This is a genomic window from Paenibacillus sp. LT-B23 (assembly GCF_059417685.1).
This window is the reverse complement of sequence record NZ_JBSQBM010000005.1, coordinates 1-57,671: the sequence shown is the minus strand read 5'-3', so window position 1 is coordinate 57,671 and position 57,671 is coordinate 1. Positions and strand designations below refer to the sequence as shown.

The following is a 57,671-nucleotide window of genomic DNA, read 5'->3' as shown; positions in this document are numbered from 1 at the left end:
CGACTCCAGTGATTCCCAGCAAGAAAAACCGTCGAGTACAGCGAAAATGGGACAAAGCAATCTACAAAGAACGGCATTTAGTGGAGTGCTTTTTCAACAAAACCAAACACTACCGTCGCCTAGCGACTCGCTTTGATAAATTGACATGCACCTTCAAGGCTTTTTTGACGTTGGCCTCGATTATGATCTGGCTTGCTTAGGTTTGAATACACGCCCTAACTTAGTTGCATACAAAAAAACCTTATATTTATATTTTATCATTTTGTAACATAGTTAAAAGTAAGTAAAACTGTGTCTCAAGCCATTTTACAAAATTATGGAGTTAAAAAAAACGTACGTATGGGCGAGGACGTGTGTACGTTTGGGCAAAATAGATGTATGTATGCTAAATATTCAATATTAATTATAAATTTTCCCGTATTTGCTGGGTCAAAAGAATAACGATAAGTGACCAGATTTCCACAGATGGTGACTGGATGAAGCCAATAATAACAAAGGGAATAATGTGATGGTTACATTGGAAACAAGACTAAACAATCCGGTTACATAATTCGTAATTAAAAAGAAACCTTTGTTCAAGTATTCGTTCAGGTGCGTTAGTGGCCCAGAAAAATGGCAGAAAGTGCCCCATTCAGTTCTAATTCATGAACCTTTTTACTCAATGCACTAAATAGACTGGGAGCATTCTCAACGAGATTGATCATATATAAGGCCCATTGCTGATGCACATGGGTGCGCTTTCCAGCTCTTGCAGCGCTTTGATCAACTTGCCCGTGCTTATGGACATAAGGAATCCCCTTTTTTTCTCCCAGCGTCACCTTTATGAAACTTGCCAAAAGACAATCATCGTTAAATCCATTCCCTTTAGCCAAAACAAAAACGCCTCCTCCGCATGTTAACGGTGAGGCGTTCGTTGGTCCTGAGTACCTAAAACGGAATACTCCGCAGGTACACAGGACCTCTCGTTATTTTCGTTCATTTAACGTTGATGTGACCGTGGTAAAACGTAAGGATGCCGAGGACCGGGATCGAACCGGTACGGTAGTCACCTACCGCAGGATTTTAAGTCCCAGAATTTATTCGGACTTTACATCCCTGGAGGTGAATTTAAGGGAAACTACAATCCGTGAAAAACCTTGTAGAATCAAGGGTTTATACGGGTTTTTCGTGCTTTCCTTAGAGCCACAAGGGTTTCTAGCAACAATTAAAAAGATGCACAAATTGGACCTTTGGAGAGAACTGAGAGAGAACTCGGAGAGAAAAATGAGAGAACCAGCCCCGCTCCCTACCATTGACAATATGTTCGGAGCGAACCTCCAAGGAGGTAATAAAAATGTCCAACCCTACTGTAATTACCATTGCCAATCAGAAAGGCGGTACAGGTAAAACAACCACCGCCTACAATCTGGCGTGTGCTCTATCCCATGAAAAAAAGAGAGTGTTACTGGTTGATTTCGACCCGCAAGGAAATTTAAGCATGTGCTTTGGGATCGAAAATCCAGATCAACTTAAGTTTTCAATGTTCAATATTATGAACGCGCTCATGAGCGATGAACCACTTCCTGCTCCTGAAGAATACATTCATAATCACGGCAATATTGATCTCATCCCAAGCAACATCGAGTTGTCCGTTGCCGAAATTAATTTAAGAGACGAAATGGGTGGAGAGAAAACTCTGGCCTCTTTGCTGGAATCCATGAAGCACAAATACGACTACATTATTATTGACACGAATCCATCCCTTGGTCTGCTGACGATCAATGCGCTTGCAGCCAGCGACAGTGTCTTGATTCCAGTAAACCCGCAGCTCTGGTCCGCAACAGGTTTAACTCAATTGCTAAAAATTATTATCAAGGTGAAAAAACGCATCAATCCTCGGATCAGTATTGAAGGCATCCTGATGACCATGTGCGATACTCGAACCAATCTGTATAAAGAAGCCTTTCGGCTAGTTAAAGCCTACTACCAGGAAACCATCCGTATCTTTGATGTTCAAATTCCACTCTCTGTCAAAGTTGGAGAGGCAAACTTCTATAGTCAAAGCATTATCGAATTTAACCCCAAGTCGAAGGTAGCCTCAGCCTATTATAGTTTGGCAAAGGAGCTGATACAAGGTGACAAGTAAACGTCCTACGCCCAAACTCTCTAGTATTGACGAGCTCCTGCTCTTGTCGGAAGAAACAACCGAACCACACGTTCAATCACCCCAACAAGGCGTGACTCAGCTTTTGCTCAATCATCTAGTTCCGTTCCACATGCATCCGTTCAAAATGTACGAGGGGGAAAAGTTGGAGGACTTAATGGAGAGCATTCGGGAAAATGGCGTTATCATTCCCATTATCGTCCGCCCCAAAGAACCCGATTCCTATGAAATCCTCTCAGGACATAATCGCGTAAACGCCGCTAAGGCAATCGGCAATATCTCCATCCCTTCGATTATCATGGAGCATCTCACCGAAGCAGAAGCGGTCATCATCGTGGTGGATACCAATTTCCATCAGCGCTCCATTCAGGATATGCTGCCCAGCGAACTGGCACGAGCCTTGCATATGCAGCTTGAAGCTTGCAAGGAAGCTAAACAAAAACAAGGCAAGTTAAGTGAGCTTGAAAACGCCGAAAACCCTGATCACATCAACGTTTCCAGTTCCTCTGTCCCAGTGGGACAGGGAAGCTGGAGTGTCGATGAAGTCTCCGAGAAAAACGATATGAGCCCCACCAACATCAAACGATATCTTCGCCTCAATCATTTACTACCTGAATTGCTGGAGAGAGTAGATCACGGAGAAATCAAACTTCGTCCAGCAGTGGATCTATCTTATCTAAAACCACCGGAGCAGCAAGCTGTAGAATCCCTGATCCATGAGCAAGGTTACAAGGTGGACATGAAGAAGTCGGAGTTGCTGCGAAGCCACTCGGAAAAGCGTACTTGCAGCGATCAGACCATCCACGCTGTTCTTTCTGGCGAAGCTACCCGCAAGCCCAAAAGTAAAACTCCTGCTCCCTTTAAATTGAAGCATAAGGTCTATGCCAAATATTTTTCACCACAGAGCAAAGCAACAGAAGTCGAAGAAATTATCGATAGAGCACTCGAATTGTATTTTTCACAACAATATGTGCAAAACACAGAACCCTCAGCACAACCCTACGAGGAGGAAATTCAATGATCTTTAAAGACCAGGCACATGAGCAGTTTTATGAAGGAAACATTATTCGTACTCATCGACAACATGATCCATACAGGGAAGCCCTCTTCTATCTCCTTGGCCTGACCGAAAGTACCCGCAGCCATATTAAAAGTTTGTACAATTTCAAAGAAGATAGCATTCGACTGGAAGGACTACATGAAGGCTGGCAAACGGGAACGACAACCCGCCTTACACGACTGGCCTTTAATCTGTATACCGGCTATACAGGAGAAAAAGAAGACGATGCCAGACATTTTAGCCCCTATTACCTGTTCGACAATGGATTGTTGCCTTACTTCTTTGAAGCCGTTAAACTACGCTATCCCTCTTATTCCACTCCATTGTATCAGGTATGGAACCAGTATCATCCCATTGAGGAAGGCAGCAGGGATACATGGGATGAGTTGGAAGTCTGAGGCACAGGACCATTCCCGTTTAGTAGGAAAGGAGGACAACCCGCATGGCGCGTTCCGAACAACTCAAAGCCATTTATGAGTCAGCAGTATCGCGCATTTCCCGCTCACCCACTGCCTGGACTGACTACCTGACCTTTGCAGCCAGGATTTATAAATACTCCTTTGATAATGCCCTGCTGGTCTACATGCAAAAACCCGAAGCAACCATGTTGGCCTCCCTTCCTCTTTGGAACAAGCTGGGGCGTTATGTCAACAAAGGAGAAAAGGCCATTGCCGTCTGTAACCTTCACGAGGCCCGGCTCAGCATCGACTATTTGTTCGACGTAAGTCAAACGAATGGCAGAATCCCACCCTCAACATGGAGTCTGGAACAAGTAGATACAGCCGAGTTGGCAGGCAGATTGTCTTCCTATGATAGCGACGATCTTAGTAATTGCATTAAAATGATGGTCAAACAAAGCCTGTCCTCTCTGGAATTATATCAGGACATGGAACTGGACATGGCAGACCACCTGTTTGCTTCTCTCCCCATTGCAGGGGTACAGGAGCAAATGCTGGAGATCATTGAAGCCAGCTGTAACTATGTTATTTATCGGCGCTGCAAGTTGCCCGAGCCTGATGCATCTTCAATTTTTGAAACCATCTGTGATTGGGACTCTATACCGCTCATGTCCCGTCTGGGAGGAATCATCAGTGATATATCCAAAGATATTCTGCTGGACATCGGCAGACATGTGAGCATTATGGAACAGGAAAGGAGTTTTATCCATGACCAACAGAAACACGAATCTGAGTTACTCCGAACAGAAGGACGGTTTACTCTATCCCCTCCTGCAAATCTCCAATCAAGCGGAAGCCGATCACCAGCCCCTGGGCAAATACGGACGGATGGCGCTCAACTATCTGCGGAATCATCATCCCCAGCGGTTCACGAGCTTGAAAATGCAAGGCAATCTGATGGAGAAAATGCACCAAGCAGATCAGGAAGCCAACGAGAAAATGACCCTGCTGACAGAACAACTGCTTCGACTTCAACCGCTGCCGCAGACCGAGAACATTCTGGAACGGACACGCCATCTGAATCAGATCAAATCGACCGCCGAGGAACTGGTGCTGAACGACATCGTATTGAAGCCGAGATAGCAAACACAAAATCATCCCTTTCCTCCCCCACTCCTTCTCAAGAGCCGCCAACCAGCGGTTCTTTTTTATTGCCTGAACAAGGTATTAACAATGCGCGTTCAGAGCAAGACATGCTGGAGTACCTACTTCGCAGCGGGATGGGCTCAATGCAAGGTAAAGCATTTATTTATCAATTTGTCGTTGAACATCCAGATGCCAAAGCAGCAGACCTGATTTCCATGCTAAAAAACCGATACGGCATTGGAGGGTCAATGGGTGACTTAGGCGATGGTCTTACCGGATACATGCACAGTGGGAAAGGAATTGAGCTTTCGTGGAAGGATACCAACGGCTCTCATGAAGCACTTATCAACTGGAGAAAAGTGGCGTCCACTCTGCTGCAACTCATTCAGAGAGGACGCTATGATGAGAGCTTACCGCCATTTCCCCCAGTAGAAGCAGAATGGACTTTGTTCGACTACGCCGAACAAACTGAAACTTTGGAAAACGAAGCTGATGGCTCTAAAAATGAAAATATAACTTTATCGAACAAACCTTTAACATCAGAAATAGAGACAAGTCATGAGCACTCCTTCAATGATCCACAGCCTGAAGCATCCGCAAGTAGATCAAAAACCGAAACTCAGGATATTCTTTCCCCCAAAGCTAATCCCCCGAGCAATTTCCGTTACACCCCGGAGGAATCCATTTATCCCACCGGAGCCAAGAGCAAGTACAAACGAAACACCGAGGCCATTCGGTTGCTGAAAAAGATTGAATTCGAGCGACGTTTGGCCACACCAGAGGAGCAAAGGATACTCGCTGGTTATGTGGGCTGGGGCGGACTGGCGAACGTTTTTAACGAAACCGCTAAGGGCTGGGAAAGTGAGGCTGCGGAGCTAAAGCATCTGCTGGATGAAAAAGAATACGCCGAGGCTCTAAATTCCACGATTACGGCCTACTACACCGAGCCAGAGTTGATTCGGCATGTGTACCATGCTTTAGAGCGATTTGGATTAAACTACAGCGAAAGCCGAAAGATACTTGATCCCGCGATGGGAACAGGTAACTTTTTTTCTGTATTACCGGAGAGCTTGCAGCAAGCGCAACTTTATGGAGTAGAGCTGGACGGTATCACTGGCAGAATAGCCAAGCAACTGTATCCGTCTGCAAACGTCCAGATTCAGGGCTATGAAACCACCAGCTTTGCTCCCAATAGCTTCGATGCTGCTATCGGCAATATTCCCTTTAACAATATTCAGATTTTCGACCCTCGGCACAAAGAAAGCCATTTGATCCATGACTATTTCTTCGTAAAATCACTGGAACTGGTGAAGCCAGGCGGAATCATCGCCTTTATCACCAGCAAAGGTACGCTGGATAAACAAGATCCGTCTATCCGGGAGACAATCGCTCGCAAAGCTGATCTGATAGGGGCCATCCGCTTGCCCAATACAGCATTTAAAGCACTGGCTGGAACCGAAGTGACCACTGATATGTTGTTCCTGCAAAAGCTGGAACAGACACGGGAACGAGAGCGCTCACAAATGCCCGAATGGGTATCCATAGGTAGTACGTCTGGCGGTATTCCAATAAATCAATATTTCCTACATCATCCGGAAATGGTGCTTGGTCACATGGCTTGGGATCGCAGCATGTACGGATCAGAACGAACCACGGCTTGTTTTCCCAAACCAGACCAAGACCTGTACAAAGATCTCGACACCGCCATAACATCCTTACGAGGCCAATTTACGGCCCTGCCTGATGAAGTCAGGATCGACGATTGGGAAGATGAACCGACAGAAGCCGTACAAGCTGATGCAGGAACAAAGAATTTCACTTATGTCATTAGAGAGAACCGTATCTTCTTCTGCGAGAACGGTTATTTGCTGCCTCAAGAAATCAAAGGCAAAAAGGCGGAACGAATCAAGGAACTCTGTGAAATAAGAGATGCGCTCAAAGCTGTAATTGACATCCAGACTAAAGAATATGGTTATACCTTGAACGAACTTGAGAATGCTCAACGGGTACTGAATCAGGTGTATGACCGCTTTGTTAAACAACATGGTTCCATTAATGATCGCGTGAATACTGCCGCTTTTGCCGATGACGACCAGCTTCCTTTACTTCGTTCCATTGAAGATCTGACAAAAGAGAAAATTTGGGTAAAAGCCCCTGTCTTCTTCAAAGCTACAATTAAACCGAACCGTTTGCCGGAACAAGCAGATACTGCGCTACAAGCTCTACAAATTTGTCTGAACCAAAAGCTAAAAGTGGATCTTGCTTACATGTCCAGGCTCTACGGCAAAAAAGAAGAGGATATCCTGAATGAGCTTGGCGATAAGCTGTTTCTGAATCCGCAAAAATATATCGGAGACACTGACGAAGGCTGGGAGTTGGATGAGGAATATTTGTCCGGCAATGTAAAAGACAAGCTTGCGTATGCCAAGCTGAAGGCACTTGAACATCCCGAGTTGTTTGAACGTAACGTGACAGCACTGACAGCAGTTCAACCTGCTCCTCTGCTTCCCGGCGATATTGATTTTCGCATTGGTAGTCCGTGGATTCCCGTTCGCTATTATCGGGAGTTTATGTATGAGACATTCGGTACAGCGGGATATCATAAAGCCGCCAGCAACATTGATGTGGAATATATGGATTACACCAATACCTGGCGTATCTCCGGCAAATCTCTGGAACGTGAATCCGTTAAAGTGAATCAAACCTTCGGAACCTCCCGCGTCAATGCTTATGAAATTTATGAAAGCAGCTTAAACCTGCAGAGCATTACAGTTCGAGATCCGGTAACGTATTTTGATAACAATGGTAATGAGCAGGTCAAATATGTCGTAAACGCCAAAGAAACGATGATTGCCAGAGCCAAGCAACAGCAAGTCAAAGAAGCCTTCGCTTCCTGGTTGTTCAAAGATAAAGATCAGGCCGACATTCTGCTGAATATCTATAATGACAAATTCAACACGTTACGTCCCCGTACTTACGATGGTAACCATCTTGTCTTTCAAGGGATGAGCGAGGAAATGGAGTTGCGAAAACACCAAAAAGATGTCGCGGCCAGAATTATTTATTCGGGAACAGCACTGATGGCCCATGAGGTAGGGGCCGGAAAAACAGCCGCGATGATCGCAGCCGGGATGTATCTGAAACATATTGAAGCCGTTCAAAAACCGCTTTTTTGCGTCCCCAACCATTTAACGGAACAGTGGGCTAACGAATTTTTGCGTTTCTTCCCTTCTGCAAACCTCCTGGTCACAACAAAGAAAGATTTCAGCCTGCAAAACCGCCAGCGCTTTGTTTCCAAAATTGCCATGGGCGATTATGACGCAATTATTATCGGGCATAGCCAGTTTGAAAAAATCCCGATCTCCCGTGAGCGTCAGGAACAACTTTTGCAGAATGAGATCAACAGCGTGACCCAGATGATTGACCAGGTAAAAAAGGAAAAAGGCGACAGTTGGACGATTAAGCAAATGGTCATCTTTCAGAACAATCTAAAACATCGACTGGAACGTCTGGTCAATGAAGCCAAGAAGGACAACTTACTTACCTTTGAACAGCTTGGCGTGGATATGCTTTTTATCGATGAGGCCCATGCTTACAAAAACTGTTTCACTTTTACCAAAATGCGAAACGTTGCTGGAATCGGCAAGTCCAGCAGCCAACGAGCGATGGATATGCTGCTAAAATGCCAATATGTGCAGGAAATGAATCAAGGTAAAGGTGTTGTTTTCGCCACCGGTACCCCTATAAGTAACAGCATGTCGGAAATGTATGTCATGCAGCGATATTTACAACCCACAGTTTTGAAACGTCTGGGGTTGGAATTCTTCGATAATTGGGCAGCCACGTTCGGGGAAGTGGTTTCCTCTCTTGAAATGACGCCCGAAGGCAGCGGCTACCGGATGAAGTCCCGGTTTGCAAAGTTTCATAATCTACCTGAATTAATGAACATCTTTCGCACCGTAGCTGATATTCAAACAGCGGATATGCTCAAACTGCCCGTTCCTGAGTTGAAAGATGGGAAGCCGACCATAGTGGTCACAGAATGCTCTCCTTTTCAAAAAGGGATAATGGACAGCTTTGTAGAACGTGCAGAGAAAATCCGCAACAATGAGGTGCTGGCTACCGAAGATAACATGCTCAAGCTGACCAATGAGGCGAAGCTCATGTCTATTGATCCCCGGCTGGTGGATGAAGAAGCGCCTATCGACCCGGATTCCAAATTGAGTCGATGCATCCATAATGCATTTGAGATTTGGCGGCAAACGGTAGATCAAAAGCTTACACAGGTTATTTTTTCAGACAGCGGGACACCGAAGCCAGGACAGTTTAACATCTATGATGAAACCAAGACCCAACTAATGAATAAAGGTATCCCCGAGCAGGAAATCGCTTTTATTCATGATGCCAAAACCGATGTGCAGCGTGAAGAATTGTTTGAACAGGTCCGCCGCGGCGAAGTACGCATATTGCTAGGCTCGACACAAAAGATGGGAACTGGAACAAATGTCCAAGACAAGCTCGTTGCAGCCCACCACCTAGACTGCCCGTGGCGTCCGGCAGATATTACGCAGCGAGATGGTCGTATACTTCGGCAAGGCAACACAAATGAAATGGTCCAGATCTTCCGCTACGTCACCAAAGGAACGTTTGACAGCTATCTATGGCAGATTCAAGAGCAGAAACTTCGCTACATTTCACAAGTAATGAACGGCAAAAGCATTTCCCGCTCTTGTGAAGATGCCGATGAAACAGTATTGTCTGCTGCGGAGGTTAAGGCTATTGCTACAGCTAATCCCCTGCTGGCTGAGAAAATGCAGGTGGATAACGAAGTAATTCGTTTAAAACTGCTAAAATCCAACTGGAGCAATGAACGACTGATGTTGGAAAGACAGACTAGTCAGCAGTACCCACAAACACTTCTTTACTGCGAACAAAGGATTGAACAGCTGAAGGCCGACATAGAATTAGCCCATCAAACGCAAGGTACAGATTTTATGATCGAATTGGATGGAAAAACTTACACAGAAAGACCACAGGCTGGTGAGGTACTTCTCCTTCTTTCCAAGGTAAATGACTTGAATCAAAAAGAACCTGTGCATGTCGGTAGTTATCGAGGATTTGAGATTTTTTTAGCCCGTTCCGCTTTCGATAACATTAGTATTCAGATTAAAGGGGCTGAGAATTACTCTACTGAACTTGGAGAATCCGAAATGGGGAACATCACCCGAATGGAAAACCTCTTAGATAAGATTCCTTCCATCCTCCACTCTACTGAACAGAAGTTGAGCGACACCCAAATCCAGCTCGCCGAAGCAAGAAATGAGGTCGCTAAGCCTTTCGAATTTGAGCAAAAATTACAGGATATGGTGACCCGTCAGGTGGAAATTAATTCAGTGCTGGAGTTTGAGGAATTGCAGAATCAAGAATCGATTATTGATGAGCAAGAGGAAAGGAAACCAGGTAACCAACTCGAAAAATCACTGAAGGCAACTGACGTTTTTGACAGGGAACTCTAAGAAAATCAATTTAATGAAAAAAACCGCTCCATATTGGAACGGTTCTCTACTTTAGTAAGCTCTCTCACGCAATTCATCTATTTTCTTTATGGAGAAGCCGGTTGCTTGAGCAATAGACGAGGTGTCCATTCCCATACCAATCAATTGCTTGGCAACTTCTTCTTTGCCTTCCTGCTTTGCTTTACGTTCAATAGCATCCAATGTTTTTTCCAACCCCATAATGGCAGCTCCTCCCTTCGGATTTTGAATAAGTTCCTGCAGGTGTGGCTCACTCTCTGGAAGTTTTTGCAGAAGAATGTTAGCCATCCAAATGGCAAACTGCTGCTGACTTTCTTCTGGTAACTTCTGAATGGTACTCATTAGCTTACTCAGCCGATTTAATAATTGCTCCTGATCCTCTGTCTGATCCAGCAAGAACACGGAGCCAATGGTATTTGATAAAGCTAAGAGTTCTTCTTCTGTATATCGTGCAACATCAATTAATAAATATTCAAAATCAATCAATTCTGAACCAAACATCTGTTCATTTGCAAGCAGTTTACGAAATTGACGACTAGCCGTCCAACGTTGCTTCCCATTATACAAGACAATTGGCACAATTGCTGGGAGACGAAAGGTCTTCCGCTTGGCTTTGTCTTTTTCTTGATTTTGCATCAAGTAGCGCCAAATCTCCACCTGATACAAGAGTAACCGATATGGCATTCGGAAGTCCACTTTGGACTGCATTTCAAGCAGCAGATAAAACACAACATCCTGCCCATTCAACTTGACTTGATAGACCAAGTCCGCTTCTTTACGCTTGAAATCTTGAAGGACAAATGAATGAGGAATTTCCTGGACATTCGATTCATCAATCTCCTGCACCCATCCTTTATCAACAAAAGACCTCAACAGCTCTACAAATAATTTCTTACTGGAAAGCAGAAAGCGATATGACGTATCGTGACGCTGATGAATCGGTTCTTGGCATTCATCGGAATCCATTCTTATGCGCTCCTTCAATACATTCTTTTCTTATATTATACTTTCTTTGATTGCCGCATTCAATTTAGATAGAGTTCAACGAATTTACTTTCATGGAAACTGCTAGTATAGGTTTATTTCGGAGCAAATTCATGATGAAAATTCCAATCTTCATAGTTCCATTATATCTAAAGGAGAAAAGAATGTAATTATTGGTTGAAGATTGTCATACCAAATGATACCATGTACATACTATACAATAATTCAAGGTACTTAAGATTCTTTTTCTAATATCTAAAAATATAATTATTTATACCTAAATAAGGAGCGAGGGCCGTGAGCAATAATCAGAATAATAATGAAATGGAAACGAACATTGCTAATACTCATGTGCCAGACAAGGTTTATGCTTATTCTCTTCAAGTTAGACATGCACTCTATGAACTAATGAATTGTTCCGGAAATGATATTGTCAGTATTGAAGTTTTGGAAGATATTGCTACAGAAAAAGAAGACGGCACTATAGATGCTATTCAATTGAAAAGTGTTCTCTCAAAGAATAATCCAGTAGCAGATCGTTCACCAGATTTATGGAAAACTTTATACAATTGGCTACTTGCAATTAAAAATAACGAACTTCAAATTGAAAACACGAACTTCAAACTTTTTGTTGCTGCTAATAGAAAAGGGAATATTTCCACTTGGTTTAATGAAGCTAATTCTCTAGAATCAGCAGAAGAAATGTGGGTGAAATCAAGATTGGAATTCTACGATGTAACAGGAAATGAATTGAAACTTGGAGAACAATATGCGTTATATGTCAGACACTTTTTTAAGCCCGAGAACAAAACTTTAGCCTGCAAAATAATTGAGAAATTCACATTACAAACAATAAGTATAAAACATACGACCTATCTTTTCGAAACCTTTTGCCAAAAAACAACAATTCATGATGATCTTATGATGAATGTATTTGACTCAATGCTTGGATGGATTGATAGAAAAACCGCAGAGCTAATAGAGGCTGGAAATGCAATGTCTATTTCTTTTAAAGATTATAAAGCTCAACTTATAGCTATTTCTCGCGAGCTTAATCAAAACTTAAGTCTAAAAGAGTTAGCGCCCCGCCCAACCGAACAAGAAATTCAACATGAATATAATGCTCTAAGAAGATATATAGATCAACTAAATCTAGTCGAATGTGATTATGATGATAAATTAGAAGCAATTAGTGATTACTTAAGAGCTTCCACCAATAGGACAATATGGGCTAAAAGAGGTGATATTAGCGAAGTTAGCCTAATTAATTATCAAGAAGAGCTTGTGAAAAAGTGGAAAAACAAAAAGAGTATTATTAATATTACTGGAAAAACCCTTTCCACTAAGGAACAAGGAAAGCTCCTTTACTTACAATGTAAAGATGATGCTATTAATATTGATCATCTTAGCGTGCCAGGCTTTTTTACACCTGGTTGTTATCATTCTTTATCTGATGAATTAACGGTAGGTTGGCATCCAGACTACAATGATTTAATTAAGATGGGATGTGAAAATGATGAGTAAACTAAATAAAGAACTTCAGATTGTTCAAAATCCAGCTTTCGGGGCATTTGCAATCTGGAATTTTGTTCGTGGTTATTATAGTAATAATTCAACATTCATACCGTTCCCCCTTTTGTTCATTGTACTCCCTATCATTTGCCGAGAGGATATGGTTGAAGTACTAAATGGAACCCAAAAAGCATCTGGTCTTAGACAGTTTTCAAATAAATTTCTCTCTACAAAAGTACTGAAGAACGATGTTATTTCCCAAATACACATTAGTAGCGCAAATATGAAGGAACTTACCCTTAATTCTGTACGGATCAGTCTGTATACATCCTTGATCTCGATGGATTATGAAAATGCATTGGTATTCCCTGTTTCAACGACAGAACATAAAGGACAACCAAAAAATATTACAAAGTTAGGAAAAGCTTCTGAGAAACTAGGTTTTTGGTGCTCCCAGCTTACCCTGCATGAAATCTCTCAGATAATGAAAGTGAGGTTTTAATATGAATTTCCAAATTAAGAAACTAATACTTTGGCCTAAAAAAGATAATTTGGAACCTAAGGAAATTGAATTTGAATTAGGAGCTATTAATATAATAACTGGTGCATCAAGAACTGGAAAATCCGCAATCATCCCTATAATTGATTATTGTCTTGCTTCTGGATCTTGTTACATTCCTGTTAAAACAATAAGAAATGCTTGTAGTTGGTTTGGGATTGTCATTGAAACCGACAGCAAACAAATCCTTCTTGCAAGACGTGAACCCGGTCTTCAAAAGTCCACTGATGATATGTACATTGTAGAAGGAGAAACTGCTGTTACCCCAGATATTCCCCATAAAAATACCACTAGGGATTCTGTAAAAAAATATTTAGATGAGTTGGCCTCCCTCTCATTTTTAGAAATTGAATCAGATACAACTAACAATTATTTCGGGAGACCATCCTTTAGGGATTTGATGGCTTTTTGTTTTCAACCGCAAAATATTGTGGCTAATGCAGATACTTTATTTTATAAAGCTGATACTACAGATCATCGAACAAAACTTATCAATATCTTTCCTTACATACTTGGCGCTGTTACACCAGATATTTTAGCAAAACGTCAAGAAATTAGTACTCTAGTGAAAGAGTTACGGCGTAAGGAGAAAGATTTATCAAAGCTGAAGGATGTTGCAGAAAAATGGAGGATAGAGATCAGTGGATGGCTTTCAGCCGCTGAAGAGCTTGGACTCGTAAAGGTTAATGCTACTTTAGGGAAATTAAGTTTCGAGGAACAACTCGAAATTCTTTCATCAATCTCAAGTAAAAAAGTTTCTGATTCAAGTATATTGAATAAAAACATTGAAGCTTCTTCCCAAGAGATTGTATCTCTCAGAAAAGAAGAAAATGAAATCTCACTTAAACTATCATCTTTTAAAAACAGATATACAGAAATGACTCAACTAATGGATAGTATAGATGATTATAGAGAATCATTGACTATACAAGTTGAAAGACTCAATGTGTCTAAATGGCTAAAAAGTTTAAGTGAGGATGAAGATACCTGTCCCGTGTTTGGAATTTCAGAAAATCATCCAAAAGACCAAATTGATAAGTTTTATAAAAGCTTAACCCAACTAGAAGAGGAGTCTGGCTACACAAATAAAATACCTGCTGCTTTTGAACGTGAATACGAAAGTGTAAAAACTGAAATAGGAAAACTTTCAGAACAGCTTTCAGCAATTCAGAAGAGGATAAAAATACAAAGTAATATACGTAATTCTTCTGCAGAAGAAAAATACACTACTGAGAATATTTCAAGATTTTTAGGGCAAATACAATATGCAAGCGAAACATTTGAAACGCTTGGATCAGATAATCAATTATCATTAGAAATAGCTGATCTAAATGAGCGACTCAGAAAACTGAGATCTCAAGTAAATGAAAATGCGATTATACAAAGAATAAAAACTGCACTTAGAACAATTGAAGCATTTACTATAAAATTACTTCCTATTCTTGATTCAGAAAGACCGAATGATCCTGTGAAAATTGACTATGAGAATTTAACTGTGATTGTCTCTGGGGCAGATGGTCGTGATGACTACTTGTGGGAAATTGGTAGTGGTTCAAACTGGCTAGCATATCATATATCTGTGACACTTGCATTTCATCTTTTCTTCAATCAACAGAGCCATTCTCCTGTGCCAAATTTCATTGTTTATGATCAGCCTAGTCAAGTTTATTTCCCTCAAAAGCTAGCCGCCAAAGAAGGCGAGAAAGATCTAGATCCAACACTTGATAATGATGAAGATCAAATTGCAGTAAAAAAAATATTTAGGACAATGTCACAAGCTTTAAAAGATTCAAAAAATGGTTTTCAAGTAATTGTATTGGAGCACGCAGACAAAAGCATTTGGGGAGATATTTATAATGTCCATGAGGTTTGTGAATGGAGGGGTGAGAACCAGAAACTTATTCCCCATGAGTGGATAGTGTAGCCAAATTTAATGAAGTCACTTTAAAAGAAGAACCAATATTAGTCGGTTCTTCTTTTGTACTTAGTCCATAGAACCACGAACTCTGTCAGCGAAGTTCTAATTGATTGCAGTACAGAGAGTGCTTACTCTGCATACTTGGCTTCTATTTTATTTATTAGTAGCCCTTATTAAGATATCTAAAAAAGCACTTAGTGTTAATAATAATTACATTTACTACTTATCGAAATTCCAAAAGACTCTTCCAAGTACCTCCCGGTCAGTTTAAAGTATCGAGCACTTCCTGAGCAGGTTTTTAGAGAAAAACTTACTTCCTTAGTATTGTTTCAATTGTATCTTTATATTCTACTCTTCTAGTTTCCTTTATTGAAAAAAGAATTTCTTCATACGTTTCTAATTCACTCTTTAACCTTTCCAGTTTTAAATATTGTTTCTTATATGCATGTAAATAATGTCTAATAAGCACAATGTACACTACAAATAACACGTAGGCAGAGTATATAAAGAAATCTCTGTAATTAATACTATAATCAAAGTATGTGAGCTTTTCCGTCAATAAATGTAAATCCTCTTTCATTGCAAGGCCCCAAAAATATAGTATAACTGGGACCGGAGATATGAATTTAACAATTTCTAATTTTTTATTATGTAGCTCAAGAAAAACCTCAGCTCTTCCAATTGAATCTTTAAATCCCGCGATTGGATATTTCCATCTTTCTTTTACACTTTGGATGTGATCTGATTGGTCTAGATACTCAGTCAAATCAGAATAAGTAATATAGAATGAATATATCAAATATAAACCAAGGAGCCATATTAATTTCCCGAAATATTCAAATATAGCTATAGGTAAAAAATTATTACCAATATAATAGACAATTGCAAATAAAACTAATGTTACAAAAGTTGATTTCAATGTTGAGATAAAAGCAAATTTTCTATTTTCTCTAAACTTGTTGAAATATTTATTCATCAGTACCCTCCAAAGTTGTTTTAGTTTTCATATTTTTATGTCTCCCTCATAAATCTCACCATTTTTATTATAACCAATAACCTAATCCCTGTAATGAGCTAACTCAAATCGCCTGTCGCTTACGGAGCTAAACGTTGCTTCCTTCCTATAATTCCTCAACTATAGCTTTTGTTTGAGATTTAACATAAACTTCTTAAACAAGAAAGGAAAAAAATATGAAAGGAAACTTACCTTTTACTAAAGTTCAGATCAACCAAGCCAACAACATAAACCTTATTGAATTCGCCAAATCCAATGGCTACATCCTTGAAAATGGCGGCCGCCGTGCGCTTCATGCGAAGCAAAGTGGCGGTCTTTACTTTTTCAAGGACAGCAACAAATACTATCACTTCTCAACTGACACCCATGGCGGTTCCATCGACTTTGTAATGCAATTCTGGAATTTGAATTTTAAGGAGGCCGTTGCTTTGCTCTTGAACAGCGAAACACCGCAGCATAATCCCTCTCCTCACCCTACTCATCGAGATACCGGACAACTACTCCTTCCAGACAAAGCGCCCAATTACAGGCGAATAGCCTGGTATCTTGTTCACGTTCGAGGAATTGACCCTGAGATCGTCTCCCGTCTCATGCAAGAAAAAAAACTCTACCAGCAAGGAAAAACAGGAAACTGTGTCTTTATCGCCTATGATCAAGATAGCATAGCTAAGTATTGTTCTATGCGAGGAAGCACACCGGAGCGTTCCTTCAAGCAAGACAGGGAACACTCAGACAAAAGCTACCCTTTCCATATCCCTGGCAACGACAACAGCCGGCGAGTCTATGTATGTGAAAGCCCCATCGATACCATGAGCCATGCCACCCTCTCCAAAATGAACGGTCTAGACTGGCGAGCAGATCATCGCATATCTCTCGGTTGTCTATCCGACCATGCCTTGGAACGCTTCCTCCCCCACCATGACATCCATGAAATTATCTTCTGCTTGGACAACGACTATAACGCCACCTTTCGAGACGGCAGCCCAGCTCCCAATTGGGGACAAGAGGCTGCCTTTAAATTTGCCCAAAAGTATGTAGAGTTAGGCTACCAAACCGCGATCCAAACGCCAAATCATAAAGACTTCAATGAAGACCTTACCTCGATTCGGCAGGCTGAGTATGAGACAAAGCTAGCACTAAAGGAGGACGAATGCGACTATGAACAATAGCCACGTTTAAATACTTTTGTGATAAGCGTTTTTTAATAGGACACTTCTTCCATGAAAAGAGGAAACAATAATCCATTTCTTGTGTTACTTACTCTATTAAAAAGGGGAATCTCAAAAATGGAGTGTTAAAAAAGAAGACTTATCAACATATTACTATGGGAAACGGAAAATTCCCTATTTCTAAGAGAGGGATGGTTAAGTACGAGGATTTATTTTTCACCATCTAACCAAACTAACCATATCGGTGCAGGAAACTATGTACAGAATCCGATAGAATGAAGGCTCTGTCCAATCCACTTGTTCCATTGCTTCAAGTTTCCGGACACACTGTACACGGAGGGAATCAATCCCTAACTTTATTCTAAAGAATTGCAGTGAAAAGCTTAAAAGAAAGAATTCCAAAAGGGGCTTGCAGAAACAGCGATTACAAGCACTGGACCAGCCCAAGTAATCCGTTTTAAAAACGGAATATAGCTTTGTGAGTTGGCTTGAAAAAGCTAATGATAATTTAAGTATTATCAATTAATGGATTCACAGCGTACTTAGAAATTTCTCTTAGGGTTAGGTCAATGTTTTTCAAACCCCTAATTATTTCCTCAAAATCCCTTTTGACAGAATAAATGTCGCTCTCAATATCATTACAAATTTCAGACAAAATGTCATTTGCGTTATCTAAGGATATTTCCATGTATTGCTCAAGCTTTTCTCCATCATCTGCCATCGCATTGTATTCTGCTTCAAAGATTTCTAGCGACTTTTGCTGCATATTGAAAACAATATACTCATAAATTGCTCCATCTACTGTTAGGAAATCAACAATATTATTTATTGGCATACTATTAAATATCTCATATATCTTCTCCAATGCATCCGTTAATTCATCTTCATTAGGAGTAATATTCTCAACAAGTCCTTGAATATCACTTAGTTCTTGAAGATCATGAAGCAGATCATACAAATCGTTCTGACTAAAAATTGTCTCCTCGTTAATAAATAATGCTTCTCCATTTTTACGAATACTAAAGAATGCATCCATAAAGTACTCATAATGATTTATTAATCTAGTCAGAATACTAACCGTAAATAGTCTTAATTGATTGTAATCATCATTAAAATAAGGTATTGATTCGTCTTTCAAACTATCAAAAAACCATTTATACAACTCATTTATGAATTGCTTATCTTCGATAAGGACTCCAGCCTCATAATTTTTGTTGCTCTCTACTGAAAAGTTTTCAGAACCGATGTATACTTTATTTTCTGTACCTATAATCTTTGAATGATTATAAAAGTTAAAAAAAGGAACAATCGGTCCATTAAAGGTTTCTGGATTAAGCTTAATAAGGTATGCATTTATATTAGAACTTGCTTTTTTTCTCCAGTCTTTTCCCACTTGATTATTGTAATATGTGACAACACGGGACGGAATGTTCGTTATAAATTCAACATCTACATCATTTTTTAATTTTTTTAGTTTCTGTAGAAGAGGGTCGTCTTTTTTATCCGATATATTATAAGTAACTATTCTAATTTTTTTTGCATTTTCAAAATCATTTAGCACTTCTTCATAGCCGTATTCATCCTTGGAAGATATGAATGTGCCACCCCTGAAGTTCAATCTAACCAATTTTTCTCGCCCCCAAATCGCTTGATATGCTTCGCACTCTATTTGTATTTTATAAAACTAGCATTGAAAATAGTCAGATTATCAATTTACTTTTAATACACCTTATGAATATCCCATCCATATTTTTCGAGTTCTTGTAAGTGTGGATCATTTGAGCTATGGGTAGCAACACATAATAAATGTGTAGGTCTTGTCATTCCCACGTATGCCATTTTAAGACTTTGTTTTGTCGTTACTAGCTTAGGTGGGATATGTTTGCCTTTCATATACTCAAGAATAGACTGTACATCGAACTTCTTTTTGAAATAGGTCTCTAAATATAGAGTTGCTGTATGAGTCTCTCCTTTTACGCTATGAACTGTTGAAACATCTATGGATATACGGTTATCTTTTTTTTCATGGATATATAAATTTGTCTGTTGATTTTCAATAAATAATTTATCAGTCGAAGAAGTGTTTAAAAAGGAATGTAGCTCCCGGTTAGGTCTAACGTCCATTTGCGGGCATAATTCAGTAATAATAAAGCTTCTAATGTCTTGTAATATGTCTTCTTCTTGATACAGTTTCAAGCACCACTGAGTGATTTCAAATCTGAGCTTGTCATAAAACTCTTTATGATGTTTACTTAAATAATCGTTGAATGAAGCGTCTGTATACAAGGTATTATTTGATCGTTTCACACCTAATAAACGTAAACTCTTTAACATAGCCTCAAATATAAATGAGCGAATGGATTGGACAGAATCTCCATTCTCTTGGTTATTGGCCATTTTCAAATAGTCTTCTAAGCAATCAAAATCGCGCCTTTTTTTCAGCCCTGATTTACCGTATGGTTCGTAATAATCACATATTGACCTCTGCCCATTGGGTTGACCCACCCAACCGACAGCTTTAAAAATATTCCGCTCCAGTTGGTGTAAATTGTATTCTAAAATAAAATCACCAAATATAGGCAACACTTTAGAAATAGAAGAATCATCAAATACAATTATCTTGGGTGTGATGTTAGGTACATTGGAATTTCCTTTTAGATCTTGAGGCGATATACAGATCTTTTTTACCCTTTCGGCAATTTCACAAGAAAACCGTTTACTAGTTGGGATAGTCAAATAATCTTCAGAAACTTTCCAACCAGTTTCTGAAGAAGAATCAAAAATTGATTGATTACTGTCTCCAACTCTTTGTATTACCACTTTACTTTGGTCAAAAACACGTTCCAATAAATCGTTTTGTATATTATTTGTGTCTTGCATTTCGTCAACAAACACATAAGCAAAGCGGTCAGAAATCACTTCTGCTATCTGAGGATACTTGCGTAGGTACTCATATGCCAACGAATAGGCGTCATCGTAACATAGAACCCCCTCTCTTAGAATATTTTCTTTGAACTCCATTAACTTAGGATAGGATTTACTCTCTGGTTTCATTAATATTTTTCCATCAATCTTTTTAGTGATAGAAAAGTCATGCATGCCAAATCGAAGATCAGCAATAGCAATCTTGTTTACGTCGAGCCAGTACTTTGTCCCTCTATCCAGGCTACTTGATTGTCTTTGAACGTATTCGTTATATATCTCATCATCAACTCTCTCGACCCTTTTTCCATATTTATCAATATATGCAGGAATAGCCATGAATTTATTAACAAACGACTGAATTGTGCCAAAATGATTAGGGTATTGAAATAAAACGTCAGCTTTTCCTTCCAGCTTAGTTCTAATCTCATCAACTGCTACATTTGTATGAGTCAACACACAGATCCCTTGATTTGTTTTCAAAGGAAGTTTCTGCGCGATAATAAATAACTTAGCAAGCAATGTTGTAGTTTTGCCACTTCCGGGGCAAGCTTGTATGTCTTTCGAATCCATGCACCGAATAATGTCTCGCCTATCCTTATCAAAAACCTCGCCCTCTGGCAAAAGTAAACGTTCTGCTAATTGAATATCTTCATCGTTAATTGTAAACATTATTTGTCACCTTCTAGAACAGCAGTAGCATAATGTATAGCCTCAATAATATATTTTAGATTTTGATCTTTTAAAATTCTCGATCTGAGTGCTTCTTTATCTTTCGTTTCGTTAAGTATACTAGCCAGACATTGCGCGACTATAGCCTTCGACACATTATCATTTTCTTTTAACATGATACCGTGATAAACTTCATACGCAATTTTTTCATAAGAAAGTTTCTCTTGCTGCCATTTTGTCAAATTTGTTTCCACTTCTTGATCACATGTTCTCTTCTTTTCTTCTGTTAATCCGTACTTATTGCTACCTTGAATCTTTTTTGCGTATAATACCGCTTGGTAGAACTCTTTAGTTAAATTACCGCCGGCAGCCAAATCATATTCTAACGTCCAAAACGGAGACACATATGTTTTTACAGTTTGACCATTATAAAGCTCAATCTTTTTCTGTCGCGAAGTTACTATCTTCTCTTGATCAGTTATATTGTCGCCACGTTCAGAAAAAATTGGTTTGACATCATTATCGGTTACTATAGCAACTGGAATATTCATTTTTCCTAATGACTCATCCCGACGTTGAAAAATCTTGCTGTAGCGTAAGAATGCAGTGCTCCCTACGTTTACAATTGTTGCCCCATATTTAGATAACGGTCTACCAATAATCTCAGCAATTGTAGGTAAAAGAAGATGTTCTCCATCCCCTTCAACTAAAATAACTCCCTTTGCAAAAAACAAATTAGCCTTTGTGGAATCTAAAAATCGTTCCAGAAATGAATAATCACCTATTTCTAATTTCGTGCTTTCTGGATTCATTGAAAAACAATTCCCGTTGTTACAAAGAATAAGATTCCTCAATGATACTTTTGAAGCTAGAACTGTGCTATGTGTAGTTAAAATTAATTGCACACCTAAATCACTAGATTCTTTTTGCAAATACTCGATTAATCGCAATTGTGCTTGTGGATGGATATGAGCTTCAATTTCCTCGACAAGTGCAATTTTTAATCCTGTATAATTTTCTCGATTCAATAGCAAAAGTTCAACTGCTATAAAAAGAAGATTATGAGAGCCTAAACCTGACTTGTTTACTGATAACTCTAAACTTAATTTCTCTAAAATTGTTCTTAATTTCATATCCGATATAGAAAAAATTGAACTTAATGGTAACGTGGATGGAGAAAACTCTTTTAAATATGAATTTATTTTTTCCAATAAAAGCTTTCCACTTTGGTCATCAAAAGTTTGCTCTCCATCATGTCCTTGGAAATAATGAAGGATTAATTCATTAGCTTTCTTTATTACTTTTTTTAAATGATGATTTTCCTTGTCTTCGAAGGCCTGATGGCTGTCCAGAATTTGAGAAAGTCGTGAATTTTTTCTTGGAGCCATTTCATACTCAGCATCTCTTAACGGTTTCAAATAGGTTGATCTTAATAAAGCTCGCGCTTCACTGTTCATCTGACTGCCTTCTTCATCCGTCCCCGCCTTGACATCATAATAAACACGTCTTCCTTTGCGTCTTCCCTTCAAAAACACTTTTAAGTAAAAGGTTTTTTTTGTATCAACTGTCTCAAAGCTCAACCACTCAAGGAAGTTTTTTGCCTCCTGTGGCTTAAGATCCCTAAAAATACACTGAATTTCTAATGAATCTGTTCGATTTTCCTCTATCCTCTCACCGCTTGGCATATGAAAATCTTCATATTCCAGTCTTAGATAGTCGTTACTTTGCGTGGTTAAAACAAGCTTCAGAGCGTCAACAATAGCGGTTTTACCTGTATCATTTTCCCCAACTACTATGTTTAACCCAGGATTAAACGTCATAAATAACCCCGGCTTGGTTTTACCTATTTCTGTTTGGAATTCACCAGCACCATATTTTCTGAAATTCCAAATCCTTAGTTCGGACAAGTGCATATAAATGTGACTCCTTATAATTAGTCGTTTTCTACCTTTACATAGCAGTGATGAATCCTGCTTGTTATCTTTACATCATAGTTCGACAGAACTACTCCATTTCCTTCTGAAATTCTCCAATTGATTTTAAAACACGACTTGCAAAATGTCGAAGCTGTTATCTCTAGACTACTCCATGAGAAATCTTACAGTAAAATAGCTTTAGCTTATCATCAAAAGGAGTGAAGCCATCATGCAGTCTTTCCCTTATTCCCATCGGATACAACAACTGCCGGGCCAAAAACAGAGAGGTCCACCCTCTGTTTTTGGTGTAAAGGCAGGAATAGCAAAATGTCATTTTGCGAAAGAAACCGCGTGGAAGCAGAGCTTCCACCGACATTTTTGGGGGATTTCACCCGACAATCGAATGTCGCTAGTGGGATGCCTTCAGGGAGGCGCTGCCATTGGCACGTAAAGAAAAGACAGAACAAATCAGCGTGAAATTGCCCAGGACACAATATGAATCCCTCAAGAAATATGCAGCGAGCAAGCATCTGAGTATGGCGGATATTGTTCGTGCCTTTATTCAAAAAGGCATGTCAGTTGATGCCTACACCGAAAAGATTGATTTTATCAGCGCCATCATCCGTCAGGAGATCAAAGTAGCCATTGATGGGTTAAGCAATCGGCTGTCCGGACTGGCCAGCAAAGACCTCATCATGTCCGCTGCGGCCTATTACTCCACCATTACCATCATTGCCGACCTCATCGATACCAACCGCTATACTACCTTTCGGGAAATTGAAAAGAAAGCGCGGCAGCTTGCGGTGGAATACACCAAAATGAAGCTTACCGATGCCGAGAAGCTGTTCTTGTCCGGTGATGCTTTTGAGCAGAACATTGAACGTTTACGTGGAGGCACCGACGATGTCGATCCTGATCTATAAACAGCGTTTCTTCCACCCCAACCATCCCAAAACCGTCAAAAGCAATTACTGCAACATCGGTTACATCGCCACCCGCCCTGGTGCAGCTAAGAATGAAGGGATGAATCACGGGCTGTTCGGTAAGCTCCATCCTGGCGACTTGCAAGAGTTTGCTTCCTGGCAGGAAGTTGGTCGGGTGGCCAGAGAGATTTCACAACAGAAAAAGAACATGTACCGTAGTGTCATTTCACTCAGGCGGGACACCGCGGCGGAATTGGAACTTACCGATCAAAAGGCTTGGCAACAGTATATTGAGCAGCACATCTCCACCATCGCGGCCCAAAATCAAATCAAAATGCAAGACCTCTGCTGGGCGGCAGCTTTTCATAATGAGAAAGATCATCCCCATATCCATGTCGTCTTTTGGGATCGACAGCAACAAATCATGAAGAATTTCACCCATCCCCAGATTCCTAATCGTATCCGCAAACAGCTTATCCGAGAGACTTTTGCCTATAAGATCAAACAATTTTGCGTCCTGCGGGATCAAGCCAAATCCGGCATCACCGAAGTCACAGATCAACTGCTGGATGAATTTGAGACGTATATCAAAAGACTTGATCCCAAGTCCTTCAAAGCATTTCAAAATCGCTTTAACCATGGGGACGAAGATTCCCTTCATCTGATGCCAAAACACCATCTGTACAAGCCGTCGGATGTGTCGGCACTTACCGAGAAACTGATGCGGCTTCGGGTCAACATGCCCAAAACCGGACGGCTGGCCTATCAACTGCTCCCTCCTGCTGTGAAGTCCTTGCTGGATGAGCTGGTACAGGACCTCATCAAAGGAAATCCATATTTAGCGCAAATGGTTGAAGATTATGTTCAAGTCAAACTCCAGATCGCCATGCTATATGATACCGATCCAGAACACATTCAAAAGCACCGTGAAAAATATCAGGCCGAAGCGGAAAAGCGAATTGCCAATCGTTTATTGGCAACCATCCGCACTCTAATCAAGCTGGAAAAAGAAGCACCATTCGGACAATCCCGAATCTCCCAGCAACGTTATCTGGCGGAACAGCTTATGATCGGCCTCCTTGATATGATGGAAAGTCTCATCATGAACGGTAATCTGGATTATGACGACAAAGTCAAAGTCATGGGTGGCGAATTGTCCAAACAAGCCAAAAAAGAATGGTTTTTAAAACACCGGGATCAAGGAATGGAGCGATAAGCTCCCGAGATGAACACGCTAAGCGCGTTTTTTTTATTTCACCTTCATGAAAGGAATCTGCCCATGCTATTTACAGATGGAAAACATCAGACCTTTGAACGGATGATGCGGCAAACGCCACGCAACCCTACGCGCTCATCCAGTGAAAAAAAGAGGCCCAAACCTAAGCCCAGCACACCGCAAGAAAATCCGACTTCACCCAAGGAGCGTCCTGCTCATGGAAATCAATGAACGGTTGGAGGAAGTGCTAAGGGTAGAGCTATCGAGCTTAGGGCTGGAGATTGAAAAAGATACACCTTCTTCCCTCTCCGTGCTTCAGAACAATCAGCCCATTGTCTTTATTCAAGATCACGGTGAAATTCAGTACCCTGCCCATCAACAGTCTTTGCTCGCCGGGCGGATTCCCGCCATCGTCGCCAACATATGGGAGATGGAAAACGCTTATCGCCAGGCTCCTTAGCTTCAAATCGCTAGTGTAAGCAGTTACCGAAACATGCTGCAATACATTCAACACGTATTAGCCGGGCGCTATGAGGGAGACGGTCAATTTCGCTTTGTGACTTGGCAAATGAATGGAGATCAAACCGGACTTGCATTTGGGCATTACTTTGATCGAAATGAGTATGAAAAAGCCAAAGATGATTTTATTCAACGCAGTGGTCTCTTGGAACATAGAAGACTGTTCAACAAGGAGCGGCTAATTGTCCTTTACTCCACCCTGCTCTATCGCAGTATCCACGATTCCAAACTTGGTTTCGGGGAGAAGCAGGACATGGATCGGCTGATTCACAAAATCGAAGCTATGGCTCCAACTCCAACTTCCGAATCTGTTCAGGAAGCTACTACCGACTCCGAACGAGATTGGGAGCGGTAATTCGTTCGAACCACTCTATACAAGGAGCGGGTAAATATGAAAAGCAAAAGCGAGTTTTACAAGAAATTTTTCGAAGCCTTGGCTAAACAGGGCTTTGAAGTCAAACGCTCCACTTCTGCCGATTACTTGGCCGATTTATATTACAAAAACCAACTGGTCGCCTTTTACACCCGAATGGATGCCATCGAAAAAAATCCGTTTGTCGGCGTACCGGAAAGGCTGATGGGGAGCATTCATGAGTTGGCTAAACAAACCGCCCTGCAGGCTGGGATTTGCGTAGAGAAACCATATACCGATAAAGACCCGAAAATTGCCAATGGCGTCTACAAACTGAGCGAATACAACGATGTGATTCTGGCCTGCAAGCATCACCCGATGTTTGAATACGTGTTCTCCACGTACCGGCTTTCACCTGAAAACGGAACCCCCATACAAAGACAGTATTTTTACAATAAGGAAGAAGCGCTGCAAAATTTCGCGGTCCGCAGCGGACTGGTCGATGAAAAAATGCTGTTCAGTGAGTCGGAGCTAATGCTCATCCATTCCGAGATGGTCAAATTCATGATTACCCCTAACGATAAAACCGTCGATCAATTTGAACTGGTCGCAGCGATGATTGAGCGGCTGGAGGAACTGTTACCTGTGCTAGAGGAAAGGGATATCCAACTGGATTATGAACAGGAATTTTCCCAGGATGAATTGGTGGATGAGGCTGCTGAAATCGGGGATTAGCATAAGCAACCTGCTTTGCTCATGCCAAACAGTTAGGAGGGATTCACCTTGCCAAGCGGACACCCCGAAAGCTCCCTATGGGGCAATATCATTACGTGCGCAGAAATTGCACTCCAGGTCTATGAAATCGTGGCCGAATATCAAAAAGGAATTATCATTCCTACGGAACAAGCAGAGAAAATCTTGAGTCCAGAAGCCATTGCCCTTGGTGAAGAAAAAGATGGCTATTTGCATTACGAGGATGAGCAAAAGAGTATGGTTCCGGCTTATGAACTGCTGCAAAAAGATTTGGTCACAGACCCCGACTTCAAAGAGAAATACGGAACGCCAGAACAATTGCAGAAAGAAGGAAAATTTTTCGTCCCCGAATATTTTGGAACCATGGAACCGCCGCAAACCGGGCCTTGGGGGGATCTTACCAAGACCACTTCTATTCACAATGGAATTGGCCTTGTTCAGAGTGAAGGAAAGTCAGCCCTTGCTGTTCATCAGACCGTTGCCGACCTCTGTTTATCCGAAATGGCGCGGAAACAAGCTGTAACAGAAGGTGAATATCTGTTTTATACACTGGATACCCACTGTGCTATTCCGGTCTATGAACTGTCTGCCTCTCACCCTCAAGTGCTGAACCTGATTATTGACGAGGATAGTCTGATCCACACCTTATACGAGGATTTCCCCGAGTACGTTAATTTTCATAACCGCCATGTGGACGAATGGGGACAGATTCAAGATCAGCCTGCTCCCAAAGGGCTGTTTTTGCAAACTCAGTTGGAACTGGAACTGGGCCATCCACTCCCTCCCAGACAGGTCGCTGAATATCCCCTGCCGTTTGAAGTGAAGCCACTTGTAGATGATTTCTATGAGCCAAGCGGAGACTACGAGTTGTGAAAAGGAAGCCCAAAATCCTCATTTGCGTGCTGCTGTTTATCCTTGGAGCGGTTTTCAATCTGTTCTTTACCACAGCCCTGCATTACATGCTATCAGGCAAATCGCATATGCTTGCCTTCATTTCCTTAGGAGAATGCACCTCAAGCTTGATCGCCAGCAAGCAGCATATGCTGCTTTTTTTATGCCTGCAAGGGCTAATCGGAGTCGTGTCCCTAATGTACTTTTTCACGAATAATCGTCCGTATCAAAGTGAGCTGGTCCACATTACGCCGCATATCGAAACCCCTGTCCCCGTAGGTCAGCACCAGCATGGTTCATCCAGATGGCTTACAGAATCAGAAAAACAAACCGCATTCGACCATCTGTATCTGGATGTTAAGTATCCACTGATTCAAGAACTGATCGCTACCGGTTATGATGACCTGGAGTTTTTAAACAACGATAAGGAGGGTTCTCCACTTGAAGCTGCACCCGAAAAATATCCCGAAGACTGATGTTCCGATCAAGGAACTCCCTCCGCCCTTCTCGCAAGGCGGGATTGTACTAGGGATGGATAAACTGCTCGGGAAAGAACGCATTTACTGCATCCAAGATGATGTTCATTCCCTGTGCCTGGGGGCCACCCGCAGTGGCAAGTCTCGTACTGTCGTGCTGCAATCCATCTGCACGCTGGGGCTGGTGGGGGAATCACTCGTCGTGTCCGATCCGAAAGCCGAGTTGTTTCACTACACGAACGAATTTTTGCAAAAGCTGGGCTATGAGGTGTACGTACTTGATTTTCGCACACCAGAAAAAAGCCATCACTACAATCTGCTTCAGCCGATCATTGATGCTGTAAACAATGGTAATCAGGAGCAAGCGGAAATGTTGGCTTGGGATATGACCAGTGTGCTGGTAGGAAAATCTCAAGGGGAAAAGATATGGACGAACGGTGAAATGTCCGTCATTGCTGCTACGATTCTGAGTGTCGTTTGGGATAATGCCAAACGGCCCGAATACCAGAATATGACCAATGCTTACTGGTTTCTTGCGGAGATGAACCGGCCCATCGGAAACAAAACACCGATGCAGGAATACGTGAAGCGCCTTCCCCCCTCCCATCCTGCAAGGGCGTTGCTTAGCATTTCGGATATTGCTCCATCACGGACTAAGGGGAGCTTCTATACCTCAGCCTTGACTACCTTGCGGCTGTTCACCTCCAAGTCCATCTATGCTATTACACACAAAAGCGACTTTTCTTTAGCTGAACTGGGCGAAAAGAAACAGGCGCTTTTTATCATTCTCCCGGATGAGAAAACCACCTTCTACCCTGTCGCTTCCCTGATGGTTTCACAGTTATACGAAATTCTTACCTCAGAGGCGGACAAGCGCGGCGGCAGATTAAAGCAGCGGGTAAACTTCATTTTGGATGAGTTTGGGAACTTCACTCCCATTGCCGATTTCACCAACAAATTGACGGTAGGTGGCGGGCGGGGGATGCGGTTCAATCTGTTCCTGCAAAGCTTTGAGCAATTGAAGGAAAAGTATGACGATCACGCGGCCAGTACGATCAAATCGAACTGCCAAACCTGGATTTATCTGCAGGCCGACGATCTGGAAACCTTGCGCGAGATTAGCGAAAAACTCGGAACCTATACGACCTCCAGTTATCAACTTTCTGCTTCCCATGGCAAATATTCTACACCCAGCACCTCACACAGCCTAAGCCTGATGGAACGCAAATTGCTCACGGTAGATGAAGTTCGCCGCGTATCCCGGCCCTATCAAATCATCATCTCCCGTACCCATCCAGCGATGATGAACTCCCCTGATCTAAGCCAGTGGGCGTTTAATGCGATGCTGGGGCTGGGAGACAAAGAGCATAACCGCTTGGTTCGTGAGGAACGGGAACGAAAACGAATGATCTTAACCGATACGTCGAGGGAGGTGAAGCTATGGAACATTTGGATCTATTATCAGAAAGACATTGCCAGACAAATGGAGGAAAAAAGGCAACAAGCAGCCGGCGGCGGTAATGGCTTTTTTGGCCCTGATTCTGACTTGGATTAGGAGGTTGTAAGAAAACATGATGAAACTAACAGAACGAATCCGCAAAGCCATTTGCTACAGCAAAATGGTTTGTTTCACGTTCATCACAAGCTTGCTGCTGAGTCAATCGGCTTATGCGTCCGGTGTTCAAGGCAGCAAACTGGTCAAGGGAACCGAGAAGCTGATTGGGGATGTAACCACCTGGCTGATGATACTTGCGCCGGTTGTCGCGGGCTTACTCATTATCTATTTTTGTATTCGGCGGTCTGCCGCGGATGAAATGGACCAGAAAAAATGGAACAACCGCATTGTCGTTGCCATTGTGTCTTGTATTGGTGCGGTACTCGGTTCGGCCACACTCAATATCATCATCGGCTATTACAAGTAAATACTCGGTATTTCCAGTCGCTTTTTGCATTAATTATCACATATTTCAGGAGGAATCACGTTTATGAAAACATGGCTGAACACAGTAATGAAACATTCGAAACAAGGTATGGTACAGGCAGGAGCCGTTTGGACGAATCGCCGTGGTGAAGGTTTTGTGGACACCGCAGTTAAAATTTTGATGGCGGTCGTGATTGGGGCTTTGGTACTTGGAGGTTTGTATTTACTGTTTAGTGACACCATTCTGCCTACCTTAACGCAGCGGATCAAGGACATGTTCAACTACAAAGGGTAACGCTAAACGTACCCTTTAGCGGGAACAACAAGCTTATTTATGTGTTGTTCCCGCAGAAAGGAGGTTCCGGTGGAAGCCATTCTCGTCTTGCTCATCGTTGCTGTCCTGAATGGAGCGCTGATGTATATTGATACGCTGCTCCAAGACATTATTCCGATGACCCTGTATGCCGAACGCTCCATGACCGCTCTAACAGGCGGTAATATCGCCGATTCCCTGTTTGACGTTCTATTCGGATTTGGAGTTTCGATCATCATCCTGAAATTTCTGAAAAAAGGCTTTGAGATCTATGTGATGTGGTCAGATGGCGACCCTGATGAAGAACCGCTTTCGCTGCTTACCAACTTCTTTAAAGCGATGGCGGTCGCCATTTGCTTTCCTACCCTATACCTTTGGCTCGGAAAAATTATCGAGGAACTGACAGACGAACTACTGGTCGTACTTGGACAATCCACCAACTATGACTGGAACGCTTGGGTGGAAGGCATCAGTTCTTTGGGGTTGGTCACCGCTATTTTCGGCTTGATCTTTATCGTTTGCTATTTCATTCTTTATTTTCAATTTTTAATGCGTGGACTGGAGATTTTGATTTTACGTATTGGCGTTCCACTGGCCTGTGTTGGACTACTGGATAATGACAAGGGTGTGTTCAGAGCCTATTCGCAAAAATTTTTCCAATCGACGTTAGCGGTTGTCGTGCAAATTGCCCTAGCTAAACTTGGCGTAGGTCTGATGCTCAACATGCACATCTTCTGGGGTGTAGCTTGTATGACACTAGCCATACGTACTCCACGCTTCCTGTCCGATTTCCTCATTACCACAGGTGGCGGTGGTGGAGTGGTCAACAATGTCTATCATTCTGTCCGGTTGGTGAGCATGGCCCGCAAAATGATGACGAAAACGGGGTGAGTCCACTGTCTACACTCGATGATCTTGCTCAGGCCCTCATCCTATTGATTCGTTTGGGTTGTGTTGCCCGATTTGTCTATTGTATGGTTCGCTTGTCGGGTGCCGATGAAGAAGCTACACAGTATAAAAAGCGGACCCGAAATGTCATCCTCTTTTATACTCTGGCCGAGAGCATATGGCAGATCAAAGACATCATTATGTTTTATTATCGCTAACCGTGTGAAGGAGGTGATTTCATGGAACAAGACACTCATACCCTCTATATCCCTATGGGGGTGAAGACAGAAAGCGAGTTGTTTCCCGGCTTCGGCAAAAAACAGCTTATTCAATCGGTGATCGGCTCCCTGGGAACGGGAGGTATCGCCTTATTGCTGTGGTTGATCGGAGCAAGCGTCTCGCTCACCATCGTTACTTTTCTGGTCGGCGTTTCGGCTTCGGTGATGATGACCACCAAGGACCGCATGAATTTATCGGTGCTGGATCAGATGAAGCATATGGTCCGTTTTGCCAAGGGACAAAAAGTGTATCCGTACTGTGCAATGGATGAATGGCCCTGCAAGCCATAAAGGAGGCTTGTCTCCCATGTTCTTGCTAAAAGGCATACTGTTTGCTGGCCTTCTATTATGGGCTAGCCTTCAAGATCTACGGACTCGGGAAATTCCCGATAGGCTCTCCTTGGGGATACTAGGAGTCGGCCTCATTAACATCTCCTTTCTCCCGGCAATATTGGGAATGTTCGTGGCCAGCTTCCCCTTTTACGTAGCTGCGGTATTATCTAATGGGAAGATTGGCGGTGGCGACGTCAAGCTTATGGCCGCTTGCGGCTTTATGTTAGGGGTCAGTGGCGGAATACTGCAAACCATCATTGGACTGTCACTGACCCTAATCGCCTCCATAGTATTGCACTTTATATCCGGCTTCAAAAGTACAAAAAACCTTGCAATGCCGCTTGCGCCTTTTTTGGCCGTAGGCGGCATTGTTGCTTTTTGGATCATTCATCTTAACTAGGAGGAATGTCATTTGCATTGGTTCAAAAACCGTACCGTTCTGGGAATAGGCTGCATCATCCTCTCCCTCCTGATTTGCTTCGGCTTAACCCCACTCTTTAATCAATCACTACGGGCGCAGACAAAAATCGTCAGAGTCACAAAAGAAATTGCACAAGGGGAGCAGATTACCAAGGACAAGCTGGAAATCGCTCAAGTTGGGGCCTATAACTTACCCTCCAATGTCGTGACAACGTTGGATGCAGCCATCGGCAAATATGCCGAAGCTACGTTGCAAAAAGGCGACTACATTCTTTCGAGCAAATTATCCGCCACTTCTCCTACTGAATTTTCTTATCTAAGCCGTCTGGACGGAACCAAACAGGCGATGTCCATTACGATCAAAAGCTTTGCGGCCGGATTGTCGGGCAAGCTGCAAGCCGGGGATATTATCACCCTGATTGCTTCCGATTACGGTGAAATGAAAACAACCAGTCTACCGCCTGAGCTGCAATATGTGGAAGTGCTAGCCGCAACGACAGGAAGTGGTGCAGATAAGGAAACAAACTTAAGCGCCCCATCAGCAGACGAAGACAAACAAGAACTGCCCTCCACACTTACGCTGTTGGTGCAGCTCGACCAGGCGCAACTTCTAGCCGATATGGAGATTAAAGGTCAGCTTCATGCCGTTCTGGTCTATCGGGGAGATCAAGCTACAGCACAAGCATTTGTCGCCAAGCAGGATCAATACCTCGCTCAAAAAGCTCTTTTAGACAAGGAGACTGATCATGAATAAGCATCAGATTATTGCCGTATGGGGCAGTCCGTGCAGCGGAAAGACGATAACATCCATCAAACTGGCGCGGGAATTCGCGTCTCAAAAAATCAATGTTCTGGTCGTTTTCTGTGATGCCGTCTGCCCTGCCGTTCCTACCCTGCTGACGGATGCAAACTCCAAAGAAAAGTCATTAGGTCGATTACTGAGCCTCCCCTCCTTATCGCAGGAAACCATTTTACAGCATCTCATTCCTTGCAAACCTTTTGCCCATCTGGCATTGATCGGCTATGTTCACGGCGATAACGCGTTTAGCTATGCCAGCTATGCCAAGGAACGAGCCGTCGATTTCTTCACCTTGGCGCGGCACTTGGCAGATGTCGTCATTGTGGATTGCTCCAGTCTGCTGTCATCCGATCCGTTGTCCGTAGCTGCACTCGAAGTGGCGGATCAAGTATTCAGGGTGCATGAATGCACCCTAAAAAGCCTGGTGTATTTTGCTTCACATCTGCCACTGCTGGCTGACTCCCGCTTTCATACCGAAAATCATCTGCATCTTCTCTCCAACGTAAAAGCGGGCCAGGACAGTGTGCAGTACAGCAATGTGTTTGGCGGTATTCATCATCTGCTGCCTTATCTGCCCTTGCTTGAACAACAATCTTTTTCGGCGCGGCTGCTGGATGCTTACGAAGGAAAGGATACCCGATCTTATCAAACGACCATTCAGAACATCGCAGAGCGCTTTATGGACAACCCGCTAAAAACAGAAAAGCAACCCTTCCTCTCCTCCCTCAGAGATAAATGGAAAGGAGTGCGATCATGAAAGGAGCATCGCTATTCTTTCAGGCCAATAACCGTCAGAAACCGTTCCCCGACGTGCTGAAAGAGGTGCAAGAGTATCTCTCGGGAAAATACGCCACACTCATCGCTAAAAATGCCGACGAACAGAAGCAGCAAATCATTTCATACACCAGTAAATATTTGACGGACTATCGCTTGAGTGTAGAGGGCCTTTCCTTCGATGAATTGGTTGAACGGTTGTATGCGGAAATGGCCGAGTTTTCTTTTTTAACCCCCTATTTGTTTTCCCGTGATGTGGAAGAGATCAATATCAACGGCTACAAGGATGTGAAAATCACGTATACGGATGGGCGCATCCTTCCGGCGTCGGAACAATTCGCCTCCCCGGAACATGCTATCGATGTGGTACGCCGTCTGCTCCATAAATCGGGTATGATTTTCGATCACTCCCAGCCGATGGTCCGAGGTCATTTAGCGAACAATATCCGCATCACGGTTTTTGGTGTACCGATTACCGATCCGGACAAAGGCGTGGCTGCATCCATTCGGATCATCAACCCACAAAAGTTGAACAAACAGGATTTTGTCCGCAATGGAACGGCTACAGCGGAAATGCTGGATTTCCTGAGCCTTTGTCTGCGTTACGGCTTATCGATCTGCGTGACCGGAGCTACAGGCAGCGGAAAAACGACCTTGATGAGTTGGCTATTATCAACCATTCCTTACGACAAGCGGATTTTCACCATTGAAAACGGCACACGTGAGTTTGACCTCGTAGTGGAAGATGAGCACGGACAGGTGCAGAACAATGTCGTCCATACCGTAACCCGATACAGCGAAGATGGTAGGCAAAATATTGACCAGGAGAAGCTGCTGGAATATGCCTTGACTGCCAACCCGGATATTATTTGTGTCGGGGAAATGAAATCATCAGAAGCCTTTGCCGCTCAGGAAGCAGCCCGCACCGGACATGGAGTCATTACAACGACTCACGCCAATTCATGCCTGGCAACCTACTACCGGATGGTCACACTTTGCAAGCAAAAATATGATATGAACGACAACACTCTGTACAACCTCGTCACCGAAGCCTTTCCGATTGTCATGTTCGTGAAAAAGCTGGAGGATAACTCTCGCAAGGTCATGGAAGTGACGGAGTGCGAGATTTTACCCGATGGCAGCAGAGAGATTCGTACGCTCTTTCGTTATGCCGTTTCTTTCAACACTGTAGCAGATGGAAAAATTCAGATTACCGGGACTTACGAGAAAGTTCAAAGTATCTCGGCAAACTTGCAAAAACGGTTACTGGAAAACGGGATGCCGTTAAGCCTGTTGCAACCGTTGATCGGGGGGGATGCTTCATGACCCTACTGCTGATCGTTGCCTTTATCGGACTTGCTTCCGGGTTCTTTCTTGTATTCCGTTTATCGCCTGCTGCGATGATTCATACGTTGACTCGTCTCACCCCAAGATTACACTTTCGAGAGCCTTCTCTGCGAAAACGAACACATCAAGTACAGCATCCCAAAAAGATGAAGGGCATCCGGCTCACCATTCATGAGGTTCGAATGATGCTAGAGCAAACAGGCAGAAAAGAAGCTTTTGGCAGGCTTTGCTTCTGTTCGCTTACTCTCTTCATTGTGGGAGCGCTGCTCTCGCTTCTATTGAATAACTGGTTTATGCTGCCGGTGTTGGCGGGAGGAATGGCTTTGCTGCCCTTTTGGATGGTTCTGTTTAGCGCAAGTTTTTACAAAAAGCGGCTGAATGCGGAACTGGAAACTGCTTTGTCAGTGATTACGACTTCCTACTTACGCAGCGAGAGCATTATTTCTGCTGTAGAGGAAAATGTCAGCTATCTGCATCCTCCCGTAGTGGATGTATTTCAGTCCTTTCTGGCTAAGTCCAAGCTGATTAACTCCAATCTGCAACAAGCCTTGACTGAGCTGAAGAACCGAATTTCCAATACTGTCTTTCAGGAATGGTGTGATGCGGTGATTGCTTGCCAGGAGGACGTCACCCTCAAGACTACCCTTACCCCGATCATCTCCAAACTATCCGATATGCGGGTGGTTTCAGCGGAACTGGACTATTTACTCTACGAACCGCTCAAAGAATTTATTACGATGGCACTTCTCCTGATCGGCAATATTCCGCTCATGTATTTTCTTAACAAGGATTGGTTTCATACCCTGGTCTATACCGCAACGGGTAAATCTATTCTGGCGATCTGCGCCTTGACGATCTTGATTTCCCTCGCCGCCGTCATTCGTTTAACTCGCCCGATTGAATATCAGCGATGAAGCTTACATTTCACTAGGAGGAATCATTATGCCAGAGTCTCCCTTAGAGCCAAACAGTCTGAAACAAACCGCCTTGCTTCTTGAAAAGCTGCTGTTTCCCACCCTGCCGATTCCCGCTCAAATTCAGCAGGGTTTGGAGAAATACGGAACAAGAGGTTTTTTTCAACGCTTGGAAGAATTGGACTTCCCCCCGGATACACTTACCCAGCTTCAAGCCGTACGGCTTGTCCTGTACGGAAAAGAGGAATTGACACCTACGGAAGATCAGAAGACACTGGATGTTGATCAATCAGACAAGGAACCTCCCCATGACTCCTACCTATGACCCGAGCCGTGTATCCAGCTTTATTCAAGGCCTATCCGCTCTGACTGGAATGTCTGAACGAAAGCTTCAACACTATGCCAAGGAGCATAATCTGTTCAACCTGCTGGAGCATCCCCATGTGATCGAAACCACTCCCCGGCAGCTTGAAAAACTTCAATCGCTCAATCAATTTCTCGTAGCCTACAAACTGCTCAAACTGGAAGAAAGCCAAGGAAAAGTCCCCTTTAAGTCAGCAGACATCGCCGGAGCTTTCTTTTCCGCTCAGCTTGGCCGGGTAAAGGATAAGGAAAAATTTATGGTAGCCTTCTTAGACAATGGGAATCACTTAATTGAGGCACGTGTGATGAGCGAGGGAAGTGTCGATATGGCGCAGGTTTATCCCCGCGAAGTCTTAAAAGCCGCTTTAAATTGCGACTGTGCATCCATTATTATGGCCCATAACCACCCCGGCGGTTCCCTCAAGCCGAGTATGGAAGACCTGATTTTGACTGAGCGTCTCGTTTCCATCTTCGATCCACTGCATATTTCGGTATTGGATCATTTCATTATCGCAAACGGAACCTATGCTTCAATGGCCCAACTGCAAAAAATGCCGCAGCCTTCGGATAAACAAATCTGCTATGAAAGCATCCCGCTCCGTTCTGCGAGAGTTAACGAAATTCCCGGTTTCTATCCGGATACTGTGGCTGAAAACCACTGGACCTATGATGACGGCTATCCGCAAGACACGGAACGGGATGAATATGAACGATAAAGGAGGTAAGTCTGTGTATGGTATTTTGTTGAGCTTCGGCTTGCTGTTCGCAGCCGGAGCTTATTTTCTTACTGCGGAGTGGCTCAAGCTGCCCTCATTAGCTGCGTCACGCACAGTCATGCAAGCCGCCAAATATTCGAAGCGAAAAAAACAACCGCTGGAAGCACTGATTACCGAATTAGCCTCCCGTCTGACTCCATGGATAAAACTCAGTGATTACAAACAACGAAAGACAGCGGCTATGCTAAAATCCGCTGAAATCCCACTGAGTCCCGCGACGTATTATGCTCAGGCCGTTGTGAAGTCCGGCCTCCTTGCGCTAACTATCATCCCTTGCCTGCTGCTCATTCCCTTGCTTTCGCCGCTACTCCTTCTGCTTTCGATAGGTGTGTTCTTCAAAGAGATACAGGCTGCCGACCAGACCCTAAAAAAGAAACGGGAACAAATTGAATATGAGCTGCCGCGCTTTGCCTCCACCATTGCTCAAGAGTTAAAAGCCACGCGGGATGTCCTGCTGATTTTGGAAACATACCGTAAAAATGCTGGAGCAAGCCTGGCCAGCGAGCTTGAAATTACGATAGCCGATATGAAAAGCGGCAATCATGAAACAGCTTTGACCCGCCTGGAGACCCGAATGAGCAGCACCATGCTGTCAGATATTGTCCGTGGCTTGCTGGCCGTCCAGCGGGGTGACCAGGAAACGGTTTATTTTGAAATGCTGGCCCATGATTTTAAGCTGCTGGAAATCCAGCGGCTCAAGCTCATTGCCATGAAGCGCCCGGGCAAAATCCGTAAATATTCCTTTTACATGCTGGGCTGCTTTCTACTCATGTATCTGGTCATTATCGGCATGGAAATCATGAAGGCCCTTGGTAATCTGTTTTGAAGGGAGGAACGCAGATGTTGCCTGTTCTACGAAGCAAACGAGGCGAAGGCTATATCGATGTTGTGGTGCTTGTGCTGGTTGTCATGCTCGGAATCGCTTTGACGGTCAAAGTGTTTCCCGTGTTTATCGCTAAAAATCAGTTGGACCATTTTGCCAACGAGCTTGTGCGGGAAGCTGAAATCTGTGGCAGAGTAGACACCGAAGTTAACAGCCGGGCTCTGCAGCTAAAAAGTCAGACAGGGATAAATCCAATCATCTCCTGGTCTAGGGCGGGAAACCTGCAAATCGATGAAGAAGTCACTGTGACCTTGCAATCGACAGTAAATATCGGACTATTTGGAGACTTTGCTTCCTTCCCCATTGATCTGATCGCCAAGGCTACAGGGAAGTCAGAGGTGTATTGGAAATGAAGCACATTCGCAATAATTACGGTAATGGGTTTCCACTGGCCATTGCAGCGGTATTGGCGATCTTGATGATATCCTGCGTCATTTTTGAATATATGCGTTTAGTTATCATCGCATCCGGTGTGCGTGATGCGGTACAAAGCTCCATCCTCGCCGTATCCACGGAAAACTATGCGAAAGTTTACAATGGGCTGCGAGAGGGGTATTCTGGGGGCTATATCTTAAGCCCAGCGGATATGTGGGAAGAACAGGTAAGCACCGGGGATGTATTCTCGCGGCTGGATCAAACACTGGGGCTTTCCGAGGAAGGTAACGAACATATAAAATATGCCGGTACGGAAAAGGAATATTCAGTGTCATATCTTCGCATCACCGTTCACAATGCTCCCTTTGCCCCCGCTTCTCCCAGTGCCGTTCCTAAATTTGAGGCTGAAGCGACAATTACACTTGAGGTTCCCTTGTCCTTTGGCTGGAATGCTCTACCGCCGATGAAATCCAGTTTGACAGTAAAGGCAGGTTATACGCCAAAGTTTTGACACACTTATCTGAGCTTGTTTTATTGGTTTTTACAAATTTATACATTACAATAGAAGTATAACTATTGTGTACATGGATCTTTCCCATTCAATAACCTTAAGGAGATGAACGTCTGTGTCAAAGCCTTCGACGAAGACCAAACGGATCATTTTGATCTCGGGAATATCGGTCGTATGCCTTCTATCAGCAGTATTCATTATAGGCTCTTGGAACAAAGAAGATCCTAAGCCCGTATCCAAGATTCCGGCAACCCAAGCTCCCACCTCTGTGACCATTAATGTACCGAAAAAACAACCAGCAGATCATATGCAGACCCTCAATAAACAGGAGTCCGTGCAACCTACACCTTCATCTAAGCCTTCTTCCCCTCCTGTTGTCGTTCCTGAAATCAAGGAACAGCCAACAGTTACTGATATGCCTGTTTTACAGCCGGAAGTTAAAGAACAGCATGTGGAGGTTCCGATTACTACACCTAAAAAAACTCCAAAACCTACGGAAACTCCGAAACCGAAGCCGAAAACCTCAACTGTTCAAAAGAACAAATCTACTTCTCCTAGTAACGGCAAAAAAGTTTCACAGCCAGCTAAGAAGGAAAAAAGTGAACCGAAGGCTGGAGACAAAAATAGTAAGGGACAAGTATGGTTTCCTGGTTTTGGATGGGTAGAGGATAGCGGACCGAATCAAGGAACAACCGCAAACGATATGTATGAGAATGGTAACAAAATTGGAAACATGGATTAAACTAATAAATCTGTTCATTTCTTAAAAGAGAGTGCGAAATCATAACGCACTCTCTTTTTTTATGGGGAGGAATAAAGTTTGAGAAAACTTTTCAATATTATATGTTGCGTAATGATCGCCTCTCTGTTTTATGCATCCTCTTCATACGCCACAGGCGATGGAAACATTGATAATGGCGGCGGAGGTATGGGAAACGGCACCTCACAAAATAAATGGATTCCCGGATACGATGGTGTAAGAATTACTGTAATTCGGGCAAGCGACGAAAAACCAGTATCTGCACCTATTGATTATACTAATAAAACTATACCAGAAAATTTACTTCACTTTGGAAAAGTGAGCAAAATCCATTATCGAAACGGCACTCATTTAATGCCAAGGAACGGCGGCTATACGTATAAAAAGGCCAGTCAGCCCATACCTACCATTATTAGCTCAGACAGTTCAGCTTCCAGTATTACAGCTATAAAAAGATACTTTACTGATGAACAGGTGATACGCAGTATTGCCTCTTCTTCAAGAGTTGACTTCGATACCCTCACCAACGGTAATTACCGCCTTTTACTGGAACCCATCGCCTACCTAACTTTTCAAGGCTCCAAAATGGGCATGACCGCTCATGAGGCTGCTCTGTATGACCAAATCCTAAACGGCGGCTTACGCTCAAAGATGGTCAGCTTAACACATAAAAACTTGCCGCTGGCCATGTTTTTGGAAAAGCCAGATCTAGGTTTCCCCGCCTGGTCCGGCTCCAGCAACAAACGGGTAAGCAATTCGGAAATCATCTCTTCCCTGGGTTTGGGAATTGTTCGGTTTAAAGAACTTCCCCCACCTCCCGTGGAGACAGACATCCAGTATGAATATAGAACCAATACAGATGTAATCACCCCGATTTTTTTATCAACAGCTAGGAAGATTACACCCGAAGACCCTGCGGAGGTCACTTTTCATATCATGGGAAGCACCTATACCGTTACCGGGATTGTCATCCCTGAAGGGGAACGCCAAGTCGTCTGGTGCAAATGGCACACACCAAGCACACCACAAACGGTAACGATTCAGGTCAGGGCCAGCCAGGGCTGGGTTAGTCAAAACACCATCAAAACCAAAATAATAAGCCTAGATCAAAATCCGCCACCGAATCCTACAGCAACAGAACGAAACAATTCCTTCTCCATACCAAGTGTCCCCTCCCATTCACAAAGAACATCCGCTACATGGGAAATCTGGTCCGCTCATTGGCATTCCGAGGAAGATGGCCCAGGATGGTGGGAGTATGAGTGGACGAGCTATTCCGCTACTTTATCCGCCAATGGAACAGTTACGCCGGATACCAAATCACCTACTGCACAGAGAGATACCATGAAATCTGGTTATGGCGTAAATATGGAGATCGCTACACAGCTATCCTCCAATGCCCCAAGCTCTCATCTTACAGGTGCTCAACATGCGGTTGCCTATTTTCCTGAATTTCACTATAAAACCTACTGGCGACTGTATGACCGCATAACAAACGGATACAACTCCACGTTCAAACTCAAGCCAAACAAGTATTCCACGTATAACGGAAGAGTGCATTTTACTCCCATCTGGTTTCCAGATGGCAACTATACCCCCTATACCAACATCATCGATGCTTGGACCCCAGACGGTATGCTTTCTCTCAATGTGTCAGACAGTGTTCAAATCAAGGGTAATCTGTTCTCGGATTGGCATATCGCTCCCAAAAAATAGATTCCTTACACGGAAGGTGGTACAACCATGCTACTACCGATTATCATGCTGCTCCTCTGCCTTGTTGGCGGGGGTGCAGTCTTTTTTTACCTCAAAATGAGTACCCGCAAAAGTAGTGTTTCACCTGATACCAAGCAGCAATCGGCCCATGAATTTATCAACGTAAAAGATATTCGTGGACATTACTTATATACGCAGGACGGTTTGGTGCTCTGTTTTTTGAAGATCATCCCCATTAGCATTGACCTGCTCAGCAAGAGTGAAAAGAAACAGTCTATCAACATGCTGACAGCCGAGCTGTCCACCGTCCAGTTTCCGTTTAAATTTATCGCCGTCAGCCGACCAGTGGATATTTCTCCCCTCATTTCACAATTAACGGCATTACTCAACACAGACGACCCCAAGCAAAAAGAGTTACTCAAGCATGAGATTTTGGAAATGAACACGTTTGCCCTTTCCGGGGAAGTCGTAGAGCGGCAATTTTATATGTCCGTTTGGAATCGGCTTGAACCGGAAGGTGAGCGGGAAACCTTGCTCCGCATCAAAAGCTTGGCTCAACACTTTGAAGATTGCCAGGTGCAAGTCCAGATATTAAAACAGCATGATATCGTCCGGCTATGTAATCTGGTCCATAATCCGGGTTACACACATCTGGAAACCACCGATCAGGAGGCGATGATCCCCTTTCTAACTGAAGCAGGTGGAATGTATGGCCGTTGACCCTGCTACTGCCAAAATCATTGCTCAATTAGCCGTTAAAGTAGCTACCGACGAACAAGCCCGCAAACGAATGTTGCTGCTTATTCTAGCGCCGGTTATCGCCTTTTTGCTGCTTATAGCCATGATCCTGCAAATTCTGACCGCACCTGTTCAACTGCTGGGAAGCCTGTTCCAAGAAAACGAAATGCCGTATGTCACCGAAATACGAACCGACTACGGTTTCACCCAAATGTTGCAGGATACGGAAGACGGGTATGAAGAAAGCAAGGGACAACAGTACGAAGGTGTAACCCTGAAATCAGGAGAAACCGAAGTGGTGTACTACAACCAAATGGACTCCCGCTGGGCGGATATGATGTACGGAACCAGCGGCACTATTGGGGAAGCGGGTTGCGGACCTACTTCCTTGGCCATGGTGGTTTCCACATTTATCGGAAAGACGGTTGATCCGGTGACGATGGCGAATTGGGCGTACCAGAACGGTTATCGGGCTGAAGGAAATGGCAGCTATCATTCCCTGATCCCTGAAGGCGGCAAACATTTTGGGCTGCAAGTGGAAGGCAGTAGTGCCAAGGAAGCACAAAAAATTGTGAATGCCCTGTCAAGCGGAAAGCTAGTCATTGCCATTATGAGCAAAGGCCACTTCACCTCGTCAGGGCATTTTATGGTGCTGCGTGGCGTGACGGCGGAAGGCAAAATTCTGATCGCAGATCCGGCCAGCAAGAAACGAAGCAGTCAGGAATGGGACCTTGATCTTATCTTACAGGAGGCTCGCCAAAACGCTGCTTCTGGTGGTCCGTTTTGGATACTCTCCAAAAAATAGGAGTGGGCAAATATAATGAAACGAAAAGAACATGTCGAAGTGTCTACCAATCCGTCGCTGCTGAATGTCATTACACCTATGGGGCTGGAATTTGAGCGCAATCGTTTTATCCTCGGTGAAAACAATGCCAAGGTGTATGGTATTATTCAATACCCGCAAAAAGTAGATGTCGGCTGGCTCTCCAAAATCACCAACATCCCCAGCACCATCGTCTCCATCGGCTTTCAACCTACCGACAACAGCGCCCTGATCTCAGCCATCTCCAAGTCGATTGTCCAAAACCGCGGCGCTGCCGAAAGTGCAAAAGACCCGCTCACCCGACAGCGGGCCGAAAAAGCGGCAAATGACGGAGAGCGAGTCATGCTACAGATTGACCAACACGGGGAAACGGTAGGACTCATGAATGTCACCATTATGCCGCTTGCCGATGATGAGAAAAGTTTTAGTCGCGTATGCCGCCGGATGGAGAACACCCTGAGTATGATGAAGTGCAAAATCCGCACACTTGCCAATTTACAAAAGGAAGGATTGCGGCATCTCTCTCCTACCTATCCAGCCAACGAAAAAATTGAACCTATCGTCAATCGGATCATTCCAATGAGTACGTTTGTCGGGGGCTTCCCCTTTGCCAGCAGCGGCTTTAGTGATGAAACTGGATACTATTTTGCCAAGGATAATCACGGCGGATTGGTCATTATCGATACTTGGCAACGCGGCAATGACCGTACCAATTCCAACATCGTCATTATGGGCGTTGCGGGCGTGGGAAAATCAACAGCGGTAAAACATGTTGCCCTGAGCGAGTATTTTATGGGGACCAAGCTCATTTTCATTGACCCGGAGTCGGAGTATAGGGAACTGTGCCAGAGCTTAAATGGCGACTGGATCAATGCGGGCGGCGGCTCCAACGGGAAGATCAACCCACTGCAAATTCGCCCCGCTCCCCGTGACGAAGAAGGCGAGGAAAATCCGCTCTACAAGGATGAAGGCAATGGCATGTCGGATATGGCTTTACATCTGAAAAATCTTGAAATCTTTTTTAATCTTTACATCCCTGACTTGACCATGATGCAAAAAGCAGTGCTCAAGCAATGCCTGATTGAATTGTACAACCAGTTTCAGATTACCTGGACTACGGATATTTCGACGCTGGGTAATACCGACTTCCCCACTTTCACAGACCTGTACGAGTTGATTCATGGTAAAGAAACAACACTTGGCGACGAAGTCTATAAAGAGCTATCCCTGCTGTTCTATGATATAGCGAACGGTGGGGATTCTTTTTTATGGAACGGTCACAGTACGATTGAAACCCATTCCCGTTGCATCTGTTTAGATACCCACACGCTTCAAAACACTTCGGATAATATCAAACGAACGCAATATTTCAATCTGCTCTCCTGGTGCTGGGAGCAAATGTCCAAAGACCGCTCAGAACGGGTGCTGCTCATCTGCGATGAAAGCTATTTGATGATTGACCCGAACGTTCCCCAAAGTCTGGTGTTTTTGCGGAATGTCGAGAAACGCGCCCGGAAATATGAATCCGGCCTGGCGATTATTTCACACAGTGTCGTAGACTTCCTCGCACCGGAAGTAAAAATGTATGGGCAAGCGCTCTTGGATATTCCCTGCATCAAGATCATCATGGGGACGGACGGGAAAAACCTGCAAGAAACACGGGAACTCTATAACCTGACGGATGCCGAAGAGGAACTACTAGCCAGTAAAAAACGAGGACATGCCCTGTTTATGATCGGTTCCAAGCGGCTGCATATTCATTTTGATATCCCCGAGTACAAGTTTGCCTATATGGGAAAGGCAGGCGGTCGCTAACCATGAACCGGAAGAAAAAGCTTATCGAATTATTCCTCTATATAGTTTTGGTCATTGTGGGTATTGTACTGCTCTTGCTCAGAGGAGTGTAAGCGATGATTTTATATTTGACGAATAAAGGCAAGGTGAATTTGCTGGATTTTGCCGAGCAAGAAACTGGGTTGATCGTCAAGAAGCTCACGGGCAGTTTCTCCCTCCTGCAATTTGTCGTTAAAGATATGCGTAGTTTCAGCCACTTCAACTATTTCGTCATTGATCGAAGCGCCGTGACCGAAAATGACATTGAGTTTGTACAAGCGATTTCTTCCTTTCGGATCATGTATGATGCCAGGGTGATTGTGATTGATGAAGAACTAACGGTAGATGGCCCTTTTGCCAAAGACTTAGTCCAATCCGGTGTTACTGACCTGGTAACTGCGTGTACAATCGAAGACATTCAATCTGAAATCCTGGAATGCTTGTCTGCGGAAGGAATGCAGAGATACAAGGTTGTCGTCCCTCCCGCTCAAACAAATGATGTTGTATCTTTGCCGGCACAAGAGCAGTACCGTTTTACCTGTACCAATCTCACGATTGCTATAGCTGGGAGTGATCGGCGAACAGGCGTAACGACTACCGCAATTAATTTGGTCTGTTGGATCAACAGTCATGGAGGTTCCGCATGTTATCTGGAGGCCAATACCAGTAAGCATCTGGCTCATATCGTACAGCTTTTTCAACCTGAGCAGGACAAGAACGCTTATGTCATTCAGGAACAGGACTTTTATTTTACCAAAGAATTCAATCGGAACTATAACTTCATAGTGGTGGATTGCGGTGTATTGGGGGAGAAGCAACTTCAAGAGGATTTTGTAAAAGCTAATGTACGGATTTTATGTGGTTCGGCTATGCCGTATGAGATCCCAGTTTTTTACAGAGCTATTAAACGTTGTAACGAGTTATCCGTTCATTCATTAGCTTTGTATGTACAAAGAGATATTCAACAATATATGGAGCGTAACATCAGCGAAAACATTTTATATGGCGAAGGCTCTCATGATTTATTTGATACAGAAGTCAATACTCAAGTGTATAAACACTTAATAAGTGATTTTATCTCACCTTCACTATAGAAAGAAATACGGCTCTTCGCTATACTGGGTGGTTAATGACACGTTTGATAGGTTAATAGAGCGATTTGACATGGAGCCTCTGCGGGCATGAGTACTCGCGAAAGCCGCGAAGAAGCATAGGGACTTCGCGATGATAACCAGCTTATCATGCCCGCCCTCCATATAAAATCGCAGTCTATTTTACCCAAGCCGAATAGCGAGGAGGCAGAAATACAGAATGAGGTATTAGCACAAAAAAACAAATGGGAGCATGATAGCTATGGGTGATCCATCACACTCCCATTCTTCTTTTATTTACTGATACCTTTGCTTGATGTAACTGGCGATATTATCATAATCACCATAGATGAATTTTTTATTTATACCCATAAAGTCTAATTCCTTCAATATTTCATCTTTGTTTTCTACGACTATAATTGTATCGGCCCAAGTTCTTTGTTGTGAAAGTATAGGTGTATTATAAACACTTTCTTTAAATGAAAGGTAAGTTTGATAAATAAAAAGTCCTTGCTGATTACGTCCTCTTTCAAAGGAGAGGATAGGTGAATACATAAAATTAGGCATACAATCTATCCACCAAACTGGCTCTGCATGTTCTGTTATTTGGGTTAAAAACTTCTGTAAATACAATGTATAGAACAATACCTCAATAAATATTTCTTCATAATTTTCTTCGATTTCTTTAAAGATTGATTTTTTTTCATCCGTTATAAGCACATCGTAGCTAAGCAATATTTCTTTTTTATAACCCCCCCCATTATAGGCAGGGAATTTTGATTTGAATGGTGACTGCAAGCGTGCCTTTCGAAAATAATAATGCCAATCTTTATTTAATTGTTTGAATTTTTTATAGAAATCTAAAGGGTATTCTTTTTCATACCTGCAAAAACATTCGTAAAAATTAACCAACAAACTTCTTTTGTTTTGGATAAAAAGCTCAAGGATATTAGTGTCTTCATTTTGGGCGATGATATCTGTGATATCGATAATTTTATTTTGTAAAATGTAAATAAAGCTTTTGCTTTCGTCAAAATTTTCATCTTCACGATTCTTATATGGTTGACATGAAAAATATAACGCAACTAACGGAGATGTAGTAAAGTCAATTAAATTAGTCGGAATTCCATGGTGTTGAGCAAACGCCAAAAAATCAGTTCGTTCATCTTGACTCAGTTTATGCCATACCTCTCTTTTGAAGTCATTCTTCATTTTAATAAACGGGTATTCTACCTTTGAATTTTCAAAACCGGGCCTATACTCTCTTAATGCAGAGGAAACTGTTTCATGATAATTAGTAGGTTCGCCTCTAAAAATACAGTTAGCAAATCGGCCATCCGAAAACAGCTTTATGTAATCAGAAAGGCTACTGACTTTCACTTCCTTTGCCGTAGACAATTCTCTTAGTTTCCTTTTTGAATACCTCATATTTATAATCCCCATTTATTTGATGATATTTTATAAATTATAATTATAAGCAATAAAACCATCCAATGGATCTATAATACGATTGGGATGAGAGTGACTAACTATTTCGCTCGGCAACACCTTGTTATTGAGTCGAAAACCTCCAGATGAGTCCTGCGATCTAATTTTCTGATTGAAAGCTGACAAATAATCTTCCGGGATATTTTGTAGCGGTATATCACTAGAGAATATTGTCAGTATTCCTACTTTCTTTAAGTTAGGTTGACAAAATAACTGTGCTGCCATCCCACAAATGAATTCACTCCCGTAAATTAAATAATGTCCGCAATTTTCAATAAGCTCCCTTTGAGAATAAGTAAGCCAAACAGATTTATGTGGATGCTCCAATTCATTCCATAATTCGTCGAAAATATTAAGTATTTTATCCTCTGTAATCCATTTATCTTTCAAGCGTATTAATGCCTCTTCTTTTGCTAATTCCTTTTCAATTGGAACTATACCATTTTGATAATAGCTTTCCACAGATATTGGACGGCAACCATGATGCCCTCTTAAATGCGTGTATTCTTCCTACAAATCGAAATACGATCTTTTTTTGATCTTTATAAGTTCTTCAAAAATAGCTACATGCATAACCAAGCCCCTTGTCAATAATGTATTCCCCTCAATTTTGATCAATAGAATTGTATACCATAAAAACAGAGGACAGTCTCTGGAACTATCCATAGTTTTAAACATCTTCTTCCCTAACATACTTATCACATCGGTTCATTACGCTTTGGAACGGATACTGAGACTACATCCTACAGATTTAGCTAGCCTTGATAAAAATTTTAAATTTCACAATATGATAACAAGTAATATAAAAAAACTGTATGCTAGGTGCGTTTTACGTCATGCCAATGAAATCTATCCCTTTCTTCCTGTACTCGAAGCTTCGTCATGTTCTTTTACCGAAGCGTAGTCTGTATGAACCAGGTGAAGGCTCATGGAAATGGCTGAAACACGTTAAATCTATATAATGCGTTTATATGAAAAATCTTCTTATCCAAAAATGCCAAATCCTTTTTTTAGAATCACTCTGCTGCTTCAGAAGTATATAGCGAAGTGAAATACATCATTTTCATTACCTAAGAATAGGCAGTTATAATCAACACTAGCTTCACCAATCGAGATTACGGGGAAGATTTTATATGCACTATTATAATTATAAACGAGGTCACTGGTAAAAGTAGGAACACTTTTTTTCCTTAGAAAAGGGAAAAAACATATCTTTTGCTCACTTGCCAGCGGTTTACTGCCTGCAGTTTTTCTGTCTCCTAATTGTATTAAAGAAGAAAAATTAGTAACACAATTAAACCAACCAATTAGAAATGCTCTCTTGCCCTTATTTCCTCCCTGTATTTCAGCCGACAACCAGTCGAAATCATCTTGATAAACACTCCAATTCTTACTTGCAGAATTCGTCCCAGACGCGCTTTTCCAATTTTTTAGATATTTCACTTCAATTTTAAAGTTCTTTGTTTTCACATAAATATCATGGTTCAACTTACCATCAGCTTTCCTCTTGGTATCGCCCACAGTATAATGAGCCATATGCCGAAAAGGATACCCAATGCGTACGCAAATATCCATTTCATTATAATTTTCATCGGCAATTTTTTTCAACTCTTCTTTTGTTTTGTCTTTATACAACTCATTGAATTCATCGATAACAAATAAACAAGTTGAAAGCAAGTATTGATCAATTGTTGGGCTAGGACTCATTTTATCACCACCAAATGCAAGGGTTGGAATTAGTCTGTCACCCCAACTGTTAATTCATACACAAACAAAAAACGATATTTCCATCGATTCATTTTAGATAGTTGGAGGCAAGGGGAATGCCCCTTAACCGGGCATCACTATCAGTGATGCGCCCATCTTCCACATTTTATGACGGTTAATACAGATGAGTTAGTTCGTCCAGCCTATCGTCCTCCTAGACAAATTCTGCTTCATCTTCATTCCACTCATGGTTTTTACGCTTCATATACTTCTCTATCGACTTCATCATTTTCAAGGGATAAGGGAGAGTTAGTGTAGTTTCAAACGAAACGCACATCTCTCTCATGAATTGAACAATCCAAGCTAAGCGGTCGCGTTCCGATTCTTCCATATAGCCCATCGGCATGTATTCCACCGCACGTGGCTGCTGAAAAGTTTTGGAGGGATTATGTAGCTTGGTCATTTTCTTGTTGATCCTTCTTTGTGAAATACCTTTTGTCCCCACCCCGTAATATAGGCCGCTTGTTCCATCAGAATACACACCTGTAGATAGCGATAAAGGCTTGAACCCATACATTGGAATTTCATCCGTTGTATTAATACGAATCACTATAATATTCGGATCGTCTTGAATCCACGAAGCAATCGGTGGATTCTGCACCTTAGATACTTTGTCATTCGTTAATGCCCAAATCCCCTTTGTTCTTAAGTGTGCTCCAATTAGGAGTATGAACGCTTCAGTATTTAGTTTCTCCCTTCTTAATTGTTCATCTAGCCATCGTGTAACTTGTGACTTCCCTTTCTTCAGATAGGGGGCAATTGGCTTTAACATATGACTGCTTAAAATAGCTTGATGAAGCGGTAGCCACTCCTCCATTCCATCGCCTCTTACAAAGAGCGCACCTTGCTCCAATTTAGTCAGTAAGGGAAAAACTCCATGATCCGCTTGAATCAAATCAAATGATATAATAGGGCGAACTTCACCAATTTCGACAAACGGTTTGAAATCAACAACTCCGGCATCGGATAAGAGGTCCAAAATTGCGTTAAACACCTTATGTTTGTAGTTGGTTTCTTGTTGTCCTTCATCCACACCTTCTTGATCTTCGTCAAACACTATACCTTCTGGATAAATAAACTGTGTTAGGCGGCCTGTTCGTCGAAATCCTTCTCTTACCGCAAGTTTAGGATCGGCATCCTCCCATATCTTCTCCCAATTTTCTTTCGGCAAAATTTCAATTAATGATAGGGTTACTTGATCTACAGTCGTGACATGCCCAAGTGTCCGATCAATGTAATTGACCCGATGCATATAGGCATCGTTTCCATAGGCAGCGTCTAAAGCATCTACATAGCCTTGCTGCTCTTGTTTAATCAAGGTCAATCGATTCCCCGTCATCGATACCAATCGAAAAACATCCTCATCTTCCTCTTCTACAATTGCTTTCAAATTATATTTTTTCTCTCGAAGTGCCTGAATAGCTTGATTATAAAGCGTATCAGGCCCCCAAACCTCCAGTATGAATTCCTTTGCATGAGGCACAAGGATAGGGGGCAGTTTGCTCTTTTCTTTATTTTGGGCAGATACAGACCTTGGTTTTGGGATGTAAGACATTAGAGCAAAGGGCATCCATTGTTTTAGCTCCTCGGCCACAATCTCATAGAACTGTCTTTTCTCCTCAATACTAATCCCAGAACCAATCCGATGTGATCGGTACACTTGCTGATTGTGAATGACCATTACGCGAGGGTTACAACCCTCACCAAATCGCTGCGGGTTCGTAATAATCTCCTCAGGCGTAAAAGGTTGGTTCCACAGCAAATCAAAAAAAAGTTCATCCAAGCCCTCTTTCCATCTTGTATAGGGGGCCTGGTTCCCTTGTCTTCGATAGGAAAGACTAGCAAAGGAGCGTACGTTCTCCTGATCCATGCCCGTAAACGGGTTGTCCATCGATACGAGCAACGTACTGTGAATTTTGCCTTTCAATTTTTGTGTGTTGACAGGTTTCGTAATGATACGACGCACACCAAAAGTGACAAGAAGCATATATCGATTCGGCTCACCTCCCCTAGTCTTTAAACGAAAACGCACAACGTAGCTGAACTCTCCTCTTCTTGTTGATATTATTTGAGACATACAATCTGCTTCCCTCGGTGCAAATACTTTTGAGAATCGTAGAACAAGCGGCTCATCCTCTTCCCTCAGATGCAGTGTTTTCTCGCTTTGACAAAATCGATGAGCCACGAGAGAAGGCAGTAGACTATAGTATAGGGATTTAGCTTCTGTACAAGCTTGGCTAACCGTTATTGTTTTCCACTGAAGTTCCGAAGACAGAACTTCATCAGGTACGGGAACCCCTTCCTCACTCGCAGTCTTTAGAAACCAAGCCTTTACAAGGAGAATTAGAGTTTCTAATCGTATGGGTTTTACGGCGAGAAGCCATGGCTTCTTAATATCTTTATAGAACTCGTTATCTACCATAACCAAATCAGGAAAAATGCTCTTCAGCTTATCTCCAAGCGGCTTAATTCTTTTCTTCAGAGCATATTCGTTTTCTTGACTTCCCTTACGTAATTGAAGCACCCATGCCTTCCAAACCTCAGGTATATTCAATTGGTAAATAGTCTCGACATCCCACTTGGAAAGCTCCATATCAAAGGCAAAAAGCTGCAGTTTGGTACTTTTAGAACGACTCATCTTATTCTCCCTTCATCATTTCCTGAATACTATCAATAAAAGGTCCATACAGGCTTCGAAAAGCAAGATTCGACTCATTATCCCTCATGATCTTCTGCCAATAGTCAAACATTGATTCTCCATCTTCTACATTCAACGGTTGTGCATCAAATTTACTATCACAATAGAAAACACGAGCACTCGTCCCATTGCGAAGCAATCTACCAATCGTTTGCCATATGGGTACAAACGTAAACCAAGCGATAATTTGTCTTTCCTCTGGGTTTAGAGACGCCCAATAATCCGGCTTACGGTATAACCGATGAAAAAGCTTATTGCTTTCCCTTCGAATCAAGGTAACCCCTTCATGATAATGCAAACTTTCTGATTGTATTTGTGCTAACATACTTGGCAAACTCGCGTGAAGTAATTGAATTAAATAAGCCATATCGTTTGGAATCGGGTAAGGACGTACCAAGAAAAAAACGGAGCCAAACAATGAGCCTTTCTCTTCATCCAGAATATTATAACCGCGGCTAATTGCGAGCATCGGTGCAATCAATACATCAGCTGGTTCTTGAACAAAACGCTCAAGTTCGGAACGCATAAACTCGGTTTCATCTACTCCTTCTGTACTTCGGCTGAGTTGACGGAAACGACCAGCCCATGCAGGCCGTAATTTTAAAGCTGCTGAAACATTCGCCACATCGTCATATGAATTGACAATAAGCAACACCCTGCGTTTAGGCCCAACCTTACTCCATTCTGCCAGTTCTTGCTCAATCTTAGGGAGTAGTAATGTTGTCATCCGCTTTAAGTTTTCACTACGGCGTTCCTCATTCTGACCGGAGACTGCAATCGGATATTCTGAACCGTTCTCAAATAAAGGATAATATTGTTGATAAATTTTGGGGGATTCCCAATTCGATTCAAGTAACCATGCAGGTTTAACATCGACATCATAATGCGGTGAACCAGGTGCAAAACTCGTACCAGACATCAGAACAATTGCTGGACCTTGATGAGCATCCGAATGCTCAAAGATTTGATTCCAATCTTGCAATAAAAGACGACCAACGCCTGAATAATGGACCGTCTTGAAGGTGCCAGGCACCCCTTCTCGCTTCACCTCGTACATATAACCGGTTAGTCTGCCGGTCATCGCTTCCTTAAGGAATGCTATGAAGCCACGTTGGTTATTTTGGAAAATATTCACTTCGCTGAACAGCCCTATTTTTGAACGAATGTAGGGGTACAACTCCTTTAGCTCTTCCAAATCGTAATCAACTACACTTAAATACAAGTAGAATTCCAACCAATCATAAGGATAGCGATATGATCCTCTTGTCTCTTCTTGACCCCCTAAATAAGTAATAACCCGCCTCAAAATAGTTCGACGTTCTTCAAATGACTCCGCTCCTAATAAATTTAATACTTCACCATATAACTCATCATGAAGAGGATTTTCGGTGAATAGTTGAAGCCTGTTCTCGAAATTCTGTCGTGCCTCATCTGTGTTCGTAAAAGCTCGACTAATCCTAAAGGATTCCGTCGATAATTGAATTAATCGTCGACGTAAGGATAACGCAAATTCAGGCGAACGAAGTAGTTTGCGATAAACACCGCCACGAATGGTTTTATATAATCGATGCAACCCATCTATCCATTGTTGAACGATTGTATCTTCACTGTTACTATATTGACCTGCTGTCTTGAGCGTTGTCTCGACCAAAAGCTTCTCAAAGAAATGCTCAGATGTACCAAATAAAGCATGCTCTTCCAGAAAAGCTTCATCAAACTGCTTTTGCACTGCATCCACTTCATCAATAAATATAATGTCGAGCAGATCATACATAGCCTCATAGATCGTTCGCTCATATGGATCAATCATTCCCGGTAGTTTTGATTGTAAAATGCTTGCTGAAGTGGTTACCCATACTTGAGCATCGATAAGCTTGGCATAATCCTGATAAACGCCACATTGCGAAGCAAACGGACATAAGCAGACAGTTGCCTTAGGTGGTTGTTGTATCCTGCGACATGGATAGTCTTTGCTAAGATCCTCGTCGTTAGCTAATGCCCGAATAAGGCAGTGATCAGATAGATGCTGAAGCTCAAGATGCTCATCATTGCTCCAATCGGCAACATCATAGATCGAATGCTGTCTAGCCTTCAAGTAATTATCACGATGTTTGGGGCGATCTGTCTTACCGATAATCGGAATGGCGTAAACGCCGAGATGTCGCAGTTCTTTCACCCGATTAAGTACTTGGGGAACACTTTCCTCAATGAATCCAATCCTGGCTCCTTGTTGAACCAGTCGTGCCGTTTCTGCAACTCTAAATGTCGACTTCCCTGCTCCCAAGCCGCCGATAATATGCTGGATGCCTTTATATGTGAGTACTTCAGCTAATTGATTTTGTAGTGGCTTAAGCTGAATAACTTGTCCCTCGCGGTGCTTCCACTCCGAACTAACCGCCGCTTCCTCAATACCTACGGCGGGATTAAAAAAACCGTCAGAAAGTTTAAGCTGGAAGATGCTCTTTTCTCGGTAACGTGAGAATTGAGGAAGCGGATCTGGAACATAAGGGATATACCCTGTAAACGGCTCACTATTGGGGACGTTTGTTTCATAACAAAATGTCCCTATCTCCGCAAGCCTATGATCTTTAGCAATATTTTCGATTGGCGCCTTCAAAAGTTGTTCATACCAAAGCTGTCGATCTGCGAAGATCGTGGGGAGTCTTCTAAGCCATTTAGCTTCTGTAGGGTCGTACAAGCACAGCTCAGAAGGAAGCAAGCGGTACATTCGGAATATTTTTTTCCATAGCCGCTTGGAGCGAAGATCTCGAAATAACACACGAATACGATGCACAATATCTACATTTGCCTTTTGAGGGAGTACCGGGAAGTCGTGTCCCGCCATAAGACTGCTTGCCTCAGCGATGGGCATATTAGGGTCAATGAGCTTGCAGCCTGTTACGAAGAGTTCAACCGTGTACATAATATCAAGGTTATCCTGGGATAAACCTGATACTGAAAGTTTACGTTTGAATCGGCTTCGATAATCTCGGTCTCGGTATGAAACTCTCATCTACCATTACACCTCTTCCTTCAACATCATAACAATGTCCTTCTCATCAATTATGCGAATATGTTTAGCGTGTGGACTTAATAATCTTCGAAGTTCTAACACATAATCAAGATTTCGCTTCCTTCGATATTCAGGAATGACGATATAAATTCCCTCTCCGCTATACTTCTGAAGTTGATAGGCTGTCTGCTCATTAAAAAATTTGGCTAATGAAAATGGATTGTTAAAATCTTTCATATCAAGATAAATGGAGCGCTGGCCCAAATTCACTTCCAAATCAAATCGATCAACATCTGGAAACATCGTGACCTTGTATCCAAGCTCTACTAAATCATTATGAGCATGCAATTCGGCTAGTCCTGGAAGCAACGTATATCGGTGTACTCCGACCCGCAAGCGAAACAAGCGTTCATTGGTATCCCAGCCTTGTAATTGTTGTTCCCGACTTTGCAGCTGACCACAAATATCTTCAATACCGCAGTGCCATTGATGATTACGTTGCTCCAATGTCCAGCCACATCTTGGACATTTACGATAACGGGATGCTTCTTGTGTGATTTCGTCGTAACAGTTTTGAAGTGACTTAAAAAGAGTTACGTCACCCAATGAATGTCCAAAAGAAAGAAACTCGCTGAGAGTCACAACGGGTTCGGTAATAAGGAAGATACGTAGTTTGCGATATTGTTCATCCAATTGAGGAACAGTATTACGACAATACTGAAGAATTGACAAAACTTCCTTAACATGAGCTTCTTCAGGAGAATCATAGATCAGTTTAAACTCTCTAGCAGCTGTAGAAAGACCAATGTAAGGCACAACAAGAGGCTGGGCAAAAATGTGGCTTTCGATTTCTGGCAACCCCCATTCGACGGCGGGTTTCTGTAGCAGCTTTAGTAGCGCAACGTAATCAGGCGGAGGAGAAATTTCTGCTTCCATCAGAGCTTTTGAGAGCAATCGATAGCCTTTCTGAAGATTATCCGGGATACGCTCTTTGGTTACTTCCCATTCTTCCAGGCCAGTGATTAGGTAGTAGAGAGTTTCTTTTACATCTGGCATTCGTGTCTCCAACCTTTCTGTAAAATAGCATATATTCTCATTTTAAAGGATGGCTAGACAAAATGCTTCCAGGAATGTATGCACGCATCAAAAAAAGATTGATAATATGCAAATTTTCAGTTTCTATGTATTTATCAGCTCTCAAACTATACTGTACATTATTTTTCTCATATTTATTTTAAAGGTCAGACTTGTCCTGCTCAACTGTTTATGACCGGTTCCAAGCGCTGCATATTCATTTTGATATCCCTGAGTGCAAGTTTGCCTATATGGGGAAGGCAGGCGGTCGCTAACCATGAACCGGAAGAAAAAGCTTATCGAATTATTCCTCTATATGGTTTTGGTCATTGTGGGTATGGTGCTGCTCTTGCTCAGAGGGGTGTAAGTGATGATTTTATATTTGACGAATAAAGGCAAGGTGAATTTACTGGGTTTTGCCGAGCAAGAAACTGGATTGATCGTCAAGAACTCACAGGTAGTTTCTCACTACTTCAATTTATGGTTAAGGATATGCACAGTTTCAGTCACTTCAATTATTTCGTCATTGACCGAAACGCCGTGACCGAAAATGATATCGAGTTTGTCCAAGCGATTTCTTCCTTTCGGACCATGTTTGATACCAGGGTGATTGTGATTGATGAAGAGTTACTGGTAAATGGACCTTTTGCCAAAGACTTAGTCCAATCCGGTGTTACTGACTTGGTAACTGCGTGTACAATCGAAGACATTCAATCTGAAATCTTGGAATGCTTATCTGCGGAAGGAATGCAGAGATATAAGATCGTTGTCCCTCCCATTCAAACGAATAATGTTGTACCTTTGCCGGCACAAGAGCAGAACCGTTTTACCTGTACGAATCTCACGATTGCCATAGCTGGGAGTGATCCGCGCACAGGCGTAACGACCCGCAATTAATTTGGTGTGTTGGATCAATAGTCACGGAGGTGCAGCTTGTTATCTGGAGGCCAAATACCAGCAAGCATCTGGCTCATATTGTGCAGCTCTTTCAACCTGAGCAGGTTGGAAATGCTTATGTTTTGCAGGAACAAGGATTTTTACTTCACCAGAGAGATTGATCGAGATTATAACTTAATTGTAGTCGATTGCGGTGTAGTGGGAGAAAAACAACTTCAAGAAGAGTTTTTAAAAGCGAGTATTCGAGTCGTTTGTGGTTCTGTCATGCCGTATGAAACCCCTGGCTTTTATAAGGCAATTAAACAATGCCAAGACCTTCCTATACACGCACTGGGGTTATTTGCTCCAGGAGATATACAATCTTATTTGAAACGTATAGTCGATAAAGATATCTTTTTTGGTGAAAGCTCGCATGATTTATTTGATTCACACGCAAATACCCCACTATATAAAAGGCTGCTTGAAGATTACATGATGACATTGTAATGAATTTGAAAGCTGGTATGTGCTTAGAGATTCTCATAAAAGAAGTGAAAGAAAACCATCATTACACTGGTTTTCTTTCCTTCTAAAATTTAAAGATTTTTAAGTAACCACTTATAATGTGAATTTACGGACTTTCCCAACCATACTCATCATAATTTATGTCCTCCAGATAATTACTCACGGCTTTCTTCACAAGCGGCATGGTATTAGAAGGTAGCTCCTTAATATCAACCCATACAAAATGTGGATTGTCAACATTAAACTAGACATTTTTTTTGTGGTGCCTCTGCTTGAACTCAGTAGGACTCAAGTAC

52 protein-coding genes (1 of these 52 running past the window's edge) are annotated in these 57,671 nt (G+C 42.6%); 40 read left to right on the top strand and 12 right to left on the bottom strand.

The window, feature by feature from the left end; translation table 11 throughout:
* Positions 1–200 (top strand): IS5 family transposase gene (locus ACWXW9_RS08405; RefSeq protein WP_148267433.1) (it extends 564 nt beyond the left edge of the window). Within the gene, positions 1–200 belong to an annotated coding region that runs on past the window's edge; the region does not span the whole gene.
* Positions 201–596: 396 nt separating this feature from the next.
* On the opposite strand, the gene ACWXW9_RS08400 is transcribed toward ACWXW9_RS08405, so the two are convergent.
* On the bottom strand, positions 597–872 hold the full coding sequence (locus ACWXW9_RS08400; protein ID WP_494929045.1) for a hypothetical protein: 276 nt from the start codon (positions 870–872) through the stop codon (positions 597–599).
* A gap of 461 nt (positions 873–1,333) precedes the next feature.
* Between ACWXW9_RS08400 and ACWXW9_RS08395 the strand changes: the two genes are divergently transcribed.
* From ACWXW9_RS08395 to ACWXW9_RS08380, 4 genes are read left to right on the top strand one after another with little or no spacing between them, the layout of a single operon-like run.
* Positions 1,334–2,125 carry a ParA family protein gene (locus ACWXW9_RS08395; protein ID WP_494929044.1) on the top strand — a complete coding sequence of 264 codons (792 nt, stop codon included), beginning with the start codon at positions 1,334–1,336 and terminating at the stop codon, positions 2,123–2,125.
* Complete coding sequence (locus ACWXW9_RS08390; protein ID WP_494929043.1) at positions 2,115–3,164, top strand: ParB N-terminal domain-containing protein; 1,050 nt, start codon at positions 2,115–2,117, stop codon at positions 3,162–3,164. Before ACWXW9_RS08395 ends, ACWXW9_RS08390 begins: the two co-directional genes overlap by 11 nt.
* A complete protein-coding gene (locus ACWXW9_RS08385; RefSeq protein ID WP_494929042.1) occupies positions 3,161–3,601 on the top strand; it encodes a DUF6075 family protein in 441 nt (146 codons plus the stop codon). Before ACWXW9_RS08390 ends, ACWXW9_RS08385 begins: the two co-directional genes overlap by 4 nt.
* A gap of 44 nt (positions 3,602–3,645) precedes the next feature.
* Positions 3,646–10,263, top strand: a complete 6,618-nt coding sequence (locus ACWXW9_RS08380; RefSeq protein ID WP_494929041.1) for a helicase-like domain-containing protein — start codon at positions 3,646–3,648, stop codon at positions 10,261–10,263.
* Positions 10,264–10,314: 51 nt separating this feature from the next.
* Here the strand turns inward: ACWXW9_RS08380 and ACWXW9_RS08375 are convergent, their stop codons facing one another.
* Positions 10,315–11,247, bottom strand: a complete 933-nt coding sequence (locus ACWXW9_RS08375; RefSeq protein WP_494929040.1) for an Rpn family recombination-promoting nuclease/putative transposase — start codon at positions 11,245–11,247, stop codon at positions 10,315–10,317.
* Between the two features lie 315 nt (positions 11,248–11,562).
* On the opposite strand from ACWXW9_RS08375, the gene ACWXW9_RS08370 reads away from it, so the two are divergent.
* The 3 genes from ACWXW9_RS08370 to ACWXW9_RS08360 are packed head-to-tail and all read left to right on the top strand — an operon-like array spanning position 11,563 to position 15,260.
* Positions 11,563–12,789 (top strand): ABC-three component system protein, encoded by a 1,227-nt coding sequence (locus tag ACWXW9_RS08370; protein WP_494929039.1) that lies wholly within the window; start codon positions 11,563–11,565, stop codon positions 12,787–12,789.
* Positions 12,779–13,279, top strand: a complete 501-nt coding sequence (locus ACWXW9_RS08365) for a three component ABC system middle component (protein WP_494929038.1) — start codon at positions 12,779–12,781, stop codon at positions 13,277–13,279. Before ACWXW9_RS08370 ends, ACWXW9_RS08365 begins: the two co-directional genes overlap by 11 nt.
* 1 nt (position 13,280) lies before the next feature.
* Complete coding sequence (locus tag ACWXW9_RS08360) at positions 13,281–15,260, top strand: DUF3732 domain-containing protein (RefSeq protein WP_494929037.1); 1,980 nt, start codon at positions 13,281–13,283, stop codon at positions 15,258–15,260.
* Positions 15,261–15,564: 304 nt separating this feature from the next.
* Here the strand turns inward: ACWXW9_RS08360 and ACWXW9_RS08355 are convergent, their stop codons facing one another.
* Positions 15,565–16,230 carry a hypothetical protein gene (locus tag ACWXW9_RS08355; RefSeq protein WP_494929036.1) on the bottom strand — a complete coding sequence of 222 codons (666 nt, stop codon included), beginning with the start codon at positions 16,228–16,230 and terminating at the stop codon, positions 15,565–15,567.
* Between the two features lie 215 nt (positions 16,231–16,445).
* Between ACWXW9_RS08355 and ACWXW9_RS08350 the strand changes: the two genes are divergently transcribed.
* Positions 16,446–17,438, top strand: a complete 993-nt coding sequence (locus ACWXW9_RS08350; RefSeq protein ID WP_494929035.1) for a DUF3991 domain-containing protein — start codon at positions 16,446–16,448, stop codon at positions 17,436–17,438.
* Between the two features lie 508 nt (positions 17,439–17,946).
* On the opposite strand, the gene ACWXW9_RS08345 is transcribed toward ACWXW9_RS08350, so the two are convergent.
* The 3 genes from ACWXW9_RS08345 to ACWXW9_RS08335 all read right to left on the bottom strand — a co-directional run bounded on the left by ACWXW9_RS08345 (position 17,947) and on the right by ACWXW9_RS08335 (position 22,945).
* On the bottom strand, positions 17,947–19,065 hold the full coding sequence (locus tag ACWXW9_RS08345; RefSeq protein WP_494929034.1) for a phospholipase D-like domain-containing protein: 1,119 nt from the start codon (positions 19,063–19,065) through the stop codon (positions 17,947–17,949).
* Positions 19,066–19,157: 92 nt separating this feature from the next.
* Complete coding sequence (locus ACWXW9_RS08340; protein ID WP_494929033.1) at positions 19,158–21,032, bottom strand: UvrD-helicase domain-containing protein; 1,875 nt, start codon at positions 21,030–21,032, stop codon at positions 19,158–19,160.
* Positions 21,032–22,945, bottom strand: a complete 1,914-nt coding sequence (locus ACWXW9_RS08335; protein ID WP_494929032.1) for an ATP-dependent nuclease — start codon at positions 22,943–22,945, stop codon at positions 21,032–21,034. Before ACWXW9_RS08335 ends, ACWXW9_RS08340 begins: the two co-directional genes overlap by 1 nt.
* Positions 22,946–23,388: 443 nt before the next feature.
* Here ACWXW9_RS08335 and ACWXW9_RS08330 point away from each other — a divergent pair, with 443 nt between their 5' ends.
* The 29 genes from ACWXW9_RS08330 to ACWXW9_RS08190 all read left to right on the top strand — a co-directional run bounded on the left by ACWXW9_RS08330 (position 23,389) and on the right by ACWXW9_RS08190 (position 45,937).
* Complete coding sequence (locus tag ACWXW9_RS08330) at positions 23,389–23,871, top strand: hypothetical protein (protein ID WP_494929031.1); 483 nt, start codon at positions 23,389–23,391, stop codon at positions 23,869–23,871.
* On the top strand, positions 23,852–25,087 hold the full coding sequence (gene mobP3, locus ACWXW9_RS08325) for a MobP3 family relaxase (RefSeq protein ID WP_494929030.1): 1,236 nt from the start codon (positions 23,852–23,854) through the stop codon (positions 25,085–25,087). Before ACWXW9_RS08330 ends, mobP3 begins: the two co-directional genes overlap by 20 nt.
* Before the next feature lie 217 nt (positions 25,088–25,304).
* Complete coding sequence (locus tag ACWXW9_RS08320; RefSeq protein WP_494929029.1) at positions 25,305–25,547, top strand: hypothetical protein; 243 nt, start codon at positions 25,305–25,307, stop codon at positions 25,545–25,547.
* Between the two features lie 33 nt (positions 25,548–25,580).
* Entirely contained in the window at positions 25,581–25,961 is a 381-nt protein-coding gene (locus ACWXW9_RS08315; protein WP_494929028.1) for a hypothetical protein, read from the top strand.
* 36 nt (positions 25,962–25,997) lie between these two features.
* Positions 25,998–26,693 (top strand): hypothetical protein, encoded by a 696-nt coding sequence (locus ACWXW9_RS08310; protein ID WP_494929027.1) that lies wholly within the window; start codon positions 25,998–26,000, stop codon positions 26,691–26,693.
* Between the two features lie 48 nt (positions 26,694–26,741).
* Complete coding sequence (locus ACWXW9_RS08305) at positions 26,742–27,584, top strand: hypothetical protein (RefSeq protein ID WP_494929026.1); 843 nt, start codon at positions 26,742–26,744, stop codon at positions 27,582–27,584.
* On the top strand, positions 27,581–28,078 hold the full coding sequence (locus ACWXW9_RS08300) for a hypothetical protein (protein ID WP_494929025.1): 498 nt from the start codon (positions 27,581–27,583) through the stop codon (positions 28,076–28,078). Before ACWXW9_RS08305 ends, ACWXW9_RS08300 begins: the two co-directional genes overlap by 4 nt.
* Positions 28,044–29,633: a VirD4-like conjugal transfer protein, CD1115 family gene (locus ACWXW9_RS08295; protein WP_494929024.1), complete on the top strand. Its 1,590-nt coding sequence runs from the start codon at positions 28,044–28,046 to the stop codon at positions 29,631–29,633. Before ACWXW9_RS08300 ends, ACWXW9_RS08295 begins: the two co-directional genes overlap by 35 nt.
* Before the next feature lie 16 nt (positions 29,634–29,649).
* Entirely contained in the window at positions 29,650–30,000 is a 351-nt protein-coding gene (locus ACWXW9_RS08290) for an Mbov_0395 family pilin-like conjugal transfer protein (RefSeq protein ID WP_494929023.1), read from the top strand.
* Between the two features lie 63 nt (positions 30,001–30,063).
* Positions 30,064–30,294: a DUF6133 family protein gene (locus tag ACWXW9_RS08285; RefSeq protein ID WP_494929022.1), complete on the top strand. Its 231-nt coding sequence runs from the start codon at positions 30,064–30,066 to the stop codon at positions 30,292–30,294.
* Between the two features lie 69 nt (positions 30,295–30,363).
* Positions 30,364–31,203 (top strand): conjugal transfer protein TrbL family protein, encoded by an 840-nt coding sequence (locus ACWXW9_RS08280; protein WP_494929021.1) that lies wholly within the window; start codon positions 30,364–30,366, stop codon positions 31,201–31,203.
* Positions 31,200–31,418: a mercury transporter gene (locus ACWXW9_RS08275; RefSeq protein ID WP_494929020.1), complete on the top strand. Its 219-nt coding sequence runs from the start codon at positions 31,200–31,202 to the stop codon at positions 31,416–31,418. Before ACWXW9_RS08280 ends, ACWXW9_RS08275 begins: the two co-directional genes overlap by 4 nt.
* A gap of 21 nt (positions 31,419–31,439) precedes the next feature.
* Positions 31,440–31,769 (top strand): hypothetical protein, encoded by a 330-nt coding sequence (locus tag ACWXW9_RS08270; RefSeq protein ID WP_494929019.1) that lies wholly within the window; start codon positions 31,440–31,442, stop codon positions 31,767–31,769.
* Positions 31,747–32,211, top strand: a complete 465-nt coding sequence (locus ACWXW9_RS08265; RefSeq protein ID WP_494929018.1) for a prepilin peptidase — start codon at positions 31,747–31,749, stop codon at positions 32,209–32,211. Before ACWXW9_RS08270 ends, ACWXW9_RS08265 begins: the two co-directional genes overlap by 23 nt.
* A 12-nt stretch (positions 32,212–32,223) precedes the next feature.
* Positions 32,224–32,985 (top strand): Flp pilus assembly protein CpaB, encoded by a 762-nt coding sequence (cpaB, locus tag ACWXW9_RS08260; protein ID WP_494929017.1) that lies wholly within the window; start codon positions 32,224–32,226, stop codon positions 32,983–32,985.
* Positions 32,978–33,787 carry a hypothetical protein gene (locus tag ACWXW9_RS08255; RefSeq protein WP_494929016.1) on the top strand — a complete coding sequence of 270 codons (810 nt, stop codon included), beginning with the start codon at positions 32,978–32,980 and terminating at the stop codon, positions 33,785–33,787. Before cpaB ends, ACWXW9_RS08255 begins: the two co-directional genes overlap by 8 nt.
* On the top strand, positions 33,784–35,130 hold the full coding sequence (locus tag ACWXW9_RS08250) for an ATPase, T2SS/T4P/T4SS family (RefSeq protein ID WP_494929015.1): 1,347 nt from the start codon (positions 33,784–33,786) through the stop codon (positions 35,128–35,130). Before ACWXW9_RS08255 ends, ACWXW9_RS08250 begins: the two co-directional genes overlap by 4 nt.
* The gene (locus ACWXW9_RS08245; protein WP_494929014.1) at positions 35,127–36,065 is read left to right on the top strand and encodes a hypothetical protein; all 939 of its coding nucleotides are present in this window, start codon (positions 35,127–35,129) and stop codon (positions 36,063–36,065) included. Before ACWXW9_RS08250 ends, ACWXW9_RS08245 begins: the two co-directional genes overlap by 4 nt.
* A gap of 28 nt (positions 36,066–36,093) precedes the next feature.
* Positions 36,094–36,390 carry a hypothetical protein gene (locus tag ACWXW9_RS08240; protein ID WP_494929013.1) on the top strand — a complete coding sequence of 99 codons (297 nt, stop codon included), beginning with the start codon at positions 36,094–36,096 and terminating at the stop codon, positions 36,388–36,390.
* A complete protein-coding gene (locus ACWXW9_RS08235; protein WP_494929012.1) occupies positions 36,374–37,144 on the top strand; it encodes a JAB domain-containing protein in 771 nt (256 codons plus the stop codon). Before ACWXW9_RS08240 ends, ACWXW9_RS08235 begins: the two co-directional genes overlap by 17 nt.
* A 13-nt stretch (positions 37,145–37,157) precedes the next feature.
* The gene (locus ACWXW9_RS08230; RefSeq protein ID WP_494929011.1) at positions 37,158–38,030 is read left to right on the top strand and encodes a type II secretion system F family protein; all 873 of its coding nucleotides are present in this window, start codon (positions 37,158–37,160) and stop codon (positions 38,028–38,030) included.
* A gap of 14 nt (positions 38,031–38,044) precedes the next feature.
* Positions 38,045–38,440 carry a DUF4320 family protein gene (locus ACWXW9_RS08225; protein WP_494929010.1) on the top strand — a complete coding sequence of 132 codons (396 nt, stop codon included), beginning with the start codon at positions 38,045–38,047 and terminating at the stop codon, positions 38,438–38,440.
* Positions 38,437–38,973: a hypothetical protein gene (locus ACWXW9_RS08220; RefSeq protein WP_494929009.1), complete on the top strand. Its 537-nt coding sequence runs from the start codon at positions 38,437–38,439 to the stop codon at positions 38,971–38,973. The genes ACWXW9_RS08225 and ACWXW9_RS08220 overlap by 4 nt, the downstream gene beginning before the upstream one ends.
* 115 nt (positions 38,974–39,088) lie before the next feature.
* On the top strand, positions 39,089–39,715 hold the full coding sequence (locus ACWXW9_RS08215; protein WP_494929008.1) for a DUF6550 family protein: 627 nt from the start codon (positions 39,089–39,091) through the stop codon (positions 39,713–39,715).
* A 78-nt stretch (positions 39,716–39,793) separates the two neighbouring features.
* Entirely contained in the window at positions 39,794–41,449 is a 1,656-nt protein-coding gene (locus ACWXW9_RS08210; protein ID WP_494929007.1) for a DUF8193 domain-containing protein, read from the top strand.
* A gap of 27 nt (positions 41,450–41,476) precedes the next feature.
* Positions 41,477–42,169, top strand: a complete 693-nt coding sequence (locus ACWXW9_RS08205; RefSeq protein WP_494929006.1) for a TraC-like domain-containing protein — start codon at positions 41,477–41,479, stop codon at positions 42,167–42,169.
* The gene (locus ACWXW9_RS08200; RefSeq protein WP_494929005.1) at positions 42,159–42,992 is read left to right on the top strand and encodes a C39 family peptidase; all 834 of its coding nucleotides are present in this window, start codon (positions 42,159–42,161) and stop codon (positions 42,990–42,992) included. The genes ACWXW9_RS08205 and ACWXW9_RS08200 overlap by 11 nt, the downstream gene beginning before the upstream one ends.
* Positions 42,993–43,007: 15 nt before the next feature.
* Positions 43,008–44,825: a VirB4 family type IV secretion system protein gene (locus ACWXW9_RS08195; RefSeq protein ID WP_494929004.1), complete on the top strand. Its 1,818-nt coding sequence runs from the start codon at positions 43,008–43,010 to the stop codon at positions 44,823–44,825.
* A gap of 95 nt (positions 44,826–44,920) precedes the next feature.
* Positions 44,921–45,937: a hypothetical protein gene (locus tag ACWXW9_RS08190; protein ID WP_494929003.1), complete on the top strand. Its 1,017-nt coding sequence runs from the start codon at positions 44,921–44,923 to the stop codon at positions 45,935–45,937.
* A 294-nt stretch (positions 45,938–46,231) separates the two neighbouring features.
* On the opposite strand, the gene ACWXW9_RS08185 is transcribed toward ACWXW9_RS08190, so the two are convergent.
* The 6 genes from ACWXW9_RS08185 to ACWXW9_RS08160 all read right to left on the bottom strand — a co-directional run bounded on the left by ACWXW9_RS08185 (position 46,232) and on the right by ACWXW9_RS08160 (position 55,956).
* Positions 46,232–47,332: an FRG domain-containing protein gene (locus tag ACWXW9_RS08185; RefSeq protein ID WP_494929002.1), complete on the bottom strand. Its 1,101-nt coding sequence runs from the start codon at positions 47,330–47,332 to the stop codon at positions 46,232–46,234.
* Positions 47,333–47,392: 60 nt separating this feature from the next.
* Positions 47,393–47,884 (bottom strand): hypothetical protein, encoded by a 492-nt coding sequence (locus tag ACWXW9_RS08180; RefSeq protein ID WP_494929001.1) that lies wholly within the window; start codon positions 47,882–47,884, stop codon positions 47,393–47,395.
* A 567-nt stretch (positions 47,885–48,451) separates the two neighbouring features.
* A complete protein-coding gene (locus ACWXW9_RS08175) occupies positions 48,452–49,129 on the bottom strand; it encodes a hypothetical protein (protein ID WP_494929000.1) in 678 nt (225 codons plus the stop codon).
* A gap of 214 nt (positions 49,130–49,343) precedes the next feature.
* Positions 49,344–51,827: a pPIWI_RE module domain-containing protein gene (locus tag ACWXW9_RS08170; protein ID WP_494928999.1), complete on the bottom strand. Its 2,484-nt coding sequence runs from the start codon at positions 51,825–51,827 to the stop codon at positions 49,344–49,346.
* 1 nt (position 51,828) lies between these two features.
* Positions 51,829–54,810 carry a pPIWI_RE_Z domain-containing protein gene (locus ACWXW9_RS08165; protein ID WP_494928998.1) on the bottom strand — a complete coding sequence of 994 codons (2,982 nt, stop codon included), beginning with the start codon at positions 54,808–54,810 and terminating at the stop codon, positions 51,829–51,831.
* Between the two features lie 96 nt (positions 54,811–54,906).
* A complete protein-coding gene (locus ACWXW9_RS08160; protein WP_494928997.1) occupies positions 54,907–55,956 on the bottom strand; it encodes a restriction endonuclease-related protein in 1,050 nt (349 codons plus the stop codon).
* Between the two features lie 498 nt (positions 55,957–56,454).
* Here ACWXW9_RS08160 and ACWXW9_RS08155 point away from each other — a divergent pair, with 498 nt between their 5' ends.
* A complete protein-coding gene (locus ACWXW9_RS08155) occupies positions 56,455–56,871 on the top strand; it encodes a hypothetical protein (RefSeq protein WP_494928996.1) in 417 nt (138 codons plus the stop codon).
* Between the two features lie 105 nt (positions 56,872–56,976).
* Complete coding sequence (locus ACWXW9_RS08150; RefSeq protein WP_494928995.1) at positions 56,977–57,357, top strand: hypothetical protein; 381 nt, start codon at positions 56,977–56,979, stop codon at positions 57,355–57,357.
* The last annotated feature ends 314 nt before the right edge of the window (positions 57,358–57,671 follow it).

What these genes read in the sequence shown, in the direction of transcription:
- ACWXW9_RS08395 (WP_494929044.1), top strand. Translation starts at nt 1,334, where the DNA reads ATGTCCAACCCTACTGTAATTACCATTGCCAATCAGAAAGGCGGTACA.
- ACWXW9_RS08385 (WP_494929042.1), top strand. Translation starts at nt 3,161, where the DNA reads ATGATCTTTAAAGACCAGGCACATGAGCAGTTTTATGAAGGAAACATT.
- ACWXW9_RS08380 (WP_494929041.1), top strand. Translation starts at nt 3,646, where the DNA reads ATGGCGCGTTCCGAACAACTCAAAGCCATTTATGAGTCAGCAGTATCG.
- ACWXW9_RS08375 (WP_494929040.1), bottom strand. Translation starts at nt 11,247, where the DNA reads ATGGATTCCGATGAATGCCAAGAACCGATTCATCAGCGTCACGATACG.
- ACWXW9_RS08365 (WP_494929038.1), top strand. Translation starts at nt 12,779, where the DNA reads ATGATGAGTAAACTAAATAAAGAACTTCAGATTGTTCAAAATCCAGCT.
- ACWXW9_RS08360 (WP_494929037.1), top strand. Translation starts at nt 13,281, where the DNA reads ATGAATTTCCAAATTAAGAAACTAATACTTTGGCCTAAAAAAGATAAT.
- ACWXW9_RS08355 (WP_494929036.1), bottom strand. Translation starts at nt 16,230, where the DNA reads ATGAATAAATATTTCAACAAGTTTAGAGAAAATAGAAAATTTGCTTTT.
- ACWXW9_RS08350 (WP_494929035.1), top strand. Translation starts at nt 16,446, where the DNA reads ATGAAAGGAAACTTACCTTTTACTAAAGTTCAGATCAACCAAGCCAAC.
- ACWXW9_RS08340 (WP_494929033.1), bottom strand. Translation starts at nt 21,032, where the DNA reads ATGTTTACAATTAACGATGAAGATATTCAATTAGCAGAACGTTTACTT.
- ACWXW9_RS08335 (WP_494929032.1), bottom strand. Translation starts at nt 22,945, where the DNA reads ATGCACTTGTCCGAACTAAGGATTTGGAATTTCAGAAAATATGGTGCT.
- mobP3 (WP_494929030.1), top strand. Translation starts at nt 23,852, where the DNA reads ATGTCGATCCTGATCTATAAACAGCGTTTCTTCCACCCCAACCATCCC.
- ACWXW9_RS08320 (WP_494929029.1), top strand. Translation starts at nt 25,305, where the DNA reads ATGGAAATCAATGAACGGTTGGAGGAAGTGCTAAGGGTAGAGCTATCG.
- ACWXW9_RS08315 (WP_494929028.1), top strand. Translation starts at nt 25,581, where the DNA reads ATGCTGCAATACATTCAACACGTATTAGCCGGGCGCTATGAGGGAGAC.
- ACWXW9_RS08310 (WP_494929027.1), top strand. Translation starts at nt 25,998, where the DNA reads ATGAAAAGCAAAAGCGAGTTTTACAAGAAATTTTTCGAAGCCTTGGCT.
- ACWXW9_RS08290 (WP_494929023.1), top strand. Translation starts at nt 29,650, where the DNA reads ATGATGAAACTAACAGAACGAATCCGCAAAGCCATTTGCTACAGCAAA.
- ACWXW9_RS08285 (WP_494929022.1), top strand. Translation starts at nt 30,064, where the DNA reads ATGAAAACATGGCTGAACACAGTAATGAAACATTCGAAACAAGGTATG.
- ACWXW9_RS08270 (WP_494929019.1), top strand. Translation starts at nt 31,440, where the DNA reads ATGGAACAAGACACTCATACCCTCTATATCCCTATGGGGGTGAAGACA.
- ACWXW9_RS08265 (WP_494929018.1), top strand. Translation starts at nt 31,747, where the DNA reads ATGAATGGCCCTGCAAGCCATAAAGGAGGCTTGTCTCCCATGTTCTTG.
- ACWXW9_RS08255 (WP_494929016.1), top strand. Translation starts at nt 32,978, where the DNA reads ATGAATAAGCATCAGATTATTGCCGTATGGGGCAGTCCGTGCAGCGGA.
- ACWXW9_RS08250 (WP_494929015.1), top strand. Translation starts at nt 33,784, where the DNA reads ATGAAAGGAGCATCGCTATTCTTTCAGGCCAATAACCGTCAGAAACCG.
- ACWXW9_RS08245 (WP_494929014.1), top strand. Translation starts at nt 35,127, where the DNA reads ATGACCCTACTGCTGATCGTTGCCTTTATCGGACTTGCTTCCGGGTTC.
- ACWXW9_RS08240 (WP_494929013.1), top strand. Translation starts at nt 36,094, where the DNA reads ATGCCAGAGTCTCCCTTAGAGCCAAACAGTCTGAAACAAACCGCCTTG.
- ACWXW9_RS08235 (WP_494929012.1), top strand. Translation starts at nt 36,374, where the DNA reads ATGACTCCTACCTATGACCCGAGCCGTGTATCCAGCTTTATTCAAGGC.
- ACWXW9_RS08225 (WP_494929010.1), top strand. Translation starts at nt 38,045, where the DNA reads ATGTTGCCTGTTCTACGAAGCAAACGAGGCGAAGGCTATATCGATGTT.
- ACWXW9_RS08220 (WP_494929009.1), top strand. Translation starts at nt 38,437, where the DNA reads ATGAAGCACATTCGCAATAATTACGGTAATGGGTTTCCACTGGCCATT.
- ACWXW9_RS08205 (WP_494929006.1), top strand. Translation starts at nt 41,477, where the DNA reads ATGCTACTACCGATTATCATGCTGCTCCTCTGCCTTGTTGGCGGGGGT.
- ACWXW9_RS08200 (WP_494929005.1), top strand. Translation starts at nt 42,159, where the DNA reads ATGGCCGTTGACCCTGCTACTGCCAAAATCATTGCTCAATTAGCCGTT.
- ACWXW9_RS08195 (WP_494929004.1), top strand. Translation starts at nt 43,008, where the DNA reads ATGAAACGAAAAGAACATGTCGAAGTGTCTACCAATCCGTCGCTGCTG.
- ACWXW9_RS08190 (WP_494929003.1), top strand. Translation starts at nt 44,921, where the DNA reads ATGATTTTATATTTGACGAATAAAGGCAAGGTGAATTTGCTGGATTTT.
- ACWXW9_RS08175 (WP_494929000.1), bottom strand. Translation starts at nt 49,129, where the DNA reads ATGAGTCCTAGCCCAACAATTGATCAATACTTGCTTTCAACTTGTTTA.
- ACWXW9_RS08170 (WP_494928999.1), bottom strand. Translation starts at nt 51,827, where the DNA reads ATGAGTCGTTCTAAAAGTACCAAACTGCAGCTTTTTGCCTTTGATATG.
- ACWXW9_RS08165 (WP_494928998.1), bottom strand. Translation starts at nt 54,810, where the DNA reads ATGTACACGGTTGAACTCTTCGTAACAGGCTGCAAGCTCATTGACCCT.
- ACWXW9_RS08160 (WP_494928997.1), bottom strand. Translation starts at nt 55,956, where the DNA reads ATGCCAGATGTAAAAGAAACTCTCTACTACCTAATCACTGGCCTGGAA.
- ACWXW9_RS08155 (WP_494928996.1), top strand. Translation starts at nt 56,455, where the DNA reads ATGGTTAAGGATATGCACAGTTTCAGTCACTTCAATTATTTCGTCATT.